The organism is Verrucomicrobiia bacterium, from assembly GCA_019634625.1.
GTDB lineage: Bacteria > Verrucomicrobiota > Verrucomicrobiia > Limisphaerales > CAIMTB01 > CAIMTB01.
The window spans coordinates 1-57671 of sequence record JAHCBA010000033.1 but is presented as its reverse complement, the minus strand read 5'-3'; the positions used below and the strand labels follow the sequence as shown (position 1 = coordinate 57671).

Here is a 57671-nt window from a genome sequence, read left to right as displayed (position 1 = left end):
TCATCCGCTCCATCCGGGGCCGGACGCCGCAATCGTGCGGGCGGCTGATCGATGGACGGTCCGAATTCAAGATGAAGAACAGACACCCGATCCGCACCCCGGTTCCCCTGTCGCCGCTGCTCCTGCTGCTGGCGAGCGCATGGTGTTTCGTCCTGCCGGCCTGGGGCGAGGTTCACGCTGCGACACCCCGTATCGAGACTGGGTTGGCGGAGGTCGGCGCCGCCGCGACGGCTGTCCCGGACCGCGGGCAGGCGGCCAACCCGATCCTGTGGGCGGACGTGCCGGACCTGGCAATGATCCGGGTGGGCGAGACGTACTACATGAGCAGCACCACGATGCATTTGAGTCCGGGACTGCCCATCATGCGTTCGAAGGATCTGGTGAACTGGGAACTGGTCGCATACGCCTACGACATCCTGGACGAGGTGGATGAATTGAACCTGACCGGCGGCAAGAGCACCTACGGACGCGGTTCGTGGGCCAGCAGTCTGCGCTTCCACAAGGGGACCTACTACGCCACGACCTTCGCGCAGACGACCGGGAAGACCCATGTGTACTCGACAAGGGACATCGAGGCGGGGCCCTGGGAGGTGAGATCCTTCCGACCCGCCCTGCATGATCACACGCTCTTCTTCGATGATGACGACCGGGTTTACATGCTCTATGGGGTCGGGGACCTGCGGTTGGTCGAATTGAACGAGGACTTGTCCGGGCTCAAACCGGGAGGTTTCCATTCGATCGTGGTTCCCAACGCGAGTCATGTGGCGGGAGGCGTGATGGGACTGCCGCCCGAGGGTTCGCAACTGTTCAAGATCGACGGCAGGTACTACCTCCTCAACATTGCGTGGCCAAGGGGCGGCATGCGGACGGTGATCCTGCATCGCGCTGACAGGATCACGGGGCCGTACGAGAGCCGGCTCGGGCTCCGGGACAGGGGGGTTGCGCAGGGTGGGCTGATCGACACGCCTGCGGGGGACTGGTTCGCATACCTCTTTCGCGATGCCGGGGCGGTCGGGCGGATTCCCTATCTGGTGCCGGTCCGCTGGGAGGATGGATGGCCGGTGCTGGGCGTGGATGGGAAGGTGCCGGACACGCTGAATCTGCCCCGGAGCCGGGGGGTGATTCCCGGTCTCGTGGCCTCGGATGACTTCGAGCGCCGGCCGGGTGACCGGGCGCTGCCGCGGGTCTGGCAGTGGAACCACAATCCGGACCCCCGGTACTGGTCCGTGACCGAACGTCCTGGCCATCTGCGGCTCACCGCGGGGCGTACGGATCCGGATATTTTGTCCGCTCGCAACACGCTCACCCAACGGACCTTTGGGCCGGTCTGCGCTGGCTCGACCGCGGTGGAGGCCGGGAACCTGAAGGACGGGGATTTCGCGGGGCTGGCGTTGCTGCAGCGGGATTACGGCCTGGTGGGTGTCCGGGTGGAGGGTGGGGCGCGGTTCGTCGAGATGGTCCAGGCACGAGCGGGGGCGTCTTCGACGGAGGAACGGGTGGCCCTGGGGCAGGAGAGGGTGTTCCTGAAGGCCGAGTGCGATTTCCGGGACCAGGCGGACCGGGCGCGGTTCTATTACAGCCTGGATGGAGAGACGTGGGTGGCCATCGGGGGAACCTTGAGGATGAGCTACACGATCCCGCACTTCATGGGGTATCGCTTCGGATTGTTTCAGTACGCGACCCGAACGCCGGGCGGCTACGCGGACTTCGATTTCTTTCGGCTCAGCGACACCCTTACGGACGACCACTGACCGGGTGACTGGACTGCAGTCGGTTGGTACGCGGCAGGACGGTGCCTGCCATGAGGAAGTCGCACGCCTGCTGCGCTCCGATGAACTCAGCCGCTTCGGCGGCTCATTGCAGAGATCCGGAGCGGCGGAGCCGGCTTTTGGCTCCCCATGGGGGGTGGATGCTGCACACTCGCCCGACGATGGCCCTGCTTCAGGTCCGCGAATTGGCGAAGCGCTTTGGCGGGATCCAGGCAGTGGATCGCGTGTCTTTCGAGGTGCGGGAAGGTGAGATCTACGGCTTGCTGGGTCCGAACGGAGCCGGCAAGACGACCACGCTTTCGATGATCTGCGGACTGCTGAGGCCCGACACGGGGAGCGTTACGGTGGCCGGGGCGGGTTTCTGGTCAGACCCGCAGGCGGCACGGCGGGTGATGGGGGTGGTGCCCCAGGAACTCGCGGTGTACGAGGACTTGAGCGGACGTGAGAACCTCGAATTCTGGGGTCGCATCGCCGGGCTGGATGCGCCGGCGTCCCGCCGCCGTGCAGGGGAACTGATCGAGGCGCTGACGCTTGGCGACCGGGCGAAGGACGCCGTCAAGGCGTACTCGGGCGGCATGAAGCGGCGAGTCAACCTGGGTTGCGCGTTGATGCACCGCCCGCGCCTGCTCCTGCTCGATGAACCCACGGTCGGCATCGATCCCCAGGCCCGGGCCAACATCCTCGAATTCGTCCGCGGGCTGGTGCACGGGGGCACGGGGATCCTCTACACGACCCACTATCTCGAGGAGGCGGAGACGCTGTGTGCCCGGATTGGAATCATCGACCGCGGACGACTGTTTGCCGAGGGTACCGTCGAGGAATTGCGGCAACGAACCGGCGAGGACCGCCTCTACTGCGTCGATGCCCGGTTCGAGAATGTCGAGCCCGCCGAGTGGCCGGGTTTTCTGGCGCGGTTCGATGTGGTGCAGAAGACGGACCGGCAACTGGTGGTGGCGGCCCGGGGCGAGCGCGATCCGGCGGAATGCCTGCGCGAGCTGCTGGCGCTGCCCGTGCGGATCGAGAATGTCGCCCTCAAACGCCCCAGCCTCAACGACACCTTTCTGCGCCTCACCGGCCGCGAATTGCGGGAGTAGGAGACCGATGACGTCGATGAGCAACCGGGGATGGCATGGGTCCGGACTTCAGAACGGCTTGGCCGCGGCGCCCGGGCCGCAAGGGGGGGGCGGCCATGATGCGCGCCCTTCTGGTCAAGGATCTGCGACGGGCCCGGCGCAATCCGGTGCCATGGCTGGTGTCGCTGGCGGTTCCGCTGCTGATCACGGGCCTGATCGGATGGATCTTCGGACCCCGGGGCGGAGGGGGCGGGCTTGGGGAGATCCGGGTGGCATTTGTCGATGAGGACCAAACGGCGCTGACCGGTTTTTTGCGGGGGGCGATGGAACAGATGACGACGGCGGAACCGCGCGGGGACGTTCCGTTCCGGTTGCGGGCGCGGTTCGTCGATCGCGGCGAGGCCCTGCGGTTGTTGACCGAAGGGGAGTTGTCGGCGGCGGTGATCGTGCCGGCCGGGTTCACCGACGGGTACCTCGATCTGGAGGCGACGACGTCGATCGAGGTGGTGAAGAACCCGGCGCAGGCCATTCACCCGCGTGTGGTCGAGGAGGCGTTGGGACTGATCACGACGGCACTCAATGCCCTGCGCCTGGTTTCGGGGGACTCGCTGGGCGAGGTTCGGAGCCTGGTCGAGAGGGACGCGCCGCTGTTCGAGAAGCTGGTGGAGGCGGGGGATTTGCTGCGCAACCTGCGGGAGCGGTTGGAACCCGCCGCGGATTACCTGGCCCCGCCGCGGGTCGGATTCACCGAGGTTCAACGTCCCGATGACGCGGCGCCGCAGACGGCTGGATTCGGGAGCGGCATCTTTGCCCATCTGCTCGCCGGGATGGCGGCGATGTTCCTGCTGTATCTGGCGGACCATGCGATGCGGGACCTGTACCGGGAGGAGCGGTTCCGCACCCTCGAACGTTTCAAGACGTTGCGGGAGGGGCTGCTGATGCTGGTGATGGGCAAGGCGGTTTTTGCGGCGTCGATGGTGCTCCTCGGGGCGGCGGTCCTTTTTGGCGGCGGCGCGGTGCTTTTCCAGTTCGCGTGGCAACGGCCGTGGGAGGTCCTGGGGTTGGTGGGAGCCTATGCGGTGTGCGGGGCGGGAATCACCGGATTGCTGGCCGCCCTGGCGGGTCGCGAGCGACGCGCCGACGTTCTGAACAACCTGGCGATCATGGGTCTTGCCCTGGCGGGCGGATGCATGTTTCCGCCGGAGATGCTGCCGGCCTTCCTCCGCGAGAGCATCGCGCCCTTCCTGCCCACGGCGTGGTTCGCCGCCACGGTGCGCGGACTTCAGAACGGCGGTGGAACGGCCGAATGGCTGGTCCCGGCGGGAAAGCTGGTCCTGACGGGGGCCATCGGGCTGGGCGCCGCCACGGCGATCTTCCGGCGCCGGCTGGAACAGGGGGTGCGGGCGTGAGGGCGATTCTGCTCATCGGGCACCACGAGGTGCGGCTGTTCCTGCGCGACCGCGGCATGTACCTCTGGCTGTTCGTGGTGCCTCTGGTGTTCGTGTACTTCATGTCGTTTGCGGCCCCTGCGCCGGGCGGGCCCGACGACGCGCGCCCGGGGGTGCGGATCGACAACCGGGATGCGGGTTTTCTGGGCAGGGTGTTCCTGCGGGAACTGGGTCAGCAGGGGCTCACGCTGCTTGGGGACCAGGACGGGCGCGAGGCCCGGCGGGGGATCACGGTGCCCGCCGATTTCACCGACCGCATCCTCGCGGGCGAAAAGGTTGAACTGGAGCTGCACGTCCTCGAAGGCTCCGACACCGGCATGGCGGAGATCGTGAAGCTCCGCCTGCTGCGCGCCTTGCTGGCGATGAATGCGCGGCTGGCGCGTCACGCCATCGAGCATGCCGGGGCGCCGCCCACCGAGGAAACCCTGCTGGCCCTGATGGAGGTGCCGGAGCCGGTTGGGCTGGTGTCGAGCCATGCCGGGCGGAAGCCACGCCCGGTGGGGTTCGGGTTCTCGCTTCCAGGCAACCTGGTGGCCTATCTCTTCCTCAATCTTCTGATCTTCGGCGGGGCCCGGGTGGCGGAGAACCGCCGGAGCGGATTGCTGGCCCGCCTGGCGACGCAGCCGATCACGACGCGTGAAATCCTCTTCGGTAACCTCTACGCGCTGATGCTGCTGGCGGGGGTGCAGGTCGGCGTCCTTCTGCTGGTCGGGCAGTGGGTGCTTGGGGTGGACGTCGCGGCCAACCTGGTCGGGGTGCTGCTGACGCTGGGGGTTCTGGCCTGGGTGGCGGGTTCGCTGGGAATGCTCATCGGCTTTCTCGTGGCCTCGGAGGACAAGGTCATCGGGATCTGCCTGGCCATCGCCCTGCCGGCGGCGGCGCTGGGCGGGTGCTGGTGGCCGATCGAGATCGCGCCGGCTTTCGCACGCCACCTGGCGAACGCGGTGCCGACGGGCTGGGCTTTGAGTGCCCTCCACACCTTGATCACCTTCGGTGCCGGACTGGACCGGGCGCTGCCGTCCATCGGCGTGCTGGCGCTCTTCGGCATCGCCGCCAATGTTGCCGCCGCGCGCTTCCTGCGCCTCCGGTAGGCGGAGGGGGTGGAGAGGCGGCGAGAACACCAAGCCCAGGACATGGAACGACACCCATCTGCCACGACCGACAGCCTGATCCGACCCGAAGGCAGCCAGCCCGGCTGGCGGTTTGACAACAGTTATGCGCGATTGCCCGGGACCTTCTTCGCCCGGGTGAACCCGACGCCGGTGGCAGCGCCACGCGTGGTGGTCTTCAACCGGGGGCTGGCGGAGGAACTGGGGTTGAACCCGGAGGCATTCGCCAACGGGGAAGCGGCGGCGTGGTTGACGGGGAATGCGGTTCCGGAAGGGGCGGAGCCGATTGCGCAGGCCTATGCCGGCCATCAATTCGGACACCTCGCCCGGCTCGGGGATGGGCGGGCCATTCTGCTGGGGGAACACCTGACTCCGTCGCGCGGGCGGGTGGACATTCAACTCAAGGGGCCGGGGCCGACGCCGTACTCACGGCGGGGCGACGGCCGGGCTGCCCTGGGTCCGATGCTGCGCGAGTACCTGGTCAGCGAGGCCATGCACGCGCTGGGCATTCCCACCACCCGGAGCCTGGCCGTGGCGGCGACTGGCGAACCGGTGTTTCGGGAGCGGGCCCTTCCGGGCGCCGTGCTGACCCGCGTCGCCGCGAGTCATATTCGGGTGGGGACGTTCGAGTACTTCGCCGCGCTGGGCGATGTCGAATCCCTGCGCGTGCTGGCGGAATACACGTTGCGCCGGCATTTCCCCGATCGACTCGGGGCGGACGAGCCGATCCTCGGGCTTCTTGAGGAGGCGGTGGAACGGCAGGCACGCCTCATTGCCGCGTGGATGAGGGTCGGGTTTGTCCATGGCGTCATGAACACCGACAACATGGCGGTCTCCGGGGAGACGATCGATTACGGGCCCTGCGCGTTTGTGGACGCCTACGATCCGGGGACGGTGTTCAGTTCCATCGATCACCAGGGCCGCTATGCCTTGAGCCAGCAACCGGCCATCGCCGCCTGGAACCTGGCGCGGTTTGCCGAGGCGCTGCTGCCGCTGTTTCTCCCGGATCCGAACGCGGCGGTGCCCAAGGTTCAGGCGGTGCTGGACACATTTCAGGATCGCTACCGGCGTCATGCCCGCGCCGCCCGGGCCGGCAAGCTCGGGTTGCTCGAGCCGCAGGTGGAGGACGACACCCTGTTCGAGGAACTGCTGGACTGGATGCACCGCGAGGCGGCGGACCATACGCAGACCTTCCGGGAACTGGCGTCCCGGGTGACCCGCGATCCCGGGGGTTCGAGGGTGGCGGACAGCCAGGAAGCCAGGACAGCGGCACGGATTCCTCCGGAGCCGTGGAGGAACCGGTGGCAGGAACGACTGGCCGCGCAGGGCGCGTCGCCGGAGGCGGTGATGAAGCGAATGAACGCCCACAATCCGGCCGTGATCCCCCGGAATCATGTGGTGGAGGAAGTCCTGGAGGCCGCCACGGAACGGCAGGACCTGGCGCCGTTTCTGGACGTGCTGCGGGCGGTTTCCCGGCCCTACGACGAGGACGGTCAACCGGATCGCCTGCGCCATGCGCCGCCGCCGGGGACGCCGCGATGCCGCACCTTCTGTGGAACCTGAGTCAGGCGCGCCGCAGTTACGACCCGGATTCCATGCTCAAGGCAGGCTTTGCAGGCGGAAGAATCGGGTGTCGGCTGCCGGTTGACGCAGTTCGAAGTGATCCAGTCTGAAGACGGGCGGGCTCTCCACCGCGGACCACGGGCCACGGGCCGGATCGACCGCCGATTCGAGGCCGAAGGGGGCGGCGTCCCCCGGCCAGCGAAGCGCCACCTCGCCGCCTTCCCGGAAGATGCGGAGCGGCGGAGGGGTCAGCACGTCGTTCACCAGTGTGAACCACAGGGGCGAGATCTGAATGGCGAAGGCATCCGAGGTCTGGGCTTTGGCGTACAGCACATTGCCGCTGCCAACGAACTTCAGATCGACTCCGAACGCCATGCGGCCGAGGACGGCCCGGCCCTGGGCATCGCGCAACGGCCCTTCCGGACCCAGCGACGAACCGGTGTCGTCGAAGGGCTCAAGAATCAGGGCGTACCCGAGCCGGTCCCAGTCGTGAAGCACGCAGAAGGCGGTCATGAACCGCATTCCGGTCCAGAAGACCACCGGCCCGAAACCCAGGCGCGACCCGTAGGCGACCTCCGGTCCACGCGGGGTTCCGTCCGGCGCAAAGCAGCGCCGGTACAAGTGGTTGCCCGCCTCCGGGTGCGGGAGCGACACAATCCGGACGGCCGTCGCCGCCACGGTGGCGCCGTTCCAGGCGAGCCGCGGGCCCTGGGCGGTCTGGGCTGCGAAGAGCGGTTGTTCCTCCCGGGTCGGGTTCCCGGCGAGGTCGAAGCGCCGGTAGTACACGGACAACGGCGGACCGGCCGCGCTTTCGCTGTAGCTGGCCACGAAGAAGCCGTCGGGGAGGGGGGCGACATCGTAGTAGTCGCGCTCCGCGCCCTCCACACCCGGGTAGGTCATGGGGGCCAGTCTTCGGAGGGTCCGCTGGACCTCCACGGCGCCGGTGGGATCCACGAGCCAGTAGCGCAGATGGGTGTGGAAGTGGCCCTGGCCCAGTTCCTGCCATGGGAACTCCCGTTCCAGCCACAGGCCGAACACGGCGAACCGGTGTCCGGTCCAGAACACCCGGAAGCCTGCGGTGCGCCCGGCCTCGGCGCCGCTTGGCAGTCCCGGGAGTTGAACCGGGCCCGCCAGCACATCTCCGGTGGCCGACAGCCTGAGGAAGAATGCCTGGGTAAACCCGGAAACCGCCACACCGAAGCCGGCGCCATCGAAGGCGACCGCCGGCTGGTAGCAGGGCCATGGACTCAGGTCATACACCTGATCGATCAGGGTTTGGGCGTCCGGTCCGAGGCGGAAGAAACCCAGGTGCATGGCGCCCCCCACCTGCCGGGCATACACCGCGGCCGCTCCGTTCCCGGTCGCCACCAGATCGCCGGACAAGGCGCCCGGCCCTCCGCTGAACGACAGGGTCTGGCTTGCCCGCCATGTGGGAGCGGCGGAACCGACCGCAGTTCCTCCGAACAGGCATACCACGGTTAACCCGATTCCCTGCAGGCGACGCGTTGGGGAATGGAATCTGGAATGCATGACACGATCCTTTCCTGGAACCGACCGGGGGCCCGCCTCGACTCAACGCCTTGGGACGCGGATCCGGCAACCCTTGGGGGGCGAACGGTCGGAGCCGGTTGGTCACGCAGACCGAGGACGAACCGCATCGACGAGCGATGAGGCCTTGGATCTCCATCTCCGGGCCCTTGGGTCCCACTGGCAAGCTCGGGCCGTCCCGCAACGAGGAAGGCAAAGTCCGGGTGGGGATCAGATGGCCGCGGGGATCCCCAGGATCGTTTCCTCAAGGCTCCCGGGACATGGTTGTTGCCGCATGAGTCCCGCGCATCAACCGGATCGATGTAGGCACCACCCAGCCGAACACTACGGAGAACACGAGGCGATGGGTCACCGGCATCGACCAAAACCCGACCAGGTCGCCGACGATGGGTGGGGCCAGGAGAATGGCCTTGCTGTTGGCGATCAACCTCTCCGCCCTTGGGAACGCCATGCACCCCCCAGTCGCGACAAGCCGAACAACCAGCAGGCAAGCGCAAGGCAGATGATTGCCGTGTGTGCCTTGGATAACGGCAAAGTAGCATCCGCCATAGCGGTCGGTATGCCGGTTGCGGCATAGCCGAACCCGAGGAATGCGAACAAGGCGCCCGTGAGTCGATCGTCCAGGATTCGACCGTAACCCCACCCAAATCCCGCCAGCAACAGCCCCACGGACGCGAAGCCAAGCAGATTCCACCCAGGTGCGAACGGCTGCCCCCTCGCTCCCAGCTTGCTGACGTAATCTTCAACCAGGGCGGGAGTTGTCGGCGCGAGGGCGGTGGGGGAAGATCTCGGGACGACGCCATGCTGAAGCACACCCTCATTCATCCCGAGATCAACGCGATCCTCGGCCGGGCCGGACACCATGCGAAGGTACTGATTGCGGACGGGAATTACCCGGCTTCCACGATGAAGGGGCCCCATGCCGGGGTGGTTTCGCTCAATCTGGCCCCGGGTATTGTCTCGGTGCCCCAGGTGTTGCGAGCGGTGCTGAGCGCCATCCCCGTGGATGAAGTGAACACCATGGGCATTCCGGCGGACGATCCGTACGCACAGCAGGGGGAACCGCCCGTGTGGACCGAATACCGGAGGGTGCTTGCGGAGGCCGGGTTGACCCTCCCGCTGCGGTCGATACCGAAGTGGGACTTCTACGAGGCGGTGCGATCGCCGGATCATGTGCTGACGATTCAGACGGCCGAGCAATCGCTGTGGGCAAATGTGCTGTTGACCCTGGGCTGCAGGACAGCGGAGGGCTGAGCGGGTAATCAAGGGCCCGAAACGTCGTGCCTATGCACGACATTTCGGGCCATTCGCATCTTGAATAAAGGGTCAGGCGAAAAAATCTTGACTAAGGCAGATAAAAGGACTGGCATAGAATTGTTGACGCAAATCTTCATCAAGGAGACCGGCACATAGAGGTTGACATAGACATAGAGGTTGACGAGCCGGGACAAGCTCACCCGCCGCTGGCTTGGCGCGTAGCGCAGAGAGGGTGTGCGCGGATACCGCGGGCACCGGGCAATAGCAAACCGTCAGCAAATATGTGCCTGACAAATAGACATGCCGACCCATTTTCAAGAAGTTCTGCGGCTGGGTGCTGCAAATCGGGTCGTACACGAAGGCCGGTTCCTGGCGCGGCGCCACAGTGGCCACGGGACGCCACTCGGACCATCCGTCCCCGTTGTGCAACGCCTCGATAGAATACTCCCGCCCGTCCTCCCCCATCACACGGATGCGCACACCCTCGCCCTCTCATGCAATGGTCACTTCGCCGGCCGGAGAGACCGCCCCCATGAGCGTCCCGGCCAGCGCCAGACGCATCCACCGAACTCGTCATCCACCGAACTCGTCGATTCACGACCCGACCCTGAATTCAAAGATGTGACCCTTCTCCAACTTCCTCAGCAGCCGTGCCTCCAGTGGACGTGCTTGGGAAGAACTCCCGCTTCCCGATTGACAGGCTCGGATGCACTCGGGTAATCCCTTGCAGTAGATCAAGGAGTCCACTGGCCCTTCCGTCGCAAAACCCATTCGTGTCCATGTCCATGAAGCGCCTCCAACCGTTCCGGTTGTCTGTGCTTGGCTTATTCGCCGTTCTTGCCGCGCCAAGCCTGCATGGGGCGGCTGTGGTGCTGCCGAATGCGGCCGATGGCACCGAAGGCGGATCGGGCCTCAACACCGTCCTGCAAAACGGCCCGCGCACGGTGCAACTTCAGTTCGCCGCTTCTCTATTGGCGGGTGTTCCGGTGGGCAGCCAATTCGAGGGCATTTCGTTTCGATTGGATGGCAGTCAATCCACAGCACAACCGAGTGCCACCTATTCGTACGAGGAGTACAAGATCGTCCTCGCCCAGGCGGCGAACAGCATCGCCGACATGAGCGCCACCTTTGCCGACAACATGGTCTCCCCGGTGGCCGTCTTCGACGGTCCCCTGACCATCACCGCAGCATCCTATCCGGGCGGGTCTACTCCCAACGACTGGGGGGCCACCATCGCCTTCGATGTGCCGTACGCCTACCAGGGAGGCGACTTGGTCGTCTGGATCACCCACCCGGCAGCCAGCGGTGGCTCCGGCATGTTCTTGGATGCTATGGTTGGGACGGCGGATTACCGGGGCCTGCGTAACGCAAGCACGTTCAACGCCACGACGGCCAACATCGTTTCCGATGGCGTTACCGTCATGCGCCTGGAATTCACCCCGATACCCGAGCCGACGACCGTCGCCACCCTGGCGGGGTTGGGCCTGCTCGGGTTGACCGGCTGGCGGCGCTTGCGTCGCGCAGCCGCAACCCCGATTGCGGGTTACTGATAGGAATCTCCATCCCGACCCCAATCTCAGACCCGGAAGTATAAGTTATTTTCCGTGATCTCTGGTCCAACGATTGGGGTCCACTTCAGCGGTCAGTTCTTGATATTGACACATCCAAGACAGTGGTCACCCCTCCGGCATGGCGCGCAACTTGAGAGTCGAGTATCCCGACGCGATCCATCACATTATGAATCGCGGCGGCCGGCGTGAGCCGATCTTCGTGGACGAGGCGGATCGCCAGCGCTTCGTGGAGACGCTGGGGGGAACTCGGTGGGGTCAGTCTCGGCTACGGCTATTGGTTGACACGCCTGTCGCGAGTCCCCGTGTGCAGACGACCATTGCCTCCCGCCGGTCGCCCCAGTTCATCAGGGGTAGACCGCTCCCGAATAACGAGCGTCCATCGACAAAATTCTCCCTCTGCCGTCCGAATCAGCCAGGTTGAGCTAAACCACCAGCCGATACCCGCTCCCGTGAACGGTCTGGAGGTACCGGGGCTCAGCGGGTTCCACTTCGAGCTTCGCCCGCAAGGCGGCGATGTGGGTATCGACGGTCCGGGTGATGGGAAACGCGCCGTAACCCCAGATCACATCCAGGAATTGTTCCCGGGTGACCACCCCGCCACCGGCCTCTGCCAGCACGCGCAGCATTGCCAGCTCCTTCGGCGTGAGATGCAGCGCCTTCCGGCCGCGGCGCGCCGTCTGACGCAGGAAATCGATTTCCACCTCGCCCACCCGGACCCGTTCGACCCCGGGCTTCCCACGCGCCACCCGCCTCAGCAATGCCCGCACGCGCGCGAGCAGCTCCTGAGGATTGAAGGGCTTGGCGAGGTAATCATCCGCCCCGGCATCCAACCCGGTCACCCGGTCTCCCACGCCTCCCTTCGCCGTCAGCAGGAGAATCGGCACCTTCGACCCGCACCGTCGCAGTTCGGCCGCCACGGCGAACCCGTCGATCCTGGGCAGCATCACGTCGAGCAGGACCAGGTCGGGGAGTTCCTCCCGCACCTTGTCGATTCCCTGCGCTCCATCCACGGCTGTAAGGACGCGATAGCCCTGCGAGGCCAGGAGGTCTTCCAGGGCATGCCGCATGGGCAACTCATCTTCAATGACGAGGATCCTATGCATCGCTCATCCGGGCAGGCCTTCGGGCCGATTCGGGAGCCGCACGACGAATCTTGCCCCCGTCGGTTCCACGGTTTCCACCCAAACCCGGCCGCCGTGCGCTTCCACCAGGTGCTTCACGATGGCCAGTCCGATTCCCACGCCGGGTTGTTCCCTGCGCAACTCGCTCCCCAGTCGGTGAAACGGATCGAACACCTTCTCCCGCTCACTCCCGGGAATGCCGGGTCCGGCATCGGCCACGGTCAGCCGGATGGCCATCGAGTCCACTTCCAGTCCGACGGTCACCCCACTCCCGTGCGGCGCATGCTTCACCGCGTTGTCCAGCAGGTTGGTCAACACCTGCTGAACAGCCGCCCCATCCAGCGTCGCCACCCAACCCTCCGGCGCGCGCCCCAGTTCCAGTCGGACCCGCACGCCGCGTTCCTCCGCCCCGACCCCCGCCCAGCGGACCGTCTCCTGCACCAGGGCGAGGACATCCGTGGGTTCGGGCTCGATCCGTTTCCGGCCCCGCTCGATGCGCGACAGGTCGAGCACGTTGTCCACGAGCATCCCCAGTCGCCGGCACTCGCGCCCGATCAGTTTCAGAGTGGCCTGTTTGCGCCCGGCATCGGACACCCGATCCTGCTCCAGGTTGTCCGCCAGCACGCGCACGCTGGCCAGCGGCGCCCGGAGTTCATGCGACACGCTGGCCACGAAGTTCGATTTCTGCACCCCGAGCCGATGCTGCCGCACCAGCACCCGCCATGTCAGTCCGGCCGCCAACACCGAGATCCCCACGCCAGCCAGAACGATCCCGCCCAGCACCCGCTCCCGACGTCGTTGTCCGGCGAACGCGCTGTCCCGATCCACCAGAGCCACGGCCACCTTCAGCAGGAGGTTTCCAGGCCCGGACGCCGTCGCGGCGGTCAGTGCCCGCGCCGTCACATCCGACGGCTCCTGGTGATGAACGGAAAAGTCCCTTCCCTGAAGGTCCACCGAGAAGCCGAAGTGCCCGTGCGGATCGTCCGCCCGCAACGCCGTCCGAACCCCCTCCACCACATCCACCCAACGCCGTGCCCGATACGGATGGGCTGGCTCCCGGGTTTCGCCCCCGGAGCCCAGGCCCGATCCCGCGATCCCCGCAGGATCCTGAGAGCGGACCCCGATCCAGAGATGGCGGTCGAGTTCCCACGCCAGAACCGCGGTCTCCTCCAGGCCGCCCGTCCCGTCGGCGCGGAGGCCCCTCAGCCCGGTTCTCTTCGCCTGAATCGCCTCGAACGAACGGCGCGCCCAATCCCGCTGGCGCAGCGGCGCCTCCACCTTCTCGAACTCACCCGGCATGCTGCCGATCCGACTTCGTTCTCCCAGCCACACTCGCAACCGGGTCAGAGCCTCCTCCGAGACCGGCGTTGAAGGTACGTCCACGACGTCGCGCACCGCCAGCGCCCCATTGTCGCGCCAGGCGTCCGGGAAAAATCCGCCGTCCGCTTCGATCAGTCCCACGAGCAATTCCAACGCCACCTCGCGAACCGACAGCCCGGACTCCATTCGAGCTTCCGTTGTGGACGTCACCAGCACCCGCCGGGCCGCCTCGACGGCGGCCGCGGATTCGCCGACCGCCGCCAGTGCCTGCGCCCGCAGGAGGTCGAGGTGGATGGGAACCGAGGCCTCCGGGACCGTAGGGCGCCCCCGTTCCGTGGAGGCGGGTGTCCCACCCGGCGGTCCTTCGTCTCCCTGGCCCTCGACCTCAACAACCCTCAACTCCTCCAACGCCGTGTTCCCGTTCCCCATCGCCAGCGCTGCTTCCGCACGGCGCCAGACGGTGCGCACCGGCTCCGACATCCCCCGGATCACCTCTACCGGGACCGGGGGCCACACACCCGTCCTGGGCCACGCCAGCGTGCCGTCCGACTCCAGCTTCAACTCATGGACCTCCCCTCGTCCATCCCGTCCGGCGGTCCAGGCGTTGGTCACGGCAGCCAGGATGTTCCACGCCATCCGCTCCGACCGAATGCGCAGGTCAGCCTCCGCCGCCCTGCGGTCCGCCCGCAAAGCCCAACCGGCGATGCCCGCCAATCCCAGGGAAGGAAGGACCAACGCCAGGGCCAGAAGCGCGTAGCGCCGCGGCGGAGGACCATGCGCGTCAGGGAGCATCTTCCTTCTCCGGAACTTCGATCTGGTCGCCGTCCACCAGCCAGTACTCTCGCGCCTCCGGGTCGTTCACCACGTCAAGCGTCCACTTTTGGCCCGATGATTTTCTCGTGACCTGGACCCGGGTGAGATCCGAGGACACCCGCAGCCTGCCAGACAGATCGAGCACCTGGCGGAGGTTGCAGCTCGAGATCACGGCTCCGGCGGGCGGCACGTTTGCCGGCAGGCCTGGCGCTGTCAGCGCCCCTCCCCGCCGAGCGCTCGGAAGCGGAGCCGGGTAGAGATGGAGTTCCGTAGTCTCACCCTGGATCGTCAGCGACACCTGCTGCACCCCGCATCTCCTCAGCGCGGCCGCAGTTTCCTCGGAGAGACCCGGAGCGGAAGATCCCACCACCCGGTCCAGCTCCGGAAGCTCCACCACATCGCCCCATTCGAGGGGATGACTCCAGCGGCATTCCCCCATCCTCCACCAATCCGCCCCGATCGGGTGCGCCGATTCCTGTTGGCCGTCCGCCGTCAGTCTCCGGACGCGAATCTGCTGGAGATCCACCCATTCTGCCCTGGGAGCCTGAAGCGCGAGGATCAGGAATTGGGCCAGAGTCGGCGGCGGATTCACCCCCACCCGGTGATGGAACGGTTCCGTTTGACCGCCGATCCTCCAATGGATCGCCTGCCTCCGGGCGAGATCCTCCTGCGCTCCCGCCGCCAGCAGCATCGCCTCGATCCGTTGCCAGACCATCGCCGCCTCGGAAACGTTTGCAGGCACCTCGGAACCATCCCTGACCCTGACCGGAACTATCCGCGTAGGGCCGTCCCGGGGTGCAACCGGCCTTGGCGAAGGTGGCGCAAGACCCCGGCTAATGGCCATCCGGACGACTTCCAATGGGGTAAGCTGACGTTGGTCCAAACGATTCGGATCGGCTCCCGCCTTCAAGAGCAAGGAAACCGAGTTCGTGTCGCCTTTCGCAGCCGCGGCATGCAAGGCCGTTGTGCCATCCGGTAACGCCACATTCACGTCCGGTTTCGCGGCGAGCAAAGCTTCGAGAGCCTCGGTGGGGCCACCCGCTGCCGCCCGGACCAGCAGCGGAAAGCCCCCCGAGTTCACGGCATCCGCGGAACCGCCTGCACGGAGCAACGCGGGAATGAACTGCTGCGCGTGATCCATGCATTTCCCCATAAGCGCGTTGAGCCCCTCCGTCGGAAACCCCTCCGGGGGCGCGGCCGCCAACAACTCGTCCAGCCACTCGGACGCCACTTTGGGCATCCCGCCGCTGCTCAGGCTCCTTCCCAATGTCCCAATGTCCGCCTTCGCCCCCAGACGGACCAGGGTTCGACCTGCCTCCCTCTCGCCCCACAGCACCGCCGCCTCCAACACCGTCCGAATGACTGTATTTCCACCGCCTCCACCCTTCGGTGCCACCGGGACCCCCCGATTGACCACCGCATTGACATCCGCGCCTGCCTTCACCAGACGTTCGATCAGGGCGGTCTTCGAATCGGACACCGCCGCCAACAAAGGAGGATACGCACCCTCAACTTCCACCTTCGCCCCGCGGGCCAACAGAGTCTCCACGACCGCCGTGAATCCTTGCCCCACCGCTCCTCCCAGCGCCGTGTGCCCGGACTGCATGACCAGGTTCGGATCGGCCTTCGCATCCAGCAACGCCTCCACCACCGCCTTGTGCCCGTTCGCCGCCGCCACCGACAACGCGGTCCCACTGGAGGCGATGCGATTCACCTCCACCCCCCAGTTCAGCAACGCCTGCACCACCGCCAATTGCCCCTTCTCCGCCGCCTCCATCAACGGGGTCTTCCCGCCCTTCTCCGCGTTCAGCAGATCCGGACTGCGGTCGAACAGCGTGCGCAACCGGGCGATCTCCGCCTCCTCGGAATGCAGATCGAGCAGGATATCCTGTCTGCGGGGGGGTGCGGTCTCCCCCTCCGCGGGTGGCGCCACTCCCAGCGCCAGCAGGTTCTCCCGGCTCAACCGCACCAGGGTGGCCTCGGCGGGGAAGTCGCGTAACACCCGCTGATACTGCGCCGCCGCCTCGTCGTTGCGTCCCAGCTTGCGGAAGCATTCCGCCAACCGGAACACCGCCGTCGCCGCGATCGCACGCTGGGCATCGACCTGGGCAATCACCGCCTCATAGCCCCGTACCGCGGCGTTCAGATCGCGCCGCACCTCCTCGGCGACCAGCGCCGATTGAAAGGCCTGATCGAGCGGTTCCGCCGCCCGACCCGGCACCACCCCCGCGAACAGGATCCCGACCAGGAAGAGAGTTCTCACACCCCCTTCTTATCACCCCGTCCCTCGTCGGTTGTCAGGGAATTGTAAAATCCGCCCCCTTTTCTCGATGCACTCTGAACCGTGCGCCAGATGGGAGTCGAACATCCCGGCGCGACCGGTGCATCCCGGAGTTGTGGGTGAGGAGGCAGCGAATCGGAGGGACGAGCTCTGCGAGTCCTCAACCCAACGTTCCAGGCCGTTGCGGCCTCGTGGAACTCGGCCCTCCGAAGCGACGCTTTGCGGAGTTCGCACCTCTCCCCACAATTCCGGGATGCACTGCGCGTGAGCCGATCTTCATGGAGGATGCGGATCCCCAGCACTTCGTCGGGACGCTGGGTTCATCACGGCGCAGATCGGAGGAGGGCGAGGAGTTCCAACCAATCCATGGCGGTCGCGCGCCCGCAGTTCCGAGTTTGCCCCCGCTACGGACGCGGGGCAGGATCGTGTCGACGGTATGAACGACCGAATCGTCATCGACCCCAAGGTCTGCCACGGCAAGCCCGTGATCCGAGGCACTCGAACGCCGGTCGCCCTGATCGTCGGCAGCTTGGCTGGCGGCATGGGCTTCGACGAGGTCGCCTGTGAATACGGTCTGACCGTGGCCGACATCCGCGCGGCACTGAAGTTCGCCGGAGAGTTGGTCGAAAAGGAACAGTACCACCCGCTGCCGGCCTGATCCGTCGCCGTGCGCTTCCTGCTTGACGCCAATATGCCGCGTTCCGCGGCGGTCATGCTGCGTCAGCACGGGCACGAGGCGTTCGACGTACGTGACATCGGGCTGGGCGGTGCGGACGACACCCGGATCGCCGCCCACGCCAAAGCCAACGGGCTGGTTCTTGTCACGCGCGACTTCGATTTCTCGGACATCAGGAACTACCCGCCGGCCGGGTTCGCCGGGATCATCGTGCTCCAACTGCCCGACGACGCCGTCGCGGCGGCGGTGGTGAAGGTGCTGGAGACGTTTCTGTTCCAGTCTCAGCTGCTCGCCGGGGTCGTGGGCCGACTGGCCATCGTGGAGTCGTGGCGGGTGAGGTTCCGCCCGGCCCTTTTTCCGGACAATTCATGACAGGTTATTGGTCCTCAGGACCGTGCGCGGAGACTGCGGGTTGTTGCGATCTCCCCCTCCGTAGGTGGCGCCACTCCCAGCGCCAGCAGGTTCTCCCGGCTCAACCGCACCAGGGTGGCCTCGGCGGGGAAGTCGCGTAACACCCGCCGATACTGCGACGCCGCCTCGTCGTTGCGTCCCAGCTTGCGGAAGCATTCCGCCAACCGGAACACCGCCGTCGCCGCGATCGCACGCTGGGCATCGACCTGGGCAATTACCGCCTCATAGCCCCGTACCGCGGCGTTCAGATCGCGCCGCACCTCTTTCGCGACCAGCGCCGATTGAAAGGCCTGATCGAGCGGTTCCGCCGCCCGACCCGGCACCACCGCCCCGAACAGGATTCCGACCAGGATGAGGGTTCTCACACGCCCTTCTTATCACCTCGTCCCCCGTCGGTTGTCAGGGAATTGTAAAACCCGCCTCGTTTTCGCTGCACCCTGAACCGTGCGCCAGATGGGAGTCGAACATCCAGGCGTGAACGGTGCATCCCGGAGTTGTGGGTGAGGAGGCAGCGAATCGGAGGGACGAGCTCTGCGAGTCCTCAACCCAACGCTCCACCCTGTTGCGGCCTCGTGGAACTCGGCCCTCCGAAGCGACGCTATGCGGCGTTCGCACCTCTCCCCACAATTCCGGGATGCACTGCGCGTGAGCCGATCTTGATGGAGGATGCGGATTCCCAGCACTTCGTCGGGACCCTGGGTTCATCACGGCGCAGGTCGGAGGAGGGCGAGGAGTTCCAACCAATCCGGTGCGACTCGGGCGGAGACGTCGATGACGGTCGGCAGGATCGCCGAGCGCCTCGGGAAGGGCACGCGGGGACACCTGAACCGCCTGCTGGACCGGCGGCGGATGGCCCGGCAAGAGTAGGCTTTATCAAGAACCGACCCCTTCATAACGTTTCGGCCGGGATCTCGGTTTGAATTCCCACTTCCGACCCGCAATTCTTCGAGTGCATCGACAGGCAAATTGCTATGAGTTCATCCGGATCCTCCGTGGGTTGGTGTCTTCCTGAGAGATGAATACTTCAAACCAGATGGTCCACCGAGCCCGACTCCGCCACGCCGGTGGCCTTGGTGACGTTATGCCGTCGCCAACAAGTCTAGGGCCACCGTCGGGTACGTGTACCCTCAAGCGCCGTGACCTGCGTCACCCTGTCAACGCGCTCTGCTGGCGCGCCGCTCCGCAAGACCACAATCAGAGCAACTGGCACTGACGCTGGTGAGGGATCTGGAACACACCGACGATGACCCACGGATTAGGGGCCCGGAAATGGAACTCCTGCGTGGTGCCAAGAAAGAGGTGCAGATCCCGAGTGCCGAACTCGCCCAGGTACTTGGCACGGACTTTTGCGAGGGCTGCGGCCTCGTCCCCGTTCGTGCTCCGCAGGCACCTCCAGTACAGCGCCCCCGTCTCCCAATCGAGAACCTGCAACTCGCTCCTTCGCCCGCCTGAGTCCTCCAAGCGATAGGAGAAGCTGTAGGGGAGCTTCGGGATGACTTGGAACGTCTGCCGCCACGCGTCCTCGGTGAAGAGTTCGCCCTGCCGGGTCCTGTCTCGCATCTGCGCCAGCTTCTCCCGGTCCCATTCGCGCTCTTCTTCCTCCCACACAAAGTCCATGATCCTCTTGGGCCGGAACACCGCCAACGATAGTTGGTTGGCCCTGGCGCCAGCGATTAGGTCGTCCAACCGCGAATAGACCCGGGCGGTTTCCAGAATGAGCTTCCTGCGTTCCCGCCAGTTGTCACGGGTGTCGATGTGGCCGACCGGCTGCAACTGCCGGACATCGGTGGGGTGCATGGTTTCCGGGCGCGGGTCCGACGTGCTCCTCCGCAAGTCCGCCTCGATCCAGTCGAACTTGCTGTACTGCTCCTCTTGGTCGAGGCGACGAAAGGGCACGGGGTAGATGCGCACCCAACTTCCATCCTTGCGGACCCCGGCTGTGCAGACCGTCTCACCGTACTTTCGAGACAGCGTTGGGTAGGTCTTGACGGTGATGAGGACGCGATCCAAGGGCATGTCGCTGCGGATCAAAGATGGGAGGGTGCGAGGGTCCGTCCGAAGCTCCGCTCAAGCGCCTTCGCAATGCAACGGCGGTGGCATTGCTCGGGAGCATGTTCGAAGCAGGTCAGGGCGACACGATGCCCTCCGTCCTTCACCCAGCCCGCGATCCGGGCCAGGGCCGCTCCCTGCCCGGGAAGATCCTCACGCTCGTAATCGGCAAAAAGCGCGTCGTAGTCCGCCTGGCTCTTCAGCTCGCGCCGCCGATCGGAGGCGATTCCGAGTTCCGGTAGGTGCTCGTAGCGCAGACCCACGCCTTCGCAGGTTCTCGCGAGCGTGCCCTTCGAGAAACCGTATTTCCGGCTCAGGGGATTGCGCCGGACATCGCAAAGAAGTGTCACGCCAGCGCGGATCAGGCGATTCAAGTACTCTTCGAGACTCCGTCCTTCGTAGCCGATCGTGTACAGCGCAGGGGGGTAAGCCCGCTCTTCCCCTCTCCCTGCCTTGGCAATCTCCTTCAATGCCGGGGCGTCCCCTGCTAGGACCCGCTCCGAGATTTCGCTCCGGGTGGCGTAGTAGGGAAATCGCCGATAGACCTCGGCGACAAGCGCGTCTCCGCGTAGGCCCGATCGACGGTGCGCAAAGGCATCCATGCGCAATCGCTCCGGCCCGAACTGCTTCGCCAACACTTTGCCGGTCTCGGTCAGGGTCCACTGCCGTTCCTCATTGCCTAACAGCCCGAGTTCGATCAGCCGCCGCTTGTCGGCGTATGAGGTGAAGGAAAACCCGCCAAACCGGTACGGGACGAAATCGTAGGAAGGCTCGGATTCCTCCTCGCGGGTGTACAAGAAGAGCAACTTCTGAAAGTCCAACGCCGGCACGGCTCCCCCCAAAGCATCCACAAGTGCCAGGAGTCGGCGCTGCCGTTCAAAAACCATGACCGATCGTGCGCCTGGCCACGAACCCCGGCAAGCCTAGGACCACCGCGGTAAGGAATGGGGCGCGGTTCGGCTCGGCCGTTACAACCCGCTGCGGGGATGCCCCGGCCTCGCCGCCCTGGCTCAGGCCAAAAACCCCGGTCGCAGGACCGCTTCCGGTTTCCGGACAGGCTCCTACACCCCCTGGAGTCGTCCGGTGGAATCGCCGAGGCGCTCGATATCGGTGGCCCCCATGCGATCGGCGAGGCTCAGGAGGAGATTGCTCATGGGGACGTCGTTGAACCTCGCATAGCGTCCAGGGGTCAGGGCGCCGCCTCCGCCCCCGGCGAGGATCACAGGGAGATTGGTGTGGGTGTGGCGGTTGCCGTCGGCGTTGCCGCTCCCGTAAACGATCATGGAATTGTCGAGGAGCGACCGTCCGTCGATGTCCTTCGTTCGTTCCATCCTTTCGAGGAACCTGGCGAGCTGCGCGACGTACCAGCGGTCGATCTCGCCCACCTTCCGGATCTTGTCCTCGTTGTTCTGGTGATGGGTGAGGTAGTGGTGGCCTTCGGCAATGTCGATCTCGGGGAAGGCGCGATTGCTGCCTTCGTTTGCCAGGAGGAAGGTGCCGATGCGCGTGGAATCGGTCTGAAACGAAAGGATCATCATGTCGAACATCACCTGGATGTACTCGGCGAAATCGTTCGGGATTCCGTCGGGCGTCGGCAGGGCGGGGTCCGGGGTGGGCCCGAGGTTTTCGGCGCGTTCGATGCGTTGCTCGATGTCGCGGACGCTGACGAGGTATTCGTCGAGCTTTTCGCGATCGCGGTAGGAGAGGTCGCGCTGGAGCGCGCGGGCGTCGTCGAGGACGAAGTCGAGGATGGAACGTTGGAGGGTCTGGCGCCGTTGCAGGGCCTCGGAGCGTTCGCCCGGCGATCCGGTGCCGAACAGGCGTTCGAAGAGGAGGCGGGGATTCGGTTCGGGCGCGACCGGTGTGTTCGGCGAGCGCCACGCGAGATTGTACTGGTAGGCGCAGGAGTAGCCGGAGTCGCAGCTCCCCGATTTGCGAACGGCGTCGCAGGTCAATTCGAGCGACGGAAAGCGGGTGAGATGCCCGATTCGCCCGGCGATCTCCTGGTCGATCGAGATCCCGGCGCGGATGTCGGACCCGGCGGTCTTCCTGACGCGCACCCCGGTGAGGAACGTCCCGCTCGCGCGGGCGTGATCGCCGGCGCCGTCGGGCCCGGGGTTGGCATTGAAATGGTCGAGTCCGCCAAGGATCTGGAGCTGGTGTTTCACCGGGCCCAGGGATTCCATGGTGCGGTTCAGTTCGAACTCGCGCCCTTCGCCGTGAGGCCACCAGTCCGATTGGATGGCCCCGTTCGGGAAGTACACGAAACCAAGTCGGAGCGGTGCGCCTTGCGCGGTGGTCGCCATCGAGCCGGGGGCGGCGGCGGCGAGGGCGCGGGAAGGCATCAACGATTCGAGGGCGGGCAACGCGACGGTGGCGCCGAGGCCGCGAAGGAAGATGCGGCGGTTCACGCGGGAGCGAAGGATGTGAGGGGCGCGGGTGAAGTTTCGAGGCGTCGGATTCATGGCGTGAGGTGTGTCTTGGTGGCGAATCGTTCAGGGAGCTCGGTCTGGGTCGCGGGTGCGACTGGCGGTTCGGTCGGACGGAAGGCGGTCCGCGCGCCGCCATCGCGCCCCGGGTTGGGAAGGGCGCGCCGTCTCTGGAAGGGCGCGGACTCGACGATGCCCATGAGGAGGGCGGAGAACCTGCCGCCTTCGGTTTCGAGGGCGTGGACGATGCGATCGACGCTCTCGACATCGTAGTCCTGAAGGCCGCGACCGAGGGCGTAGGTCAGGAGCTTCTCGGTGAGGCAGTGGTAGAAATCGCGGGCGTGATCCTGGACCAGGGTCCGCTTGAGTTCGCGAACGTCGTTGAAGGTCTGGCCGGTGATGAGGCGACCGGCGGCGTCGATCGGCTGGCGGCGTTCGGACTCGCGCCACATGCCGAGTGCGTTGAAGTTTTCGAGGGCGAGACCCAGGGGATCCATGCGGTTGTGACAGGAATTGCAGAGGGGATTGGCCCGATGGATTTCGAGGGTCTCGCGGAGGGTGGGTTGGCGGTCGGCAAACTCCTTCTCGGCCTCTTCGAGGTCGGGGACGTCCGCGGGAGGCGGGGGCGGGGGGGTGCCCAGGATGTTCTCGAGAATGAAAAGACCGCGCTTCACGGGCGAGGTTCGGGTCGGATTCGAGGTGACGATGAGGGTGGTTCCCTGCGTGAGGATGCCGCCCCGCGGGCTGGCCTTGGGGAGGGACACCTTGCGCATCTCCGATCCTTCGACGCCGAGGTCGGAGAGGCCGTATTGGCGGGCCAGGCGCTCGTTGAGGAAGGTGTAATCGGCATCGAGCAGTTCGAGGACGCTGCGATCCTCCCGGACGACGTGGGCAAAGGAGAGTTCGCTTTCGCGGCGGAGGGCACGGCGCAGTTCGCCATCGAGTTCGATGTTCGGCGCGTTGTTTCCGCGGCGCCCGCGTTGAAAGAGTTCGCGGAGTTCCTCGCGCTGTTCGTCGGTGCGCTGGTCCTCGGGGAGTGCCAGCAACTCGCGAATCCGCATGCGGCGACGTTCCATGTCGCGTTCCTCGCCGGAATCGCGGGCCAGGACGACGCGGGCATTAATGTCGATGCCTTCGACATCGCGCGCCTGGAGCCATTGGCCGACGAAATTCTCGATGAGCGCCTCGGATCGCGGGTCCTTCAGCATCCGTTCAATCTGCGGGCGGAACTGGCTTCGCAACTCGCCGCGCGCGGCGAGTTCGAACAGTTCCTCATCCGGCATGGTGGACCACAGGAAGTACGAGAGCCGCGAGGCGAGGGCAAATTCATCGACATACGGATGCGCGGGCGGATGCGCGGGCGGATGCGCGGGCGGATCCGGGGGAGCGACCGTGGCGGGTTCGGATGGCTCGACGCGGAACAGGAAACGGGGAGAGGCGAGGATCGGAACCATGGCCTGGGCGATGCCGTCCTCGAATCGTTTGTCGGGCAGGCGGTAGGTCGCCTCGGCAATGGAAACGAGGCGCTCGACGGTGAGGTCGTCCACGGGACGGCGATAGGCGCGGGTGGCGAAACGGCGCAAGACACCCTCGGCGCGTGCCCGTTGGACCTCCGGCAAATCCGAGGGTCCGGGAGGGTCCTCGGTGAAGAAGCGTTCGAAGCCATCCGGACGCACCCAGTGGTCTCGTTCGAGCGGGCCTTCGACACGGGTCGAAATCATGCGGAGGTCGAGGGAATTGCGTCGCTCCGAGACCGGGGTGAGCGGCGAAAGGGTGAGGGTGAGGGGATGTTCGCCTGCCTCCCAGGTTCGGATGAACTCGAATGAGAAACGGGTGCCGTTCTGCCAGCCGAACTCGCGTTCGAAGAGCGGTTCGTTGTCGGCGAAGGTCACCCGGCAGATGCCCGGATCGAAATCGAACCGGCCCAAGACCTGGAGTTCGAGGGTCAACCGGTAGGTGCCGCCGATCGGTGCATGGAAGACATGGGTCATCTCGGCGGCATCGTAGAAGGAGAGCCGGTCGGCGGACCGGTTTCCCTCGCCGCGAAACCGGTTCCCCGGGATCCGCGTTTCGGCGACCACCCACGGGACACGCGGGACGGCGGATCCGACGATGGCCTCGGCCGCCTGCATGTATTTCTCGAGCAGCAGAGGGGATAGGGCGAGGACATCGCCGATGTTGTCGAAGCCGTACCCGGTATCGTCCGGCGGGAGTTCCTCCTCGACCTTGAAATCGAATCCCATGAGGTCGCGGATGGTGTTCCGGTATTCGGTGCGGTTGAGGCGGCGGAGGGTGACACGGCCTGGATCGGGATTCCGGGGATCGATGTCGAAAACGGAGTGCTTGATCCAGTGGGCGAGGGTGTCCTTTTCCTCGGGGTTGGGTTGCGGTCTGTTGGCGGGGGGCATCAGCCCGGCGCGAACATTGCGAAGGACGGCGAGCCAGAGTTCCCGTTGCCCCAGGAGTTCCTCGTCGCTGCCGAAGGCGTCGAAGGCGACCTGCCCGCGGTTCATGCCGTCGCCATGACAATCGAAGCAGTATTCGGCCAGCAGCGGCCGGATCTTCCCGGCAAAGGACACCGACTCGCCGGGGACATCGGGAGAGGCACCCGCCGGGAATCCCGGAACCAGGAGTGTGAGCATGGCCATGCCGCACGTCCCGAGGCGACGAGGGGCGGTTCGATGAGCGGGGCTTCCGGTCGGCATCATTCCAGAGGGACGATGGAATCACTACCGTTTCGAGGGGGAGCGGGCAAGCAATTCCCCAACAGCAATTCACCCTGCAACCAACGGTGCATCCCGGAGTTGTGGGTGAGGAGGCAGCGAACCGGAGCACATCGGAGGGACGAGCTCTGCGAGTCCTCAACCCAACGCGCCACACCGTTGCGGCCTCGTGGAACCCGGCCCTCCGAAGCGACGCATTGCGGAGTTCGCACCTCTCCCCACCATTCCGGGATGCACGGCGTGGAGTCTGCGGTTGCGGAATTGGCTGTCGTTCCGTCGCACCGCGGCTTCATCATGCTGCCATGAATCAGGCCGGGCAGGGCGGGGGGCTGTCCCGACCTGGGGGCGACGCCTCTCCGGCGTTCGCCACGACGCACTGGAGCGTCGTGCTGGCAGCCCGAGAGTTGGGCGATGCCGAGCAGGCGCACACGGCGCTCTGCCGGCTGTGCGAGGATTACTGGTATCCGCTGTATGCCTACGTCCGACGCCGCGGACACGCACACGAAGACGCCGCGGATCTCACGCAGGCGTTCTTCGCGCGCTTCCTCGATCACGGCTTCATCCACGACGTGACCCCGGGCGTCGGCCGCTTCCGCTCGTTCCTGCTGTCAGCCATCAAGCATTTCCTCGCCAACGAATGGGACCGCGCGCGGGCGCTGAAGCGGGGCGGGGGCGAAACTCCGGTGTCCCTCGATGACGAGGAGGCCCGGCGGCGCTACGCCCTCGAGCCGGCGGATCCCGTCACGCCCGAGACGCTGTACGAGCGCCGGTGGGCGCTGGCTGTGCTGGAACAGGTGCTGGCACGGTTGCGGGCGGAATTCGACGCGCGCGAGAAGGGCGGGCTGTTCGACCGCCTCAAAGTTTTCCTCACCGCCGACCAGCCGGAGGGCGCCTACGCCGCCACGGCCACCGCCGCGGGCCTGAGCGAGGGTGCGGTGAAGGTGGCCGTGCACCGGTTGCGGCGGCGCTACGGCGAACTGCTCCGCGCGCAGATCGCCGGGACCGTCGCCGACCCCGCGGACGTCGGGGCGGAGGTGCGGCATTTCATCGCCATGCTGGGGAGGTGAAGCGTGTTTCGCGGTAACTCTGCGCTGCCACTCCTTAGGTATTCCATTGTCTGTGTCCGACGATGCCCATGATGGACCGTGATTCATCCGGAGCGCCGGCCGGCGGATCGGCCCATGACTTGACCTGCTGAATGATGCCCTCCCCTCCCGCCCCCTGCGCCGTTTGTGGCGCAGCCCTGGCGCCGGACACGCCCGAGGGGCTGTGCCCCGCCTGCCTGCTCGCGCGCGGGCTGGATCTGCTCGCCGACCCGCCGGGTGCCATCGTCTCCGAGGCCGCCGCGCTGACCCGGATTGCCGGCCCGGCCGCGTCTTTCACCGGCGCGCGCCTCCGCTACTTTGGCGACTATGAGCTGCTGGAGGAGATCGCCCGCGGCGGGATGGGCGTGGTCTTCAAGGCCCGCCAGGTCAGCCTCAACCGGCTGGTGGCGCTCAAGCTGATCAGCGCGAGCGCGCTTGCCACTCCGGAGCTGGTCAAGCGCTTCAAGGCCGAGGCCGAGGCTGCCGCCAGCCTGTCCCACCCGCACATCGTGCCCATCCACGAGATCGGCGAGCACGGGGGACAGCACTACTTCAGCATGGGGCTGGTCGAGGGACCGAACCTGCGCGAAGCGATCTCGAACCTTCGATCGCAAACCTCAAGTCCTCAGAGAGCCGCCCGTCTGCTCGTCACTCTGGCCCGCGCGGTGCACTACGCCCACCAGCGCGGCGTGCTCCACCGCGACATCAAGCCGGGCAACGTCCTGCTCGACGCCCAAGGCGCGCCGCACCTCGCGGACTTCGGCCTGGCCAAGCTGGTCGAGAAGGACAGCACGCTCACCCACACCCACGCCGTCATGGGCACGCCGGCCTACATGGCCCCGGAACAGGCCCGTGGCGGGACCAAGGACGTGACCACCGCCGCCGACGTGTACGGGCTGGGGGCGGTGCTCTACGAGACGCTCACGGGGACGCCGCCCTTTGCCGGCGGCACCTCGGTGGAGACGCTGCGGCAGGTGCTCGAGCAGGAGCCGCGGCGGCCCTCGGTCTTCAACCCGGCGGTGGACCGCGACCTGGAGACGATCTGCCTCAAGTGCCTGGAGAAAGAAACGGGACGCCGCTACGCCTCCGCCGAGGCGCTGGCGGAGGACCTTGAACGCTGGCTCCGACACGAACCGATCCGCGCCCGGCCGATCACCACGCCGGAGCGGGTGAAGAAATGGGTCCGCCGCCGCCCGGCCGTCGCCGCGCTGGGCGCGCTCTCCATGGCGGCGCTCGTGACCCTGGCCGTCGGCTCGACCATCGCCGCCTGGCGCATCCGGCAGGGCCGCGAAGAACTGCGGCAGAACCTGTACGCCTCCGAGATGGGCCAGGCGTTTGGCGCCCTGGAGTCCGGAGACGTGAGGCGGGTCCGCGAGGTGCTGGACGCGCAGCCATGGGACCTGCGCGGATTTGAGTGGCGTTACCTCTGGGGCCAGTCGCGGACGCAGGAAGTGGCCACGTTTGTTTTGCGATCAGACAGCTATGGGTGTGCCGTTTCGCAGGATGGCCGCTACGTGGCGGCGGCGGACAAATTCGAGGTCTCTCTCTGGGATCTGGGGAGCCGCCGTCAGGTTGCCAGCCTAGCGATTCCTGATGAGAGTCCTCTGGCTGATGACATGGCCTTTGATCCTCAGGGCAAGATTCTCGCGGTCCCTGTGACCGACTTGGGCATCCGCCTGTGGAATCTCGAGACCATGAAGCCGATGGCGCCAGTCTTGCCATTCACGCCGCGATTCGCACACGGGTTGGCCTTTTCACCGGATGGACGATGGCTCGCGATCGCCGCGGGGCAGCGGTACGGCGACGGCATCCCCGGCGAGGTCAGGATTTGGGATACGTCCAACTGGCAGCTCCGCTTGACCTTGGCGGGCGTGCGTGACTGGCTGACCCGCGTGAAGTTCTCTCCCGATGGGAAATGGGTGGCGGCCAGCGGCAGCGGCGGGTTTGTGAAAGTCTGGGAGGCAGCCACCGGACGGGAGGTGTTCGAGCTGCCAGGATTGAGCGGCATCGTGTTCGGCCTCTGCTTCTCGCCGGATGGCCAAGCCATGGCCGCCGGCGACTCATGGGGCATGATTCGCCTCTGGGAGGTTGGTTCGTGGGAGGAGCGCCAGACGTGGCACGGACATGACAGGCTGATCCATCGCCTCGCGTTCTCTCCCGATGGCCAGCAGCTTGCCTCCTGTTCCATTGATCGGACCATCAAACTGTGGGATACCCGCAACGGAGACTTGCTGAATGCCCTGCGTGGACATGCGCAGCGCGTCACCAGCATCAGCTTCGTGCCCAACACCTCGTTGCTGGCCTCTTCCAGCCTGGATGGAACGATCAAACTTTGGGACACAATGCCTCCGCGCGAGCGTACCGTTCTCAGGGGCCACAAGGCGCTTTGGGACGTACACCTTGAGTACTCCCCCGCTGGACGGTGGCTGGGGGTGACAACCAACGTTCCCGGAACTGATCCGCTCGTGTATCGGACCGCCATACTGGACGCTTCGACGCGCCAGCAAATCATGACCGTGGACGGGCACCCGTTTAAGTTCGCTCCCAATGGCCTGCTGGCGACAGCGGTGGCGAATACCTCGTTGGCAGTATGGAAGGTCGAGGCGACCGGCGCGGTGGAACAGGTGAGGGTGGAGGCCCCCTCCAAACTGTCCGCTTCGTACGCCTTTAGCGCGGACTCCACGCTCTTAGCCGCGCGCTGCGCAGGGGGTGTTGTTGTGATCTGGACACTGGATGCGCCCACCAGCCCAAGGACGATTCAACGCCCCCGTTTGCAGGACAACACCCGTATGCTGTTTACCAAGGAGGGTTCAACGTTGGTCATCGGACCCGACGCCGACGGGATGTTGGAATGCCTGGACGCACACACTCTTTATCGCATCGGGGAAATGCGCGTCGGTCCTGGAGCGAACTCGGAGGCCCTTGCTCTGTCTCCCGATGGGCGCTTTGTCCTTGCGATAGGGCCGGGCGGGGTCGCACAGCTTTGGGATTTGTCTTCGAGCAGGAAACTAAAGGAATTTCGTGATCCTGTGGGATGGCTGGGGCCGCTGGCATTCTCACCAGACGGAAAAACGCTGGCCGGAGGTGATGTGGATGGCAACCTGCGCTTTTGGAACGTCGCTTCGGGCAACGTCATCGCCACGCTGCCCGCGCATGTCGCTTCGTGCCGTGCGATTTCGTTTTCACCGGACGGACGCTGGATGGCGACGGCCGAGGTGGTGGATCGGATCCGGCTGTGGCCGGCACCGGCTTTTCCAGAGATCGAGGGCGGTTCCGCGGCGATGGAGCAGCGGTGACTTCCCGCCGCCGCCCCCGGACGCAGGCTTCCCTGTAACTTTGGTCCGCCATTCCTTCGGTAGCGGGGTGGCGGGAGAAGCAGCGACATCATCCCGCCGCCGCGGGCGAGGCTTTCGCCCAATCATTCAACACCGCCCCATGAACACACTGCGTCGTTCCTCCGTTCCCATCCTCAGCCATGCCGGCCTGGCCGTCCTCGCCGGTTTCACCCTGCTGGCCGCCCCGGCCGGTTCACCCCACGCCGACCTCCACGGCCAGGGGAAAGCCCGCATGACCATCAACGCCGGCACCGTCTTCAACCTCGACGCCAGCGGCCCCCTCCCGTGGAACCATGAAGTCCGCGGCGTCCTCCAGGTGTCGAACCTCGGGAACTGCCGGGGGCACTTCGCGATCACCATCAGCGCCGGCACCGGCGGGCGGGCCTTTGACCTCGCCGGGACGATGACCCTCACCACCCTGGCCGGCGACAAGCTGGTGGCCAGCGTCGTCGGCTGGGCCGATCCCGATCCGAACGATCTGAAGCCAGCCCCGACGACGTTCATTCTGCACTACGACGCGACCATCACGGGGGGCACCGGGGCACTGACCGGGGCGCGCGGCCACGGCCGCATTGACGGCGCGTTCATCTTCTCTGGCCCGGACGGCCCGGACGACACCGATCCCACGGACGACCGCTTCTGCGAGGGCTACGCCGGCGTGGCCACATGGCTTTACGAGGGCGTCCTGATTCTCCCGCGCGGAAGGAGGTAGGCCGGCACTCACTCGATCCGTAGCGGCGGCCGGATGGCTCGCGCCTGTCCGGCCGCCGCTTCGCAGGGGCGACTGAACTGGCTGGCCATTCCCACCGCACTCACTTCCGCCCGTCCCGACCATGAAAACGATTCTGGCCGCCGTCGGCGTCGCTGCGGCCCTGGCCTGGGGTGGCGCTTCCGCCCCGGCACAAACTCCCGAGCCGCACCGGATCCACTCCCTGGCGATCACCCCGGAAGGCCTGCCTTCGCTGATGCTCGAAGGCCGGGCCGCCCCGGCCTTCAGGAGCTACTTCGACCTGTTTCGCCTCGACGTTTCGGCCAATCTCGAAGACTGGACGCCGCTGGCCACGGTCATCCGGACCAATGCCGCCGCCAATGCGCCGGCCTTCCTTGACGAAACGGCCGCCGGGCACGCCCAGCGCTTCTACCGGACGCCGTCCAACCAGGTCCTGACGCCGTTTCTTCCGCCCACGGGACTGCATCCGGTGGGCGTGCTCTCGCGGATGCTCACCGACGGCTCGCGCAGCAACCGGTTTGGGATTCGGACCAACAGCTCCTTCATGGTCTCCTTATGGCATCCCGCGCAGTCCCCGGGCGAAGACCTGGCTCCTTATATGGACCGCCTGCTGGCGGGGAGGCCGGCGTACTGGGGACCGTACACGAACGCCGTGCCCTCGCTTGTGCAGTTCGCGGTCGCGAGTTCGCCGCCGGCCATCGCACCCGGGAGCTTTCCCGTGGTCCTGTATTCCCACGGGCTGGGCGACCAGCAGGGCCGCGCCGTCCGCACGGAGAACACCGCGATGGCGGTGGAGCTGGCCAGCCATGGCTACGTTGTCGTCGCGGTGGATCACACGGACGCGTACGGCGTGGTGCTGCCGCCGGATCAACTGCTCGTGGGGCGCAACGCGTGGAGCTTCAACTTCCTGCCCGACCGGCTCCGGGACATCGGGCTGCTCCTCGACCACCTGGAACAACTGAATGCGGACGAGCCCGTCATCCGCGGCCGGCTGGATCTGGACCGGATCGGAATCATGGGCTGGTCGTTCGGGGGCGGTACGGCCGGGGAGGCCTGCCGGCTGCAGGAGCGGATCAAGGCGGCCGTGCTCCTGGACGGCTATCTGGGGGCAATGCCCACGCTTCTGAGTCGCGGTCTCGCCAAGCCCTTCCTGGCCATGGTCAGCCCCAGCAGCGGATTGGGCACCGACATCACCACCCTGTTCAACCGCTCGCCCGCGAACGCGTATCAGCTCTCCATCCGGGATGCCTCCCACGACGCATTCACCGACAACGCCTGGATCGTCGCTCCATCCGCCGCGACGCGACGGCGGGCGCAGGCCATGCATGCGTGCCTCGTATCCTTCTTCAACAAACATCTGAGGGGAACCGACGACGGGCTTTTGGAGAACCCCGGCGCATTCCATCCGGACGTCATCTCCTTCCGCCGGAAATGACCGTGAGCTTGCACCCGTGGCCGTCGTGGCATCAGGATGCAGCATGTCCTGCCCCGGCCCCGCCCCGCCGGCTCCCGGCCGTGAAGTGCCGGCGGACACGCCTCCCGACTCGGCCGGCCGGCGATTTCCGGTCACCCACTGGACGGTCGTGCTGGCGGCCGCGGCCGGCGAGGGGACGAAGTCCCAGGAGGCGCTGGCCAGCCTGTGCGCGGCCTACTGGCATCCCCTGTATGCCTTCATCCGGCGGCAGGGCTCGGGTCCGCACGACGCCGAGGATCTCACGCAGGAGTTCTTCCGCCAGTTTCTGGGGCGGAACGCCCTGGCCCGCGTGCAGCCGGCGGCGGGCCGGTTTCGTTCCTTCCTCCTCGCCTGCCTCAAGCACTTTCTCGCCAACGAACGCGAACGGTCCCGGGCGCAGCGCCGGGGCGGCGGCCGGGCGCCGGTGCCGCTCGAGGCCGGCGAGGCCGAGACCCGGTATCAGCTTGAACCTGCCGACCCGCTGACGCCCGAAGCCCTGTTCGAGCGCCGCTGGGCCCTCGCCGTGCTCGAACGCACGCTGAAGGAGCTGCGCCGGGAATGCTACCCCGGCCCGAAGCGGTGGTCGTTCGACGAGCTGGAGGGCTTCCTGCCCGGGGGACGGCCGGGGCTGTCGCGGGCGGAGCTGGCCGCCCGGCACGGCGTGAGCGTGGGAGCGGTGGACGTGGCGGTCCACCGCCTGCGCCAGCGCTTCGGCACGCTGTTGCGGGAGCAGGTCGCCCGGACGGTCTCCTCGGAAGCGGAGGTCGGGGAGGAACTCCGGCACCTCATCGCGGTGCTGGGTTCGTGAGCCGGGGCGGTAAGGTCCGGACGGATTTCCGTTTGTATGGATGGCGCACATGAGTGGCGGCGCGACATGCAAGGACTGCGGCAGGAGCATTCCGCCGGACAGCCCGGGCGGTTTCTGCGGCCAGTGCCTGCTGGCGCTGGGCCTGGAGCCGGCGCGGGCCGGCCCGGAGACCGCCGCCGGCGATCCGGGGCCGGACGACCGCAGCATGGCCGCGACCAGGATCGCGCCGACGGAACGGCCGGGCGACCGGATCGGGCGGTACAGGCTGCTCCAGGAGATCGGCCAGGGCAGCTGCGGCGTGGTGTACATGGCCGAGCAGGAGGAGCCGGTCCGCCGTCGCGTCGCGCTGAAGGTGATCAAGGTCGGGATGGACACCCGCCAGGTGGTGGCCCGCTTCGACGCCGAACGCCAGGCCCTGGCCCTCATGGACCATCCGAACATCGCCCGGGTCTTCGATGCGGGCGCGGCGGACTCGGGCCGGCCCTACTTCGTGATGGAGCTGGTCCGCGGCGTCCGCATCACCGACTACTGCGACCAGAACGCCCTCCCTGTCCGTGAACGCCTGAAGCTCTTCACCCAGGTCTGCCGCGCCGTCCAGCACGCCCACCAGAAGGGCATCATCCACCGCGACCTCAAGCCGTCGAACGTCCTCGTCACCCTCCACGACGGCGTGCCGGTGCCCAAGGTGATTGACTTCGGCATCGCCAAGGCCACGCAGGGCCACCTCACGGACCAGACGCTGTTCACCGCCTACGAGCAGTTCCTCGGCACACCCGCCTACATGAGCCCCGAGCAGGCGGAGCTGAGCGGGCTGGACATTGATACCCGCAGCGACCTCTACAGCCTCGGCGTGCTGCTCTACGAGCTGCTCACCGGCACGACCTCCTTCGACACCCACGAACTCCTGAAGGCCGGGCTGGACGAGCTGCGGCGCACGATCCGCGAACGGGAGCCGGTCCGGCCGAGCACCCGGCTCATGCAGCGGCTGGCCGTGTCCCAGACGCCGGTCGCCAGCCGCAAGCCGCCCATTGACCGGGATCTCGACTGGATCGTGATGAAGTGCCTCGAGAAGGACCGTTCCCGGCGGTACGAGACGGCGACCGGCCTGGCGCTGGACATCGAACGGCACCTGGGCAGCGAGCCGGTCGTGGCCCGCCCGCCCAGCGCCGCCTACCGGCTGCAAAGGCTGGTCCGGCGCCACCGGCTCGCCTTCACCGCCACGATAGCCGTCACGCTGGTCCTCGTGCTCGGCATTGCGGTGAGCACCTGGCTGGCCGTGCGTGCCACCCGCGCCCGGGGACGGGAGGTCGAACAACGCCGGACGGCGGAGGCGGCGCGGCGCGAGGAAAGCCGGCAGCGCCTGCTTGCGGAGGAGGCCGGGCGCCGTCTCCGGCAGTCGCTCTATGTCTCCGACATGGGCGTGGCCTGGCGCTCGTGGGCCGAAGGCGACGCGGCACGCACCCGGCAGCTTCTGGACAAATACCGCGCCGCGGCCACGCCGGCGGACGACCCGCGTGGCTTCGAGTGGCGGTACCTCCGGCAACTCTCCCGCCCCGACGAAAGCCTCATCCTGCCCCACGGAAGCTCCTGCGCGAGGCATTCACCGGACGGACGTCTCCTGGCCATTGCGGACCCCTATGCGGCTGATGTCTGGCTTTGGGACGTGGCCGCCCGGAGGATGCTCCGCTCCTTCCGGCCGTTCGAGCGGAGCATCTGGTCCGTCGCCTTTTCGCCCGACGGCCGGGTGCTGGCGACTGCCTCGAGAAACGACCCCGACTTCAAGTTCTGGGACGTTGAATCCGGAGATCTGATCGCGACGCTACCCGGCCGCTCGCAGGCGAACTTCGGCGTGATCTTCAGCCCCGATGGCCGGCGCGTGGCCACGGTGGCGGGCACGGCCTACCAGCCGCTTCCGGCCGAGGTCAAAGTCTGGGACTTCGCGGACCGGAAGGAGCTCATGTCGCTCCCCGGACTCACCACCTTCGTGGTCACAGCGGACTTCAGCCCGGACGGCGAAACGCTCGCCGTCGGCGATGGCGATGGCGTCGTGCGGCTGTGGGACCTGGCGACCGGGGCCGTCCGCTCCCTCACCGCGCACCGGGGCTTCATCATGCCCGTCCGGTTCTCACCCGTGGGCGCGCTCCTGGCCTCGGCGGACGAGCACGGGGCGATCCTGCTGTGGGATTGGCGGGCGGGCCGACTGCTGCGGGTGCTGACGGGGCACCAGGGGCCGGTCAACAGCCTCGCCGTCTCACCGGACGGAAAACGGCTCGCTTCGGGCGGCTGGGATCACACGGCCCGGCTCTGGGACATGAGCACCGGCGAGCAGCTCGCTCGCTGGCTCGGCCACGCCGGGCGCGTCTGGAGCGTGGACTTCTCCCCCGATGGCCGGACCCTGGTCACCGGCAGCTCCGGCGAGACGGTCCGCTTCTGGCCGGTCGGCCCGAAACCGGAGCACGAGATCCTCACGCGCACCGCCGGCGGCAACGGCATCGGCTTCTCTCCTGACGGCCGCTTCCTGTTCGTGGACGAGTGGGAGACCAACCCGGTGGTGGCGTCCAGCCGGGTCACGCTTTGGGATCCGGATTCCAGAACGGTCGCCCATCGCCTGCCGGGGAGGGACATCGCGTTCTCGCCGGACGGGAAGATCCTGACCTTGATCCGCGACGAAACCAACGTGGTTGTCTTCGAAGCCGCCACGCTGCTCCCGCGGGGAACGATTCCCGTCCCTGGACGGCTCACGGGAGCCAAGGCGATCTCCCCCGATGGCCGCCTGCTGGCCCTGCGGAGCGACGGCCGGCCGGTGATTCTGGACCTGGAAGCCCGGCGCCAGATCGCCACCCTGGAGGCCGGGTCGAGCGGAGGCGCCCCGCTGCTGTTCTCCCGCGACGGCCGGACCTTGATCGCGGCCGACTCCCCGGACGGGGCCATCCGGCTCTGGGACACGTCCACCTGGCAGACGCGCGGCTGGCTGCGCGGCCACCAGGCCGCGGTCGGCGCGCTCGCCCTTTCGCCGGACGGCGCGATGTTTGCCAGCGCGGGCGGGACGACGATGCTCCTGTGGGATCTGGCGGCCGGTGCCTTGGCGGAGAATCCGTCCCTGCACGGGAACAGCGGCGCCATCGAAACGCTGGCGTTTTCGCCGGACGGCCGGACGCTCGCCGCGGGCAGCTTTGACGGGCCGATCAGCCTGTGGAGCGTGCCGGGACGGCAGGAGATTGGCTCATTGAAGGCCCACGTGACCGCCGTCTGGGGCGTGGAATTCTCACCCGACGGCCGGACCCTCGCGAGCACCAGCTACGATTTCACCGTGCGGCTGTGGCGGGCGCCGGGCTTCTCCGAGACGGACGTGGGCCGGTGAGTTCCGGAGGCGCGGGACGCCCGGCGCGTGGCGCGCTGTAAGGTTTCGCACGGTTTCCGTTTGGAGGAGGTGGGTGACACCGGCCCGGCCGGCAGCCCGCCAACCCAACACAGTCCTTCACTTCCATGAACGCCATCGCTCCCACCCTCCCGATCCACCCTCCCAGCCGGCGGGCCTTCCTCACCGGCCTCGGCCTCGGGGCGGCTTCCCTGGCCGGCAGCCCCGCCGCCCTGGCCGTCCCCGCCCGGTATGCTCAGCGGTTCCAGCTCTCCGCCGCGGGCACGGTGGATGACTTCAGCCTGATCTGGCCCCAGCCCGACCTGGCGCCGCTGCCGCCGGGAACACTCTTTCGCATCCGGATCAAGTTCCCGGTCCAGCGCCTGGACATCCTCGAGGCCATGACTTTCCTGGCCCCGGCGGAAGCACCGGACACGCCGGTGTTCGTGGCGACCCTCTTCCATATGCGGGTGGACAAGATCGCGCTGTCCGGGACGCCGGCGCCGAACTTCGGCCTGTTCGGGCAGATCATTGACAACCCGGTGGTGGACAATCCCAACCATTCGCCCTTCGGCGACCTGACCGGCCACGTCACCGTCATCTACGGGCAGTTCGATGCGCCCGGCGACCACACCACCTTCACCCTGCTGGGCGGCGCCTCGGCCGGCAGCCATGCCAGCGCCGTCCGCACGGCGACCGGTTCCCTGCACATCCGCGGGCCCTGGCACTCGTTCTAGAGCGGGTTCAGCAAAACTGTGGCCGCCGGAGGGAGCGTCCGGCGGCCGGCCACGGCCCTGAAGTTTGGCCATTTGACTGGCCAACCGGGGGGGGCCCCAAAGGGGCCAAATGAGATAGCCCAGGGCGACGCCCTGGGGACCCGCAATGTGAAATCATCCGCGCCCTGTAGGGGCGCGACCTGTCCAAACCCACCCCAAACATTCATGGGACAACCAGGCGGTGCCCAGGGGTCAGATCTCTGAATTTGACATTCCCTTCGCCCGCCCGGTCCCGAGCCTGATTTGTCAAATTCAGGGATCTGACCCGGATCGCTTTCGGTGCATCCCGGAGTTGTGGGTGAGGAGGCAGCGAATCGGAGCGCATCGGAGGGACGCGCTCCGCGAGTCCTCAACCCAACGCTCCACACCGTTGTAGCCTCGTGGAACCCGGCCCTCCGAAGCGACGCTATGCGGAGTTCGCACCTCTCCCCACCATTCCGGGATGCGCTGCGCGTAAGCCGATCTTCATGGAGGATGCGGATCCCCGGCGCTTCGTCGGGACGCGGGGCTCATCACGGCGTAGATCGGAGGAGGGCGAGGAGCTCAAGCCAATCCGGTACGACTGGGGGCGGAGGCGACGATGACGGTCGGCAGGATCGCTGAGCGCCTCGGGAAGGGCACGCGGCGAAAGCTGAATCCCCTGCTGTACCGGCGGCGGAGGGCCCGGCAAGAATAGCCATTCTCAAGAGCTGACCACTTTATTACCCCATTGCGTCCTTGCTGCATGAATACGGCTGAGGCGTCGCCGAGGGGCTTCTGCGACCCCTGGCAGGGTCGGGAGGTGGGAGGGCACTCATTCCGGGGGTCGAACCCTTGAAGGCAGGTTCGACCCCCGGCTAATCTCTGGAAACCCTGCGGGTTTCTGAGGCGCCTGCGTGAGGGATTGTGGCGCCCTGGATCGAGGAATGGCGCTGCTCCAGGGATTCGCGGAGCTCGTCCCTCCGGAAGTGAAGCGAGGGGGGGGCAGGCAAATGTCAAATTCAGAGATCTGACCCCGGGGACTTTTCGCAACGGCCTGTGTGCCTTGATCGATACACAGATGTCACAATACATATGGGACGTCCTCATGAACAACACCTACCACGCGGCAGGAATGTCCGCCCTAATCGCCACCATCCTCCTTTCAACTGAAAGGGCATGGCCGGAAGGGATGGCAGTGAGACTGGTCAAGACGGAGCCCTTGGGCGGGCTGAATGTCGAGGGCGCGCCCCACCCTCGATCCTATCAACAGGAGTTGGTGGACGCCCACCTACAGCCTGGAAATGGCATCGAGCACCCGCCACTCCGCGTCCGTCTGGTGTCTGACGCGGACGGACGGTTGATCTGGGTCGGGCCCGAGGCGGCTCTTCTGGCGGAACACCACGGACGGGTTGTCGGCATCCTTGCCCTCCACACCTTCGTCATTATCCCGCAGCTTCTCCACCCATACGGTCCCGGCGAGGCGGAACGGTTGAATGGCGCTGCCATGCAGATCGAGGCGGACCCCGGGCTGGCTGGAGGCCACCCGGATCGGGCCATCGTCCTGGAGCCTGCCCTCGCTTTTGGATTGCAGCGGCTGCATCCGACCTTGGATTCCCGCGGGGTGCCCAATCCACTCCGGCAGGCGTCGATCTCGGCCGATCCCGTTGGCACCCTCAGCCTCAAGGCGGAAAATGCGGTGGGAGATCGGCTTGGGCTCACGCTCGACGGCGGATTCAATGTGATGAGTGCGACGGTGAACGGTGACCCCATTCCACTTATCAGGAATCCGCGGGTGCCACCGGTGGTTTCTTGGGGTGGACCAGTCCCCAAGACTGCTTCGCGGAACGGCCAGGACATCGAGGTCATGACCTGTGCCAAGACGGTGGTGAGGCTCATGGCGGATGGTTCGAAGGAGACTCTGAGTTTGCGGGCTGCGCTATCCCTGGATGGGGCGATCTGGGTGGGACCGTCCGACTGTCGCCTCGGGTTCATCATGGGCGACTTCGTGGGGATGCGGATCACGCCGCGAAAGGTCATCGAGATCCATCGCGGTATCGCACCGGATCCATCTGGCCGCCTTCCGGACCCAATCGACTTCGAGACCCTGCTGATGCAGTGGGAGGACCGGTGCAGGAGCGAGGGCCATCGGCCGACCGTCGAAATCCCCCTGGAAGATCTGTGGACGGATGAGGCCGCCCGGATTGCGACCACACACTGGAGTTCGATCGCTCTGAGGCGCCTGGTGTGCGTGGACGGCGAGCTCACGGCGAGCGTGTGCCTGCTCGACTCTGGGCCGGATGAGATGCTGGTCGCCACCTTCGATGCCGACTTCAGTCCTGTCCGGGTGGGCAAGGTGGGGCGATAGCGGGCGGTGTCGATGCGGCCTTCCACGCCATCCTCGTCGCCCTCGGAAAGCGCTTTCCCACCGACATCCCTCCCGTGCCCCAGCCCAAGGCCGAATCGATCGAGGAACTCGTCCTCGAACCCACCGACCCTAACAAAACTCGGTACCCTCCGGGGTCAGATCTCTGAATTTGACATTCCCTTTGCCCGCCCGATCCCGAGGCTGGTTTGTCGAATTCATGGATCTGACCCGGATCGCGTTTTCTGCCTGGAGACGGGTCAGGAGCGCGCTGCCGCGGCGCCGGAGGCGTAGCTGGTGATCAGGCAGCGGTAGGAGGGCAGGTGGTTCGAGAAGAGGGCGGCGAGTCCATCAACGTCGTTGCGCCAGTCGCGGTGCAGTTCGCAGGCCACGGCGAACCAGGTCATGAGCTGCGCCCCGGCCGCCTGCATCCGGAACCAGGCTGCATCGCGGGTGGTGCGGTTGAAGGTTCCGGAGGCGTCGGTGACGACGAAGACCTCGTAACCCTCCTCCAAGGCGGAGAGGGCGGGGAACGCCACGCAGACCTCGGTGACGATGCCGGCGATGAGGAGCTGGCGTTTGCCGGTGGCCTTGACGGCCTTGACGAAGTCCTCGTTGTCCCAGGCGTTGATGTTGCCGGGGCGGGCGATGTAGGGGGCGTCCGGGAAGAGGGCTTTGAGTTCGGGGACCAAAGGCCCGTTGGGACCCTGTTCGAAGCTGGTGGTGAGAATGGTCGGGAGTTTGAAGTACCTGGCACAGTCGGCGAGCGCGAGGACGTTGTTCTTGAAGTCGTCCGGGGAGAAGTCGTGGACGAGGTTGGTCAGGCCGGACTGATGATCCACCAGCAGGACGGCGACGTTGTTCTTGTCGAGGCGACGGTATTGATAGGCGTTCATGGGATTGGGTCTGGACCCGCCGGGATGGCTGGGACCCATCGACCGTAGTTTTCGGGGGCCCGGATGGGCAGTGCCAATTTTCTGGTCTGAGCATGCCGGGACGGAATGGCCCCGGGGGCTCCCGGGGTTCGTCGCCTCGGAGGTGGACAAAGGGGAGGCGGCTTCGCGAGATTGGCCGGCGCGACGGATGAGCAAGAAGCAGAAAGCCTACGCGGCGGCGGGAGTGGACATCGACCTTGGGAACCGGGTGAAGAGCACGCTGCCGGCGTTGCTCGCCTCGACGCACCGGCGTGAAGTCCTGGGCAAGGTCGGCGGCTTCGGCGGGTTGTTTGCCCTGGACCTCAAGCGGCATCGCGAACCGGTGCTGGTCGCGTCGGTGGACGGCGTGGGGACCAAGCTCAAGGTCGCCTTTGCGATGGGCCGTCACGACACCATCGGCGAGGATCTGGTCAACCATTGTGTCAACGACATCGCCGTGCTGGGGGCGGAGCCGCTCTTCTTCCTGGATTACCTCGGAACCGGGAAGCTCGAACCTGAGGTGTTCACGGAGATCCTCCGCGGCTTCGCACGCGGTTGCGCAGCCAACGGGTGCGCCTTGATCGGGGGCGAGACGGCCCAGATGCCGGGATTCTACCGGGAGGGCGAGTACGACGTCAGCGGAACCATCGTGGGCGTGGTGGACCGTTCGCAGATGCTGGACGGTCCGAAGAACGTGCGGCGCGGGGATGTCGTCCTGGGCATCGCCTCGAACGGGCTGCACACCAACGGGTATTCCCTGGCCCGCCGCATCCTGTTCGACCGGCTGAAGCTGAAGCTGAGTTCCCGGGTGGCTGAGATCGGGACCACCGTCGGCGAGGAGCTGCTGAAAGTTCATGTCACCTACGGTCCGCTGATCCAGGCCCTGCTGCGTGCCCCGGGACGTGGGACGGGCAGGACGGTGTCCCCGGGAATCCGGGCGCTGGCGCACATCACGGGCGGGGGCTTCATCGACAATCTGCCACGGGTCCTGCCGAAGACCTGCGATGTGCGGATCCGGAAGGGGAGTTGGGAGATGCCGGGAATTTTCCGGTTGCTGGAGGAGCGGGGAGGCGTCGAGGAGGGGGAACTCTACCAGGTCTTCAACATGGGCATCGGGATGGTCGCGCTGGTTGACGGGGAATCTGCCGACGGACTGCTCCGCCGCATCCGCCGGCGTGGGCACGCGGCCTGGGCCATCGGCGAGGTGGTCCGCGGAACGGGCCGGGTGCGGTTGGACTGACGGGGCGGGCGAAGGCGCCGGGGAGGCCGGGTGCCGGTTCATGGGGGCATTTGGAGCGGGGCGGACGATGACGGTGGTTGGAATGTAAAAGTAGTGATTTGACCCCATTGCCCCATGGCCGACTCGCTCCTCGTTCCCGTGGTCCTCTTTGCCTACCTCGCCGTCCAGCTTGGGATCGGCGTCTGGGCTGCCCGGCGCGTGCACAGTGAGGCCGATTACCTTGTGGCGGGGCGGAGTCTCGGGCCGCTGCTCGCCACCTTCTCCCTGTTTGCGACCTGGTTCGGGGCCGAGACGGTGATGGGGGCGTCGGCGGCGATTGCGGAAGAGGGGCTGTCCGGCGGGCGGGCCGATCCGTTCGGCTACACGCTTTGTCTGGTGCTCATGGCCGTGTTGCTTGCGGGGCGGCTGCGCGAGCGCGAGTACGTGACCCTCGGCGATTTCTTCCGCCAGCGCTTCGGGCCGAAGGTCGAGAAGGGCGCCGTTGCGATCATGGTGCCCACGTCGTTGATCTGGGCGGCGGCGCAGTTGCTGGCCTTCGCGCAGGTGATCGCGGTGATTTCCGGGGTGGACACGACGCTCGCGCTGGTCGGCGCGACAACGCTCGTGATCCTCTACACGGTTCTTGGCGGACTGATGGGGGACGTGGTGACCGACGTGGTGCAGGGCGGGATCCTCATCGTCGGGCTTGTCGTCCTGCTGGTCGGGGTGTTCGAGGCGGCAGGGGGGCCGGCGGCGGCGCTGGCGCGCATCGAGGCGTCGCAGCTCCGGTTGGTCGCTCCGGGCGAGAGCTTCTGGGCGCGGCTGGATCTATGGGCGGTTCCGGTGCTGGGATCGCTTGTGTCGCAGGAAGCCCTGGCGCGCATGATGGCTGCACGATCCCCGGCCGTAGCCCGGCGCAGCAGCTATGCGGCCAGCCTGTTGTACCTGGCGGTCGGTGCCATCCCGGTGACGATCGCGCTCGTCGGCACGCACCTCGCGCCCGAGATCGGGCACCGCGACGAATTTCTGCCGACGCTCGCCAGGATGGTCCTGCATCCGATGGCCTTCGCGCTCCTGATGGGCGCGCTGGTGTCGGCGATTCTGTCCACGGTGGACTCGACGTTGCTGACCGTCGCCTCGTTCGTGTCGCACACTTTCGTCGTGCCGGCCCGGCCTTCGATGGACGAAGCCGGGAAGGTGCGCGTGAGCCGCGCCATGGTCGTCGTCGCCGGCATTGCCGCCGCGCTGATCGCACGTGAGGGCGACAGTATCTTCGATCTCGTGGTTTTCGCGTCGTCGTTCGGGACGGCAGGGATCCTGATCACCGTCGTGGTCGGTCTGTGGAGCCGGTGGGGCGGACCGGTCACCGCCGGTGCGACCTTGATTGTGGGCGCGGGCGTGACCCTTGCCGCGAGCCGCATCGAGGCGGTGTCGGCTCCCTTCCTGCTCGCGGTGGTCTGCGCGGCGATCACGTACGGGATCGTCGGCGCGTGGGAACGCACGCGCCTGAGGCCTGAGACCTGAGACCTGAGACCTGAGGCCTGAGACCTGAGACCTGAGACCTGAGACCTGAAACCTGAGGCCTGAGGCCTGAGGCCTGAGGCCTGAGGCCTGGTTTCTACGCGGAAGGGGAGGTTCGGGCGGCGCTCGAAGAGGTGTGCCTGCGGGTTCGAGGACGGGGACGAGTGCCGCCCTTCGAGCTGTACGAGTCCCCACGAAGGGTGGCTTGGGCGAGTTCCACGAGGCCGCAACGGTGTGGGGCGTTGGGTTGAGGATTCGCGGAGCCCGTCCCTCCGAGTCGCTGCCGCCTCACCCACACCCCGGGGATGCACCGGGGCGGTGGTGACCGGGTCTGACTGCCTTGACCGATCCGGTGTGGCGTCGGCACAGTCTTGGGGATCCTGCGAAGCCAGACGTCCCTGGGAGTTCCGGGTCGTCGATTCGAATTTGCCACGATGCTGTATTGCCTGCGTTCCCTCCGATGGGCCGTCCTCTTGCCCGCCCTGGTCTCCGCACAATCCTCCCCGCCCATCGTGGCGCTGCGCGAGGCGCCCGGTTCCGACCGGATCGAACTGCGCTGGCGCGATGCCGACGGCATTTGGGCGGTGGAGCAGGCGGCACAACTGAATCCGCCGGTTGCCTGGGTTCCGGCTTCCGGGACGGTCCAGGTCGATGGGGCGGACCGTGTGCTGGCGGTGGTGGCGACGGAGCTGGCGCGGTTCTACCGGTTGGGGCTGACAGGGACGCAGCTCACCCAACTCGTCGAGTCCTCGCCGCTGGCGGGGGAGAGTGGCGTGGCGCCGACCCGGCCGACGATCCTCCGATTCAACGCACCTCTTGGGGCGGATGTCCCGCGGGTTCCCGGGATCGTCACCGTGACGGCGGGGGGGCGGCCGATTCTGAGCCGGCTGGATTTGTCGTCGGACCGGCGAACGCTGACGGCATTTCATCTGGAGCCACTCCCCTCGAACACGCGGGTCACCACGCGCATCGACGGTTTTCGACTGACCGACGCGGCGGGGAACCTGGTGGCTCTCCGGGGCGACGGGATGGTTGGAGGCGTGCTGGACCTGACCTTTACGACGCTCAATTCCACGCCGGTGGGAGACACGGCGATCGTGGGCTGGGTGCTCGATTCGGAGCCGAATCCCAACGGCACGGACCGCCCGCTGGCGGGGGTGACGATCACGGTGGACGGGCGTGAGGAATTGCTTCGTGCGGTCACCGACGCCCAGGGTTTCTTCCGGCTTCAACCCGCGCCCTCTGGGCGCTTCTTCGTGCATGTGGATGGGAGGACGGCGGTGGGCAGCGGGTGGCCCGATGGCGACTACTACCCGTTGGTCGGCAAGGCCTGGGAGACGATCCCGGGCGTGATCACCAACATCGCCAATCACACGGGGCGCATCCATCTGCCGCGGGTGCGTGCCGGCTCGTTGCAGCCGGTCAGCGCCACCTTGGACACCCGGGTGGGGTTTCCACAGGCGATCCTCGATGCCAACCCGGCCTTTGCCGGGGTCGAGGTGCGCGTGCCTCCCAATGGATTGTTTGCCGATGACGGCACGCGCGGGGGGCGCGTCGGGCTGGCGCCTGTTCCTCCGGACCGCCTGCCTGAGCCGCTTCCGCCGGGGCTTGAATTCCCGCTGGTCATCACCATCCAGACCGACGGCCCCCTGAACTTCGATCAACCGGTTCCCATCCGTTTCCCCAACACGCCAGACCCGGTCACGGGCCAGCCGTTGCCGGCGGGGTCGCCAGCCGCGCTGTGGAGTTTCAATCACCAGACCGGCCGCTGGGAACTGCAAGGCGGCATGACCGTGACGGCCGACGGTCAATACGTTGAATCCGATCCCGGTGTCGGGGTGCGTCAGCCGGGCTGGCACGGATTCAACACGGGCGGACAGGGTACGGGACCCCGGCGCCGTCGCGACGGGGGCGACAACGAGGATGGCAGGGACCCTTCGGAGGACGGACCGGACGGCGAACAGAAGGATGACGAGCGCTGCCACACGGAATCGACGCTCACGGTCCACGCGGCGACGGATCTGCTCGGCGACACCGCCCTGCTGTTGTCCGGGGCCTCTTCCGTTCCGATTCTCGGCTGCGCGCTGGGGTTTGGCCTCGGTCCGCTGCGCACCGCGCGCGACTGCGTCGAACTCAACAATTCCGGCGCCTGTGTCTCGACCGCGGTCAACAATGTCATCGGGGCGGGACTGGGCTGCATTCCGGTGGTCGGCTCGGTGCTCAGCGTGGGCTGGGGCGCCAAGGGGCTGATCGATGCCGGCTTCAACTGGTATGACTGCACCCAGAACTTCCCGCTCGGAAGTCCGCTGACGCTTGCCGGCGGCGCCTCTCTCGGGAGCCGGAGCGTGCACGCCGTTCTCGAGGAGGCCATTGGTTACCTGGAGGACCAGGTTGAGTTGAGCGAGGCCGCCCGGCATCTGCTTCGGGCGGTGGGTGGCACGGCGGCGTGGGAGGACACCGCGTCGATCGAGGATGCCCGTCTTTACCAGATCTTCTTCGAGCAGCTCCTCGAAGCGGTGAACCCGGCCGGACCCGGAGGTCCGACCGTGACCGCGACGGAGCGTGCCGCCCTGCTGGCTCTTGAACATCCGGAGCGGGTCAGGGCCGCCGATGTGGAGACGGCCATCGCCCGGGCCGAAGCCATGGCCCGCGACGGGCTCGATGCGCATCCGGAATTGAAGGAGGAGATCCGCGATGCGCTGGGCGGCTTTGTGTCCGTGGCCGCGTCGCTCGAGGGCCAGGGCTGGACCCATTACCTGTATGGGCTGGAGCGGGCGATCCTGCTCCTCTCCTCCATCACCGAGGGCGGTTATCTCCCGCGCGTGCGGACCGGGGCCGCCTCCGCCACCCCGCTGCGCACCCACGCGCCGGGCGCTGGTCCGGCCTCCGTCACGGCGGGTGCGCCCGTTCCCGACGTGCGCCTGTACCGGCTTCCCGAGCGGGCGTTGCACTACGAGATTCACAATCTCGAGACCGGCTTTTCGCTCCGCGGCCGGTTGAGCGACACCGGCGTGTTCACGGGTGTCTTTCTGGCTCCGAACACCCTTTATCGCGTCGGGTATCTCGATCCCCAGACCCTCCGGTACGGCTTCGCCTATTTCCGCTCCGAGCCGACCGGAACCCGGACCCTCATTCCCGGAGCGGTTCTGATTGAGACTTCCGGACGCGACACGGACGGCGACGGGCTGGCGGACGTTGCGGAACAGATCGCCGGCACGGACCCGTTCAATCCGGACACGGACGGCGACGGCATTCCTGACGGCGCCGAGATTCGTGCCGGGACGAATCCGCTGGGCGACACGCCGGCGGTCACGGGCGTGATCGCCTCGGCGGAGACCGGCGGGACGACGATCGCGGTGGCTGTGGACAGCGACCTGGCGGTGGTGGCCGGCACCGCCGGACTGACGGTGTTCAACGTTGCGGATCCGCTGGCGCCGACGGAGGTGTCCCGCGTTCCGCTGACCGGCGCGCGTGCGGTGGTGCTGGCGGGGCGGACGGCCGTGGTGGGCCTGGCGAACGCGGCGGTGATCCTTGACCTGACGGAGCCGTCCCAACCGATCGAGGTGGCGCGTCACACGGGCTCCAGCGCGCACGCACTGGCCATTGCGCCGCCGGTGGCCTTCTTCGGTTCAGGGAACAATCTCCGGGCCGCGTGGCTTGCCAGCGATGAACGGATCGGCGAATGGGCCCAGGGCGCCTCGATTCATGATCTCGCGGTGGTCGGGACCCGGCTTTATGTGCTGACCGACCGGGACCTTCGTATCTTCCGCTGGCAGAACCTCGAACTGGCCGAACTGTCGCGCCTCAATGTGGCGGGTGCGACGGCGCCCCTCGAGCAGGGGCGGAAGCTGTTCGTCGGGGGCGACCGCGCCTATGTGGGGTACTTCACGGGGTTCCGGATCTATGATGTGTCCAACGCCTCGTCGCCGGTGCTGCGGGCGGAACCTCCGGCCACGCAACTCGCGATCCACTCGCTTGCGGACAACGGCTCGGGGATTCTGGCGGCCACCACGAGTTTCGGCGGGACCGGCACGCTGGCCCTTTCGCTGTACGACGTGGCTTCAGGAAATTCCACGACCAATTTCCTCACCTCCCTTCCCACTACCGGGACACCCCGGGCCGCTGTGCTGTACCAGGGTCTTGCCTATGTCGCGGACGGCAACCAGGGGCTGCAGGTGGTCCGTTATCTGCCTCCGGATTTCGCCCGACTCGCGCCCACGATCGCCTTCGGGGAACCGTTCGCCGCGGCGGCGCCGGAGATCGAGGCCGGTTCCCTGGTACGGGTGCCCTTGGTCACGACGGACGACATCCAGGTGCGGCACGTGGAGTTGTACCTGGATGGAGCCATGGTCTCCCGGTCCGGCGTGTTTCCGTTCCAACCCCTTCTCAGGGGTCCCGTCTGGTCGCCGTCCCGAACGACGGTGCGCCTGCGGGGCCGGGCCATCGACACGGGCGGCAACGAGGCATGGACGCCGGAGCTTGTGCTGCCACTGGTTGCCGACGCGACGCCGCCCCGGCTTCGGAACGTGTTTCCGGCGGCCAATTCCCAGTCGGATCCCACCGACGTGACCGCGGTGGGGGCGCGGTTCAGCGAGCCCATGAACCTGACCAGCCTGACGGGCGGAGGGTTCCGCCTGGTGGAGGCCGGACCCGACCGGACGCTTGGCACGGCGGACGACGTGGTGGTTGCCGCCACGCCCCACTACGACGCGAACTCGGACACCTTCAGTCTGCGCCGGACGCCGGCATTCCCGCCGGGTCGCTACCGTGCGGCCCTCAGCACGCAGGTCACGGATCTCAACGGCCTACCGCTTGGGTCGGAGCATTCCTGGGATTTCCAGGTGCGGGCCCCCCGGGTTCTGTCCCTGGGTTCCGGTGGGGGCACCACGCATTCCCCCGGGCAGCCGGCTCTCATCGAGGCCCGGTTTTCCCTGCCCATGTCGCTGGCTTCCCTGCGCGATGGCGGATTCGAACTGGTGGCCGCCGGTCCGGACGACCGGTTCGACACGCCCGATGACATCCCTTTCAGCGTGGCTGCGGTGCAGTTTTCGGTGGCCGACCAGCACATGACGTTCGTGCCTGGGCCGCCCCTGCCGAGCGGACGGTACCGGGCCCGGATCACCTTCGAGGCACGCGATGTCCTGGGCAATCCGGTCGAGGCCGAGTCCACGCACACCTTCCAGGTCTCTCCTCCCCGCATCCAGTCGGTCGTTCCCCCGAACGGTCATGTCCGCCAGCCCGGACGCCTTACCGCGGTGGAGGTGACGTTTCTGGACCCGATGGATCCGGCCACCCTGTCCTCGAGTGTCACGCTGACGTTCGATGATGGTTCGCCCGCTCCGGCGGCGTCGCTGGGCTACAACGCGGAACTGCGCACGGCCAGCCTGGTCCATGCCGCCCCGCTGCCCGCCGGGGAGTACGTCTTCACCGTGGGAACGGGGGTCCGGGACATTTATGGCAACGCCCTCGCCTCCGCGGTGACCTCGCGATTCACGGTGCGCGACGGGGTTCAGTGGGGTGTCGATGCGGACGGACTTTGGGACGAAGCGGCCCGGTGGGTGCCCTCGGCGCCACGACCCGGGGATGTCGTGACGATCGACCGGCCGGCGGGCCTTTTCACGATCCAGCATGCCCGCAACAACACCTTCCTGACGCGCCTGACCAGTGCCGAGCATCTGGCGTTGACGGGCGGAAGTCTCACCCTGCTGGAACCGTCCACCTTCTCGGGCCCTTTCACGATCCGGAACGCGACGCTCTCCAATCTCACCACCCTGACGATCACGGCTCCGGTGCAGTTGACCAACGCGGCGCGCGTGCGCGGCTCGGGAGTGCTGGACCTTCGCGGTCCGGTGCACATCGACCGAGGGCCCACGGGTTCGGGCATCGAGGTGGCAGATCAAACGGTCATGCTCTCCGGGCCGGTCGAATGGCGGTCCGGAAGTATCGGCCTCGGGGCGGTGACCTCTGCCGCGACTCATTGGATCGTTGAGCCGGGGGCGGTGTGGGACATGGCCGCCTCCGGTCCGGGCATGTCCTGGGCCGGTTCCGGCGGGCGCACCAGCCTTCGCAACCGGGGGTTGATCCGGTCGCGGGGTGGCACCCAGGAAATCCAGATCACGGGGCTGGTGGTCACCAACGAAGGGCGGTGGCAGGTCGAGTCCGGCACGCTGCTGTTTCGGAACCGGCTCCTCCACTCCGGCGAAATCGACGTCGCGCCCGGGGCCTCGCTCCGGTTCCAGCAGCCCGATCCCAACACCAACATGGTGTTCGCCGCGGGTTCCCGGATCGGAGGGGGCGGCGATGTCTGGTTCTTGAACAGCTTCGACACCGGGATCGATGGCACCTACGCCGTGACGGGCCGCACCACGATCACCAATTCCGCGCGGGTTGCCTTTCGCGGTCCCGTTCAGCTCGGCACCGGAACCTTCGCGCTGGGATTCGGCGCGGCGGAGTTCAGTGCGCCCACCGAGCCGTTTTCGGGCCCCGTGGTGCTGGCGGGTGGGACCATGACCTTCCAGCATCCCGCCACGTTTCACGACCTGGCCTTCTCGAGTGGCACCCTGGACGGCCCGGCGGATCTGTCCGCGACGGCGCCCCTGATGCTGGGCCGGGCGGGCATGAACTTCAGCGTCACCTTCGCCGGCGGGGGGGTGTTCCGCGCCTTGGAAGGGGTCGAGATTCCGATGCGGCTGACACTGGCCGGAAGCCGGGTTCTCGAATTGCATGGCGCCAGCCGCTGGAACTCGGCGCAGGGGGCGGGCTTGTCGATCAGTCTTGAGAACAACGCCGTGCTCCGGGTCACACCGCAGGGTCGGTTCGATTGGACCTCACCCAATCCGATCCTGGGAATGGGCTCGGGCCGGTTCGAGAACGAAGGCCTGCTCCATGTCCGGGTGCCGGACCAGCGTGTGCGGCTGGCCGTTCCGTTTCAGCAGACGGGCGAACTTCGTGTCGAGGCCGGCACGTTCGCGCTCGAGCGCGATTCGGCGATTGGGGGGACGGTGCAGATCGATTCCGGGGCCGCCCTCCAGCTTGCGGCGGGAGCCTCTGCCACGGCGCATCGCCTGCCGGCGTCGATCCAGGGCGCCGGCACCCTCCATGTGTTCGGCGGCTCGAACCGGATTTCGGGCGCGCTGAATGTCGCCACCCTCGTGGTCACCAACCCCGCCACCCGCCTGCATCTCGACACCGATGGCGCGGTCCAGGAACTCGCCCTGGTCAATGGCCGGCTGGAACTGAACGGCACCCTGACCACCAGCGGGGCGACCTCGCGGTTGAGCGGTACCGACGCCCGCCTCGAGGGGCCGGGTGTGCTCCTCAACGTGGGGACCCTCAGCCGTGGCGCCTTGTGGAGCGCGGCGCGGATCGAGAATGCGGGGCTGTTCCTGCAGGTCGGTACCGCCCGGCCCCGGATGGGCGGCCTGTTCCAGAACCTCCCGGGCGGGACCTACTCCATTACCAACGCCTCCGGTACCCTGGCTGGCGTGCCCGTTCCGCCTCCCGGCCAGTTCGACAACCAGGGGCTCTTCCTGAAGTCCTCGACGGCCAACGCCACGCTGCCGACGGCCATCACCAACCGGGGAACCCTGCGCATTGAGGGCGGACGCCTCACCTTCACCGAATCCCTGCATCAAACCTCCGAAGGCACGCTCGCCGTCGAGATCGGCGGGACCACCGCGGGCTCCGGGCACGGCCAATGCACGGTCAATGGCACCGCCACCCTGGACGGAACCCTGCCACTGGAGTTCCGCGAGGGCTACATTCCCGCGCTGGGAGACACCTTCGCCATCCTGACGGCCGACCGCATCCAAGGCACCCTCACCTCGGCCCCGCCCGTCCGCCTGCCGCCGCATCTGCGGCTGACGCTCACCCACAGTCCGTCCGCCGTCACCGCCCGCATTGTCGATGCCGCAAGCGCGCCATGATGGGGGAGCGGTGCATCCCCCAGTTGTCGGTGAGGCGGCAGCCAATCGGAGGGACGAGCTCCGCGAGTCCGCATTCCAACGCAACCCATCGTTGCGGCCTCCTGGAACTCGGCCCTCCGAGGCGACGCCTCGCGAAGTTCGCGCCTCTACCCACAACTCCGGGATGCACGGATGGGGGAAAGTCGAGGCGGAATCCGGACGGCCATGGACGTGTCTTCGCCGCGGAGGGCCGGGCATTTGCGGCGGAGGGCCGGGCATTCGCGGCGGAGGGCCGGGCATTCGCGGCGGTTCGCGTCCATGCATGGGAGAGCCGGTGCCCGCCTGGCGTCCGTCCGGGACACCGGCCGGTCGCCCTTCCTGGCACCTGCCCTGGTTCGAGGCTGTAACGCCAACCCCGTTGCCATCGTCTTGCCCCGACACGTTTCCCGACAATGACCATGAATCCCCGCTTCCTTCCCACCCTCGCGATCCTCGCGATCGGCATCCGCATGGGCGCCCCCGATCTCTCCGCCACCGACTGGCCCCGCTGGCTCGGACCGGACGGCAGCAACCGCACCCGTGACCCCGCCTTCGTGTCCGATCTGTCGAAGTACTCCACCGCGTGGGAGGCGAAGATCGGCCGCGGTTACTCCGCGGTCAGCGTCGCGGAAGGCCGGGCCTTCGTGCTCGGCCACGACGGGCAAGCCGGCGAGACCGTGTACTGCCTCGATGCCGTCACCGGCCGGGAACTCTGGAAGCACACCTACCCCGCCGAACTCTTGCCGCGCATGCACCCCGGCGGTCCCAATGCCACGCCCACCGTGACCGGCAACCGCGTCCTGACGTTGAGCAAGGACGGCCAGTTGTTCTGCCTCGACACCGCCGACGGCACCCGGGTCTGGGAGGTCAACCTGCCGGCCGCGATGGGCGTTGCCGTGCCGCAGTGGGGTTTCGGAAGTTCGCCGGTGGTCAGCGGCCAGCAGGTATGGATCAGCGCTGGCAAGGTCATCGCGCTCGAACTCGCCACCGGCCGGACCGTCTGGGTTTCCACGGAAGCCCATCCTCCCGCCTACGCCTCGCCCGTCCCGTTCGCCTGGAATGGCCGGCCCTTCATCGCCGCCATGAACGGCAGGGGCTTGTCCGTGCTGTCGGCCACGGACGGCGCCGAAATCGCCCATCGCCCGCTCAAGGCGCAGTTCGATCTGCTCGCGCCGACGCCGATCGTGCTCGACCAGGGGAGGCGCATCTTCATCTCGGCCAACGCCAGCTCGGAGCTGCTGACCTTCGACGGCGAGGCGTTGAACCTGGTCTGGGAAACCCGGGAACTGAAGAACGCCCTCAACAACAGCGTGGCCCTGAACGGCACGATCTACGGCATCGACGGCCGGCAGGGCACGCCCAACTGCCGGCTGGTGGCGCTCAACCTCGCCGATGGCCGCGTGCTCTGGACACGGGACAACTTCGGGTACGGCACCACCATCGGGGTCGATGATGTTCTGCTGGCCCTGACGGAAAACGGCGAACTGGTCACCACCCGGCTGTCACCCGCCGCCTATGCCGAACTGGGCCGGACGCAAGTCCTCGGTCGAACCTGCTGGACCAGCCCGACCGTCGCCCACGGCCGCATCTACGCCCGCAACGACCAAGGCAATCTGATCTGCCTGAGTGCTGAATAAGGGCGGGCCTCCGACTCCCGCGGTCCCCTGCCGGTGTTCGTCTCGGCCGCGATAGGAGGATGCGCTGCCCCTGAGAATGCAGATTTCCTTCCGTCACAAAGCTGGGCAGAATCTTGGCCATGGGCAGAATCGTCAATGCTGCGAAGTTCAAGAATCGGTTCTCCGAGCTGCTCGCGCCACAATCTGCCCCAGCCGACACACTCAAATTCGATGTAGTGCCTACTCATCGCTGGCGCGTAGCACGAACGACTGCACAGGCGACGGGGCCAGAGACATCCTCTCCATGACCCGGTCGACAACGGCTGACCTGTGGCACTTAGCACACACTCCGGTGGCGCGGCCGCCAAGGCAGGGCACTTTCACGAGGCGCTTTGGGGAGTCGATGCATTCCTCGCCGTTCTGAACGGTGAGGCGTCAGCGATCCGAATTGAAACTCCCGGAGATGATGGGGCGGAATTTCATCTCGTGCGTGGAGTCGTCCGGGAACACTGGCAAGCTAAGCGGCAGCCGACAAACCGTGATACCTGGTCCATCTGTGCATTGAGGCCCGTATTGCAGTTCTTCTTCGAAAAGTTTCGCGCCGGAGACCAATGCGTATTCGCTTCAGTCTCCGGCTCACCGGAACTGAAAAAGCTTACGGAAAACGCGCGCGCTGCACAGTCGTACACCGAGTTCCAAGGGCACTTCCTCAGATGTGGGCGTGATGCCCAGTTTACAGACCTCAGGGGATATTTGGGTGCGCTCGACGAAGAGGAAGTGTTCAGATTTCTTAGAGCGGTGACGGTAAGGAGCGCCGAAGAGGTGACCCTCGAATTGCAACTGTGCCGCGTTCTTGGCGCGACTTTCGGCGGGCCCGGGCAGACCACAATGGCTGTCCTGCGGGACCTCTATCTCCTCAGCACGCATGAAGTGCTCACGGCGCCCGACATTGAACAACACCTCCGGACTCGCGGCATTACGCGACGGCGTGCGCCCTCTCCAGACGCAACGAACCGCATATTGGCGGTCACGCGATCCTATGTTGCAGGGCAACGCGCAAGACTGATTCGCGGCGCTGCCATACGCCGGGCGGTCGCGGATGACCTTATTGCCCGTATTCAGAACAACTCCGCACCGTTGGGCATCCTCATCACCAGCGCAGCGGGTGGCGGGAAGAGCGCGTGCTTATGCCAAATCGTGGAAGGATTGCAGGCTGCAGATGTGCCGGTGCTCGCCTTCCGGCTCGATGGTGTCGAGCCCGTCACCACGGCCATCGCGCTGGGGGAAAAGCTTGGCCTTGGCGACTCGCCCGCACTGGTGCTCGCGGACAATTATCCAAAGCGGACGGTAGCGCTTGTGGTGGATCAGGTTGACTGCGTGAGCGCCACTTCAGGCCGTCATCCGGACTTCTTTGATGCCATCGCCGCGCTTCGCGACGAAGTGCTCGGCCTTCACTCGCGCGCCAGGATTTACCTCCTGCTGGCCTGCCGCAAGTTTGACTTTGTGCACGACCATCGACTCAAACAGCTCATAGCGAAAGATCAGTCTCCGATTGAACTCAGCGAGTTCACAGCAGACGAGACCAAAGCAGTGCTGGCAAATGATGGCGGTGACCTTTCCAGACTCACCCCCCCTCAGCAGGCCATGCTTCGCCTGCCACAGAATCTTTCGCTCTTCATTGGCGCCGGACTCGCTCGCACGGAGGAGCGTTTCACAACAGCAAAGGAACTCTGTGATGCCTACTGGGATGCCAAGCGAAGAGCCGTGGCGGCACAATCGCAGGAATGGGACGCGCTCTGGTACCGAGCTATCCAGCATCTCGCCACGGCAATGAGCGACCGTCAGGAGCTCTCAGTGCCCGTCACGACAATGGACGCCTTCCCATCGGAAATGCTCCAACGGATGGCATCAGAAGGGGTGCTGACTTGGGATGGCCGCCGCTACGGCTTCGGCCATGAGACACTCTTTGACTATTGTTTTGCGCGCACGCAGCCGCACGGTGGGCGGGAGTTTGTTCGTTTCCTCGAAAGCGACGCGCAACACCTCTTTCGCCGGGCACAGCTCCGCCAAGTGCTGGCGTTCCTCCGTGACGACGATTTTGCGGCGTATCTTGACAGGATCGTTCACCTGCTTCGAAGTGATCTCATTCGTCCGCACCTGAAGTTGCTCACGATCGAACTTGTCGCGGCACATCCCGAACCGAGGGATGAAGAACTCCAGGCACTAATGCCGTGGATTGATTCCGAGATGGCCTGCCGCCGCGCCAGGAAACCTAATCCCGATCGGCTGGCTTCACGGGTATTCGATGCCTTCTTTGCCTCACGAACGTTGTTCACGATTGCCGACCGTCTTGGTTTCCTCGAACTATGGCTGCAATCGGACGAGGCGTGGTTGCTGGATACGATGTGTCGGTATCTGCGCCAGCAAGCTGACCAGCACTCCGAGCGAGTGGCGGAACTCTTGGAGCCATTCGCCACGAAAGGGGGCGAATGGAAGCCAAGGCTGCGCTATATGGTGGAGGGGAGATGCCTTGGCAAGAGCCGCCGCCTTTTCGATCTGTTTCTTAGGCTTCTGGATGACGGAACACTTGATGATGCGAAAGACCGCCTTCCATCCAACGGCACATTCTGGTCTATGCTGCACGGCTTCTCGGATGAACGGCCCGCTTGGTGCGCGGAACTGGCTGCACACTGGCTGGACCGGCGGATTGCTATCGCCAAGTCGACGATGGATCAACATGGGCTAACAGGGGCCCTGCTCGATGACGAGTTTGGCGTCGATCACCTGTTCACGAGTGCGCGAAAGGCACCAGCAGCTTTCCTTGAGCATATCCTGCCCGCAATCATTCGCGCTGCCGAAGCCTTCAGAACTGATGACCATGGAGCGCTCAGTAGCGATTGGGTATGGCCGTCTCGACATTTGATGAGACAACACATCAGCATGTACGAGGCGTTTCTTAGTGCGTGCGAGGAAGCCTTCGAACTCGCCGGCCGGCAGTCTCCCGACGCCTTGCTCCCTTGCATCAGGCAGCTACGGGTTGCAAGACATCGGACGGCCAACTTCTTGCTCATGTGCGCCTACCTATCTTCTTCTCCTGCCGGCTGTGCGGATGAGGTGCTTGGGTTGTTGGCTGCCGAGCCGGAGCGACTCCTCTGTGGGTACTCAGACAGCTGGTTCTGGGTGTCCCGTCAGGTTCTTGAGAAGTTCTCCCCGCATTGCTCCGAGCCAGTCTTTCGCGCCGTGGAAGCAGAGGTTCTGGCCTTCCTGACGCCCCACGAGCGAACAAGGGAAGGGCTTCCCCGTCGGGGCATCTCGGCCTTCAATCTTTTGTCAGCTCTTGCCTCCCATAGGAGGAGCAACGTTGCAAACGCACAGATCGCCGGGTGGCGGACGAAGTTCGGCAAGCCAGACGGCCCGCCAAGAGGCATACAGAGCTACACCGTGGTCTCCCCTATACCGCAAGAGTCCGCACAACACATGACGGACGAGCAATGGCTTGGAGCCATTGCCAAATACAGTTCAGCGGACCGACAGTTCGACATCGAGCATCTCGAACGTGGTGGTGCCCACGAACTTGCTGGGATGCTCCGGAATTTCGTCAAGGAGCAACCCGAACGATTCAGCCGTCTCGCGCTCCGTTTCCCTGAAGACGTTGAACCGAGCTACTTCATGAACGTGCTTTACGGGCTGAAGGAGTCCGCAAGCCCTATGCCTGGCAAGATTGAGGTGGCAAGACGTGTATTCGCTCGGGAAGACAAGGCTTGCTTGTGCGCTGCTCTGGATTTGCTCGGCACGATGGCCGATGCCCGGCTACCCGAGGATGCGATCCAGTTCATTCGGGATGCGGCGCGGCATTCGGATCCGAATGCGGATCTAGCCGATGGTGAGCAGGCTTACTATGGAGGTGATATTCTTCACCATGGCATCAATACCGTGCGCGGGGTTGCAGCACTCACGATTGGCAATCTGATCAAGCATGACTTGCAGTATCTGGCGGACTTTTGTGGCACGATCGACCAGCTAGTGACCGACCCTAGTCTGGCTGTGCGGGCCGTGGTGGCCTCAACCTTGTTCGCCGTTGCCCGAAACGATACGCCGTTGGCGCTGCAACTCATGGAAGCGCTCCTGGATTCGGACGACCGGCTTCTGGGCACAGCCTACGTGGTTCATTTTATTCAGTCGGGACTACGCGAGCACTTTGGTCACTTTGCCGGGACAATTGACCGCATGCTGGGTTCCTCACGCGATGAAGTGAGGAAGCAGGGGGGGACTCTCGCCTGCCTCGCCCGGCTCTATCACAAGGTTGCTGACCCGCTTGCTGAGGTGGCGCTTTCCGGCGACGAACAATGCCGGCTAGGGGCGTGCCAAATCGCAAGTAGAAACCTCCTGCATCCGGAATGCCGTTCGTGGTGTGAACCCGCTTTGGTTCGCCTGTTTGCTGACAGCAGCAAGGCCGTCCGTACCCATGCCGCGACATGTTTCCGCCGCCTTTGGCAATCACCTGACACACCTCTCAGGGACTTCGAGGCCCTGATTCGCAGTTTTCTTGACAGTCCGGCTTTCGCTGAAGAGCCGAGTCTTTTGCTGTACGCCTTGAAGGAGACCAATCGTCGCGTTCCCGAAATCATCCTTGATGTCTGCGAGATCTTTGCCTCCCGCTGCGCTGAAGGGGCCCGGGACATCCGCACGTCACTTGCTGCGGACGAGCAAATCGTTGGCAAGCTTGTCTTTACAGCCTACGCCCAGCTTCAGTCGAAGCCCCTTTATGACCGGGCGCTTGCGCTGATTGACCAGTTGAGTTTGGAGGGATTGCCAAGTGCAAGCACCCATCTTGCCGATCTTGAGCGGTAGCAGGGAAATTCGGCTTCGGGGTCAGATCTCTGAATTTGACATTCTGGTCGGCCGCCCGATCCCGGGCCTGATTTGTCAAATTCACAGATGTGACCCCGACCCCGCCATGGGACAGTGTGGGGTTCGGACGACGCGCGATCACGGGCCCAAAGCCTTCGGGAGCGTCTCGATCGGATCCGATCGCCAGCATCGGACCGTGACGCGGGACTGGTTGTCCATCGGGAATGCCTGGCCCCGGCGCCTTGTATTGACCTCCAACCGTAGAACCGTATCGTGACCCATATGAAGACCACGCTCGATCTTCCGGACGACCTGCTGATCGAGGCCAAGACCCTCGCGGCCCGCCGGAGAACCACCCTCAAGGCGATCGTGGAGAGCGCCCTCCGCCGCGAGATTCGGCCCGCCGCCGAGTTGGAGAACCCCGACCCGGAGAAGTTCGAGGTAGGACCTCTGGGACTCCTCGTCCTCAAGCAACGCCACGGAGAAAAGCCCATGACCTTGGAAGAGATTCGTCGCCTGCAGGAAGAGGGCGACGAGGAGGAGTTCCAGCGGGCCATGAAACTCAGGGGCCAATGATC

The 57671-nt window shown here is 66.3% G+C and carries 34 protein-coding genes; 23 read left to right on the top strand and 11 right to left on the bottom strand.

What is annotated here, in order from left to right; translation table 11 throughout:
- The first annotated feature begins 71 nt into the window (after nucleotides 1-71).
- From KF833_17635 to KF833_17615, 5 genes are all read left to right on the top strand, one after another.
- The gene (locus KF833_17635; GenBank protein MBX3747132.1) at nucleotides 72-1751 is read left to right on the top strand and encodes a glycoside hydrolase 43 family protein; all 1680 of its coding nucleotides are present in this window, start codon (nucleotides 72-74) and stop codon (nucleotides 1749-1751) included.
- A gap of 179 nt (nucleotides 1752-1930) precedes the next feature.
- Nucleotides 1931-2863, top strand: a complete 933-nt coding sequence (locus KF833_17630) for an ABC transporter ATP-binding protein (protein MBX3747131.1) — start codon at nucleotides 1931-1933, stop codon at nucleotides 2861-2863.
- A 95-nt stretch (nucleotides 2864-2958) separates the two neighbouring features.
- A complete protein-coding gene (locus tag KF833_17625; protein ID MBX3747130.1) occupies nucleotides 2959-4251 on the top strand; it encodes an ABC transporter permease in 1293 nt (430 codons plus the stop codon).
- Nucleotides 4248-5381 (top strand): ABC transporter permease, encoded by a 1134-nt coding sequence (locus KF833_17620; protein MBX3747129.1) that lies wholly within the window; start codon nucleotides 4248-4250, stop codon nucleotides 5379-5381. Before KF833_17625 ends, KF833_17620 begins: the two co-directional genes overlap by 4 nt.
- Before the next feature lie 42 nt (nucleotides 5382-5423).
- On the top strand, nucleotides 5424-6962 hold the full coding sequence (locus KF833_17615; protein ID MBX3747128.1) for a YdiU family protein: 1539 nt from the start codon (nucleotides 5424-5426) through the stop codon (nucleotides 6960-6962).
- A gap of 36 nt (nucleotides 6963-6998) precedes the next feature.
- Here the strand turns inward: KF833_17615 and KF833_17610 are convergent, their stop codons facing one another.
- Complete coding sequence (locus KF833_17610; GenBank protein MBX3747127.1) at nucleotides 6999-8492, bottom strand: hypothetical protein; 1494 nt, start codon at nucleotides 8490-8492, stop codon at nucleotides 6999-7001.
- Nucleotides 8493-9311: 819 nt separating this feature from the next.
- On the opposite strand from KF833_17610, the gene KF833_17605 reads away from it, so the two are divergent.
- Together KF833_17605 and KF833_17600 are read left to right on the top strand one after the other, a co-directional pair.
- The gene (locus KF833_17605; protein MBX3747126.1) at nucleotides 9312-9764 is read left to right on the top strand and encodes an RbsD/FucU family protein; all 453 of its coding nucleotides are present in this window, start codon (nucleotides 9312-9314) and stop codon (nucleotides 9762-9764) included.
- Between the two features lie 788 nt (nucleotides 9765-10552).
- Entirely contained in the window at nucleotides 10553-11317 is a 765-nt protein-coding gene (locus tag KF833_17600; protein ID MBX3747125.1) for a PEP-CTERM sorting domain-containing protein, read from the top strand.
- 443 nt (nucleotides 11318-11760) lie between these two features.
- Here KF833_17600 and KF833_17595 read toward each other — a convergent pair whose 3' ends face one another.
- Genes KF833_17595 through KF833_17585 form a run of 3 tightly spaced genes read right to left on the bottom strand, consistent with a single transcriptional unit; the run spans nucleotide 11761 to nucleotide 16855 of the window.
- Entirely contained in the window at nucleotides 11761-12441 is a 681-nt protein-coding gene (locus tag KF833_17595; GenBank protein MBX3747124.1) for a response regulator transcription factor, read from the bottom strand.
- A gap of 3 nt (nucleotides 12442-12444) precedes the next feature.
- Nucleotides 12445-14571: a HAMP domain-containing histidine kinase gene (locus KF833_17590; protein ID MBX3747123.1), complete on the bottom strand. Its 2127-nt coding sequence runs from the start codon at nucleotides 14569-14571 to the stop codon at nucleotides 12445-12447.
- Nucleotides 14561-16855, bottom strand: a complete 2295-nt coding sequence (locus tag KF833_17585; protein ID MBX3747122.1) for an ankyrin repeat domain-containing protein — start codon at nucleotides 16853-16855, stop codon at nucleotides 14561-14563. The genes KF833_17590 and KF833_17585 overlap by 11 nt, the downstream gene beginning before the upstream one ends.
- A gap of 454 nt (nucleotides 16856-17309) precedes the next feature.
- Here KF833_17585 and KF833_17580 point away from each other — a divergent pair, with 454 nt between their 5' ends.
- Together KF833_17580 and KF833_17575 are read left to right on the top strand one after the other, a co-directional pair.
- Nucleotides 17310-17531, top strand: coding sequence for a DUF433 domain-containing protein (locus KF833_17580; protein ID MBX3747121.1), 222 nt, complete (start codon nucleotides 17310-17312; stop codon nucleotides 17529-17531).
- Nucleotides 17532-17540: 9 nt separating this feature from the next.
- Complete coding sequence (locus KF833_17575; GenBank protein ID MBX3747120.1) at nucleotides 17541-17921, top strand: DUF5615 family PIN-like protein; 381 nt, start codon at nucleotides 17541-17543, stop codon at nucleotides 17919-17921.
- Between the two features lie 14 nt (nucleotides 17922-17935).
- On the opposite strand, the gene KF833_17570 is transcribed toward KF833_17575, so the two are convergent.
- The 5 genes from KF833_17570 to KF833_17550 all read right to left on the bottom strand — a co-directional run bounded on the left by KF833_17570 (nucleotide 17936) and on the right by KF833_17550 (nucleotide 25080).
- A complete protein-coding gene (locus KF833_17570) occupies nucleotides 17936-18325 on the bottom strand; it encodes a tetratricopeptide repeat protein (protein ID MBX3747119.1) in 390 nt (129 codons plus the stop codon).
- Nucleotides 18326-19154: 829 nt separating this feature from the next.
- Nucleotides 19155-19976: a hypothetical protein gene (locus KF833_17565; protein ID MBX3747118.1), complete on the bottom strand. Its 822-nt coding sequence runs from the start codon at nucleotides 19974-19976 to the stop codon at nucleotides 19155-19157.
- A gap of 11 nt (nucleotides 19977-19987) precedes the next feature.
- Complete coding sequence (locus KF833_17560) at nucleotides 19988-20896, bottom strand: DUF488 domain-containing protein (GenBank protein MBX3747117.1); 909 nt, start codon at nucleotides 20894-20896, stop codon at nucleotides 19988-19990.
- A gap of 174 nt (nucleotides 20897-21070) precedes the next feature.
- Nucleotides 21071-22474 carry a DUF1552 domain-containing protein gene (locus tag KF833_17555; protein ID MBX3747116.1) on the bottom strand — a complete coding sequence of 468 codons (1404 nt, stop codon included), beginning with the start codon at nucleotides 22472-22474 and terminating at the stop codon, nucleotides 21071-21073.
- Nucleotides 22471-25080, bottom strand: coding sequence for a DUF1592 domain-containing protein (locus tag KF833_17550; GenBank protein MBX3747115.1), 2610 nt, complete (start codon nucleotides 25078-25080; stop codon nucleotides 22471-22473). Before KF833_17550 ends, KF833_17555 begins: the two co-directional genes overlap by 4 nt.
- A gap of 383 nt (nucleotides 25081-25463) precedes the next feature.
- On the opposite strand from KF833_17550, the gene KF833_17545 reads away from it, so the two are divergent.
- From KF833_17545 to KF833_17515, 7 genes are all read left to right on the top strand, one after another.
- A complete protein-coding gene (locus KF833_17545) occupies nucleotides 25464-26228 on the top strand; it encodes a sigma-70 family RNA polymerase sigma factor (protein MBX3747114.1) in 765 nt (254 codons plus the stop codon).
- Between the two features lie 131 nt (nucleotides 26229-26359).
- The gene (locus KF833_17540; protein ID MBX3747113.1) at nucleotides 26360-29542 is read left to right on the top strand and encodes a protein kinase; all 3183 of its coding nucleotides are present in this window, start codon (nucleotides 26360-26362) and stop codon (nucleotides 29540-29542) included.
- 139 nt (nucleotides 29543-29681) lie between these two features.
- On the top strand, nucleotides 29682-30293 hold the full coding sequence (locus KF833_17535) for a hypothetical protein (GenBank protein ID MBX3747112.1): 612 nt from the start codon (nucleotides 29682-29684) through the stop codon (nucleotides 30291-30293).
- A gap of 121 nt (nucleotides 30294-30414) precedes the next feature.
- Nucleotides 30415-31746, top strand: coding sequence for a hypothetical protein (locus KF833_17530; protein MBX3747111.1), 1332 nt, complete (start codon nucleotides 30415-30417; stop codon nucleotides 31744-31746).
- 43 nt (nucleotides 31747-31789) lie between these two features.
- The gene (locus KF833_17525) at nucleotides 31790-32572 is read left to right on the top strand and encodes a sigma-70 family RNA polymerase sigma factor (protein ID MBX3747110.1); all 783 of its coding nucleotides are present in this window, start codon (nucleotides 31790-31792) and stop codon (nucleotides 32570-32572) included.
- Nucleotides 32573-32612: 40 nt separating this feature from the next.
- On the top strand, nucleotides 32613-35933 hold the full coding sequence (locus KF833_17520) for a protein kinase (protein MBX3747109.1): 3321 nt from the start codon (nucleotides 32613-32615) through the stop codon (nucleotides 35931-35933).
- 125 nt (nucleotides 35934-36058) lie between these two features.
- Nucleotides 36059-36667 (top strand): hypothetical protein, encoded by a 609-nt coding sequence (locus KF833_17515; protein ID MBX3747108.1) that lies wholly within the window; start codon nucleotides 36059-36061, stop codon nucleotides 36665-36667.
- Nucleotides 36668-37955: 1288 nt separating this feature from the next.
- Here KF833_17515 and KF833_17510 read toward each other — a convergent pair.
- On the bottom strand, nucleotides 37956-38267 hold the full coding sequence (locus tag KF833_17510; protein ID MBX3747107.1) for a hypothetical protein: 312 nt from the start codon (nucleotides 38265-38267) through the stop codon (nucleotides 37956-37958).
- A gap of 264 nt (nucleotides 38268-38531) precedes the next feature.
- On the opposite strand from KF833_17510, the gene KF833_17505 reads away from it, so the two are divergent.
- On the top strand, nucleotides 38532-39032 hold the full coding sequence (locus KF833_17505; GenBank protein ID MBX3747106.1) for a hypothetical protein: 501 nt from the start codon (nucleotides 38532-38534) through the stop codon (nucleotides 39030-39032).
- A 257-nt stretch (nucleotides 39033-39289) separates the two neighbouring features.
- Here the strand turns inward: KF833_17505 and KF833_17500 are convergent, their stop codons facing one another.
- Entirely contained in the window at nucleotides 39290-39925 is a 636-nt protein-coding gene (locus tag KF833_17500; protein MBX3747105.1) for a hydrolase, read from the bottom strand.
- Between the two features lie 187 nt (nucleotides 39926-40112).
- On the opposite strand from KF833_17500, the gene purM reads away from it, so the two are divergent.
- The 6 genes from purM (at nucleotide 40113) to KF833_17470 (ending at nucleotide 57669) form a co-directional block, all read left to right on the top strand.
- Nucleotides 40113-41183 (top strand): phosphoribosylformylglycinamidine cyclo-ligase, encoded by a 1071-nt coding sequence (gene purM / locus KF833_17495; protein MBX3747104.1) that lies wholly within the window; start codon nucleotides 40113-40115, stop codon nucleotides 41181-41183.
- 114 nt (nucleotides 41184-41297) lie between these two features.
- A complete protein-coding gene (locus KF833_17490) occupies nucleotides 41298-42686 on the top strand; it encodes a sodium:solute symporter (protein ID MBX3747103.1) in 1389 nt (462 codons plus the stop codon).
- A gap of 431 nt (nucleotides 42687-43117) precedes the next feature.
- Nucleotides 43118-50608, top strand: coding sequence for an Ig-like domain-containing protein (locus tag KF833_17485; GenBank protein MBX3747102.1), 7491 nt, complete (start codon nucleotides 43118-43120; stop codon nucleotides 50606-50608).
- Nucleotides 50609-51045: 437 nt separating this feature from the next.
- Nucleotides 51046-52263, top strand: coding sequence for a PQQ-binding-like beta-propeller repeat protein (locus tag KF833_17480; protein MBX3747101.1), 1218 nt, complete (start codon nucleotides 51046-51048; stop codon nucleotides 52261-52263).
- Nucleotides 52264-52572: 309 nt separating this feature from the next.
- Nucleotides 52573-57093 carry a hypothetical protein gene (locus KF833_17475; protein MBX3747100.1) on the top strand — a complete coding sequence of 1507 codons (4521 nt, stop codon included), beginning with the start codon at nucleotides 52573-52575 and terminating at the stop codon, nucleotides 57091-57093.
- A 282-nt stretch (nucleotides 57094-57375) separates the two neighbouring features.
- Nucleotides 57376-57669 (top strand): hypothetical protein, encoded by a 294-nt coding sequence (locus KF833_17470; protein ID MBX3747099.1) that lies wholly within the window; start codon nucleotides 57376-57378, stop codon nucleotides 57667-57669.
- Nucleotides 57670-57671: the final 2 nt, after the last annotated feature.

What these genes read in the sequence shown, in the direction of transcription:
- KF833_17535 (MBX3747112.1), top strand. Translation starts at nt 29,682, where the DNA reads ATGAACACACTGCGTCGTTCCTCCGTTCCCATCCTCAGCCATGCCGGC.
- KF833_17515 (MBX3747108.1), top strand. Translation starts at nt 36,059, where the DNA reads ATGAACGCCATCGCTCCCACCCTCCCGATCCACCCTCCCAGCCGGCGG.
- KF833_17545 (MBX3747114.1), top strand. Translation starts at nt 25,464, where the DNA reads ATGAATCAGGCCGGGCAGGGCGGGGGGCTGTCCCGACCTGGGGGCGAC.
- KF833_17615 (MBX3747128.1), top strand. Translation starts at nt 5,424, where the DNA reads ATGGAACGACACCCATCTGCCACGACCGACAGCCTGATCCGACCCGAA.
- KF833_17630 (MBX3747131.1), top strand. Translation starts at nt 1,931, where the DNA reads ATGGCCCTGCTTCAGGTCCGCGAATTGGCGAAGCGCTTTGGCGGGATC.
- KF833_17580 (MBX3747121.1), top strand. Translation starts at nt 17,310, where the DNA reads ATGAACGACCGAATCGTCATCGACCCCAAGGTCTGCCACGGCAAGCCC.
- KF833_17525 (MBX3747110.1), top strand. Translation starts at nt 31,790, where the DNA reads ATGTCCTGCCCCGGCCCCGCCCCGCCGGCTCCCGGCCGTGAAGTGCCG.
- KF833_17485 (MBX3747102.1), top strand. Translation starts at nt 43,118, where the DNA reads ATGCTGTATTGCCTGCGTTCCCTCCGATGGGCCGTCCTCTTGCCCGCC.
- KF833_17555 (MBX3747116.1), bottom strand. Translation starts at nt 22,474, where the DNA reads ATGAATCCGACGCCTCGAAACTTCACCCGCGCCCCTCACATCCTTCGC.
- KF833_17595 (MBX3747124.1), bottom strand. Translation starts at nt 12,441, where the DNA reads ATGCATAGGATCCTCGTCATTGAAGATGAGTTGCCCATGCGGCATGCC.
- KF833_17540 (MBX3747113.1), top strand. Translation starts at nt 26,360, where the DNA reads ATGATGCCCTCCCCTCCCGCCCCCTGCGCCGTTTGTGGCGCAGCCCTG.
- KF833_17610 (MBX3747127.1), bottom strand. Translation starts at nt 8,492, where the DNA reads ATGCATTCCAGATTCCATTCCCCAACGCGTCGCCTGCAGGGAATCGGG.
- KF833_17600 (MBX3747125.1), top strand. Translation starts at nt 10,553, where the DNA reads ATGAAGCGCCTCCAACCGTTCCGGTTGTCTGTGCTTGGCTTATTCGCC.
- KF833_17500 (MBX3747105.1), bottom strand. Translation starts at nt 39,925, where the DNA reads ATGAACGCCTATCAATACCGTCGCCTCGACAAGAACAACGTCGCCGTC.
- KF833_17470 (MBX3747099.1), top strand. Translation starts at nt 57,376, where the DNA reads ATGAAGACCACGCTCGATCTTCCGGACGACCTGCTGATCGAGGCCAAG.
- KF833_17625 (MBX3747130.1), top strand. Translation starts at nt 2,959, where the DNA reads ATGATGCGCGCCCTTCTGGTCAAGGATCTGCGACGGGCCCGGCGCAAT.
- KF833_17490 (MBX3747103.1), top strand. Translation starts at nt 41,298, where the DNA reads ATGGCCGACTCGCTCCTCGTTCCCGTGGTCCTCTTTGCCTACCTCGCC.
- KF833_17480 (MBX3747101.1), top strand. Translation starts at nt 51,046, where the DNA reads ATGAATCCCCGCTTCCTTCCCACCCTCGCGATCCTCGCGATCGGCATC.
- KF833_17520 (MBX3747109.1), top strand. Translation starts at nt 32,613, where the DNA reads ATGGCGCACATGAGTGGCGGCGCGACATGCAAGGACTGCGGCAGGAGC.
- KF833_17605 (MBX3747126.1), top strand. Translation starts at nt 9,312, where the DNA reads ATGCTGAAGCACACCCTCATTCATCCCGAGATCAACGCGATCCTCGGC.
- KF833_17550 (MBX3747115.1), bottom strand. Translation starts at nt 25,080, where the DNA reads ATGCTCACACTCCTGGTTCCGGGATTCCCGGCGGGTGCCTCTCCCGAT.
- KF833_17510 (MBX3747107.1), bottom strand. Translation starts at nt 38,267, where the DNA reads ATGCAGCCGCTGCAATCCAAAAGCGAGGGCAGGCTCCAGGACGATGGC.
- KF833_17560 (MBX3747117.1), bottom strand. Translation starts at nt 20,896, where the DNA reads ATGGTTTTTGAACGGCAGCGCCGACTCCTGGCACTTGTGGATGCTTTG.
- KF833_17505 (MBX3747106.1), top strand. Translation starts at nt 38,532, where the DNA reads ATGACCTGTGCCAAGACGGTGGTGAGGCTCATGGCGGATGGTTCGAAG.
- KF833_17565 (MBX3747118.1), bottom strand. Translation starts at nt 19,976, where the DNA reads ATGCCCTTGGATCGCGTCCTCATCACCGTCAAGACCTACCCAACGCTG.
- KF833_17590 (MBX3747123.1), bottom strand. Translation starts at nt 14,571, where the DNA reads ATGCTCCCTGACGCGCATGGTCCTCCGCCGCGGCGCTACGCGCTTCTG.
- KF833_17530 (MBX3747111.1), top strand. Translation starts at nt 30,415, where the DNA reads ATGAAAACGATTCTGGCCGCCGTCGGCGTCGCTGCGGCCCTGGCCTGG.
- KF833_17635 (MBX3747132.1), top strand. Translation starts at nt 72, where the DNA reads ATGAAGAACAGACACCCGATCCGCACCCCGGTTCCCCTGTCGCCGCTG.
- purM (MBX3747104.1), top strand. Translation starts at nt 40,113, where the DNA reads ATGAGCAAGAAGCAGAAAGCCTACGCGGCGGCGGGAGTGGACATCGAC.